The organism is Psychrobacter sp. I-STPA6b, assembly GCF_020662265.1.
In the GTDB taxonomy this organism is placed as follows: domain Bacteria; phylum Pseudomonadota; class Gammaproteobacteria; order Pseudomonadales; family Moraxellaceae; genus Psychrobacter.
On record NZ_VEWM01000063.1, the window covers coordinates 1 to 57671 of the forward strand.

Sequence of the window (57671 nt, forward strand, 5' to 3'; positions counted from 1 at the left end):
TGTACTAGCTCAAACCTAATCTGACAGTACCCCCAAATTGACGGTCAAGATGTCAGGTTATATTTGAGCTAAATTCTTTTGTGCCCAAACGGATTTACCCTCAGTAAGCGTTTGCATAGGTGTTCTACCACAGCACATCTTACCTTGATGAGTTCTTTCATAATTATAATAAACAAGCCAATCATCTAAATCAGCTTGTAGAGACTCTAGATTATCGTAAATCTTCTTTCGAAAAGCAATTTGATAAAACTCTTGTAAGATAGTCTTATGAAACCGCTCACAAATACCATTGGTTTGCGGGGATTTGGCTTTAGTCTTAGTATGATCTATATCATTGATAGCCAAATAAAGCTCATAATCATGTTGTTCTACCTTACCGCAATACTCAGTACCTCTATCTGTTAATATTCTAAGCATCGGTAACTCATGCTCTTGATAAAACGGCAATACCTTATCATTGAGTAAATCAGCAGCTGTAATCGGTGTTTTGGTATTATATAACTTAGCATGTGCTACCTTCGAATAAGTATCTACAAAGGTCTGCATATAAACACGTCCAACGCCTTTTAAATGACCGACATAGAAAGTATCTTGTGAGCCTAGGTAGCCTGGATGTGCTGTTTCAATCTCACCAGATGCTTCATCGTCTAGTTTTTTCTTTTCAAGTGCTGATATTTGCTCATCAGATAAGAGGATGCCTTCGGCTTCTACTTTTGCCTCTAATGCCTTTAAACGTTTATTGAAGTTTTCTAGGTTGTGTCTTAACCATATAGAACGTACACCACTGCCTGAAACAAAAATACCTACTTTTCTAAGTTCATTAGAGGTTCTGTGCTGACCGTGAGCAGGATAGTCTATGGCATGTTGTATGACAGCTTGTTCTGTGGACTCATCAACTCGATTCTTAAGGTTAGGTACTCGCCTTGATTGATTCACTAATGCGCCTATACCGCCGTTGTCTGCCATTTCTTTATAGCGATAAAAGGTGTCTCGAGAGACCCCCATTATTTTACAAGCTTTAGAGACGTTACCTAGCTCTTGAGCTAAGTTTAGTAAGCCTGCTCTGTGTTTGATGATTGGATTACTATTTGTGCTAGAATGGTTCATGTGTGTTATTCCTTATTTGATAAAGTTTAGACATCTTCATCAATTTGGGTAACACACTCTTTTTTAAAGTGTGATTGTCAGATTAGGTTGAGACTAGTACACTATATACCTACCGAGCTACTATCTTTCCTGTCACTCCCAATCCTGAATCACTACCTGAGCGACTACAAGTCACATAATAAAAATGCAACTCATCATCGACCCACTCAATATGATGCTTTTCAAACTCAGAATAACGAATATATTTTAGCCATTTCTGTTGCAAATAATCCGCCATAAACTGCATATTAACTTGTTTAGCAAACTGACAATGCAAAACCAACATACAATCAGGATTATCCAATCGCTCTGCACTCACAAAAAAGCAAATCTTTTCATCACAGACATAAGCATTCACATCGATTGCAAAGCCGAGCAAATTATCACCCTGACTTTGACCATAGATTAAATATTGTGAATAACGCAATTGCCGACAAGTCGTATCAACTTGCCAGCTATTATGATAAGGCTCATTCATTTAATGACCCTTGCTTTATTTTTAAAAAGAATAACTGGCTAACCAATCTTCTCTGCTCCACCCATAAATGGACGTAATACCTCAGGAATGGTAATACTACCATCTTCATTTTGGTGATTTTCCATCACTGCAAGCAAAGTACGACCTACTGCCAAGCCAGAACCATTTAATGTATGTGCCAGCTCCGTCTTTTTGCCCTCTTTTACTCGTGTACCCATACGTCGTGCCTGAAAGTCACCACAGTTTGAACAACTAGAGATTTCACGATACGTATCTTGGCTAGGCAACCATACTTCAATGTCATAGGTCTTTTGCGCACTAAAGCCCATATCACCCGTACATAACTGCACCACACGATATGGTAATTCTAACTGCTGTAAAATGTACTCCGCCTGCCCCGTCATCGCCTCAAGTAGCTCATCAGACTGAGCCGCCGTTGCAATATTAACCATTTCTACTTTTTCAAACTGATGCTGACGAATCAGTCCACGTGTATCACGCCCATGTGAGCCTGCTTCACTACGAAAACAGGGGGTATGTGCAGTAAATTTAAGTGGTAATTCACTGGCTTCCAGACGCTCACCTCGTACCAAATTAGTCATGGGTACTTCAGCAGTTGGAATCAGATAAAAGCCCATCTCATCGTTATTCGTATGATTGGTCAGTTTAAATAAATCTTCTTCAAATTTTGGCAACTGCCCTGTGCCTTGCAGACTGTCAGAGTTGACAATATACGGCACATAAGTTTCGGTATAGCCATATTTTTGCGTATGCGTGTTAAGCATAAACTGGATTAATGCTCGGTGCATCTGTGCCAGTTGTCCTTTTAACACATTAAAACGGCTACCAGTAAGTTTTGCTGCTGCCTCAAAGTCTAATAACCCAAGTTGCTCACCAATATCGGTATGATCTTTGATTGCAAAGTCAAACTTACGTGGCTCACCCCAACGGCGAATCTCAACATTTTCAGACTCATCTGCACCCACTGGCACACCCTCAGCAGGTAGATTAGGAATTTGCAGAGCAGCAGTATTGATACGCTCCTGTAGGCTACGCAAATCCTCTTCCGCTTGCTTAATATCACCACTGATTGCCTGCATCTGCTCTAATAGCTCACTGGCATCTTCACCATTTTTTTTCAGGATACCAACTTGTTTTGCACCAGCATTACGCTTAGCCTGTAGCTCCTCGGTCTTCACCTGTAAGGATTTACGCTCTGATTCCACTTGTTGCCAAAATGAAGTATCTAGCTCATAACCACGAGCGGCTAAGCGTTGTTTTAAGGTTTCTAAATCCTGACGTAATAGTTTTGGGTCAATCATAAATTTGCCTACTATAAATTGCTGATAAATAACTATTAATAATTTAATAATAATAAAAAAGTGGCTGTAATAAAAAATAATGAGCATACTTAGTATGCTCAACTCTTGACTCACTATCATAGCAAGCCACACTGTTTTTGACTACTTTTACTCCTTTTTTACTTGCTATTTTTTGCATTGCTTTGGCTAAGTTTATACTTATAGGTTTCATTTAAAGCACGATTTCGGTAAGATACACGCTAATAAACTTTTCTTATTATTTTTCTTTCATATCATTGATATCTAACACTGAGCATTCTCATGGCATTGTATCCTTACACGCTTCAACCCGTTGCCTTAAACCTAACTGAAACTGAATTTAAACAAGCACAGCTAGAGCTATTTGAGCAAAGCAACTCCTCCTACGGACTTAACACGCTCAAAACCAAAGAATGGATTGTCATTGCTGTTGTGGTCGCTCTTGCCATTGCTGGCTTAGTTTTTGTTTCAGGATACTCAACGATTTTATTTTGGGTTATGTTAGTTTTAGTAGTCTTGTATTTGGTTATCCGTACCATTGGTATGCGCTGGTATGTCAAGCAAGAGTTTGAAAAACAAATGGCAGAGCAACACATGCCTGAAGAAATGAAAAGCCTAAAATTAGGTGTACAACAGCATGGTTTAGTAATATCAATGCCTGCGCCCAATGCTGGTGTACAACCTAAAGCCATGCGTGGTATGCAAATGCGAGCCAGTAGTCAACAACAAGCTGTCATTCCTTGGAGCGCCATTACCAGTTGGGAAGAAACTGATGACTACCTATTTATGCTATTTGAACTAAAAGGTCAAAAAGGCAGTCAAATCATTCCTAAACGCTTACAGACACAAAAATTTCCCTTTGACACAGTACGTAAACACCTAAAAGAAGTTGTTCCTACTCGCGGTCTACAAACGGAAAATATCACCCAGTAACAGCACACAGATAGCGATTAAAAAAATATATAGAATTATTATATATGATTTATTTAACTCAACACTGATTTTTTGTTATTATTACACCGTGATTGAGAGATAGCGATTCATGATAACAATGAGTGAGTGATGGCTTTTAGCAAAGCTATCAAACACAGTGTTGTTGTCAAAATGAGTATCCTAGTTAATATTTAAATAACAGTATTTCCACAATACCACTGCACTATTTAGATATAATCCTAGCGATTCTATGAATCATATCAATACTTTAATCAAATGAATTCACACCACATTTACTATAAGGATAATATTATGAGTACCAATCAAATTGGTCTAGAAACCAAAGACATGAGCAATGTTATTGAGAAACTTAACGACTTACTATCAAGCTACCACATTTTTTATATCAATGTTCGTGGCTACCACTGGAATGTAAAGGGTGAGCATTTCTTCTCACTTCATGTGAAATTTGAAGAGCTATATACTGCCCTACAGTTACAAATTGATGAGATTGCAGAGCGTATCTTAACTTTAGGTGGCACACCACTACACGCTTATAGCGACTTTGCTCAACACTCTAGCATCAAAGAAGACAAAAACGTCTTTGATGGTCGTCAATGTGTTGAAGGTCTAGTAAATGGCTTGCAAGAGCTGATTACTGAACAACGTGCTGTTGCAGAAGCTGCAGAAGCTGTTGAAGACCAAGGCTCTTCTGACCTAGTAACTGAGTATGTGCAAGAGCAAGAAAAACTTATCTGGATGTATAATGCTTTCTTAGGTTAATGAGTGTCCAAATTTAAAGTATAAAAAAATGCCCATCTTAACAGATGGGCATTTTTTGTAGTGAAAATTTAGAATGAGTATTCTTTTACATCATCATTCTTGTACCCATTGGCGGATTTTTTCACGCTCTTCTGGAGAAGCTTGTAGCCATAATTGCATAAACTTATCTAATGTGCTGGTGTTATTCACATTTACATTATTAGCCGATGGATTTGATGTTTCAAGCGCAGCGATGGCTTGCTGATTGGTTGCTTGTGCCTTATTACCACCAAACATACCACCTATTGCACTAGAAATGCCAGATAAGAAACCACCACCTGAGTTATTAATACTTTCTTGTTGAGCAATGATAGTATTACCTTGCTGGATAGCCAATGTTGGATGCTCAGCATATTCCTTTGCTTCTCGATAAGCTTCTGGTTGCCCAGGCATGGTTAAACGGTAGGTTTGATTATCTACCAAATCAGCACTCACACTGATATGCCCTGAACGTAAATAATCATGATTATCTCCAGATAGGTCATAAAGACGATCATATTTTGCAGTAATCACATGCTTACCAGGCTCTAAGGTAAATTCTTTGGTCAGTGGCTGAAACAAACCTTGTTTAACTTCCTGACCATTAAGTGCGGTTACCTTAATATTATCATCAACCAATAAAGTCACTGCTGCTTGTGCTGAAACTGTCGTTATCATCGTAGCGATACCAAGTGAAATAGCGCCGACTAATGTTTGATATTTCATAAATTATCCTAAAATTTATTATATAAAAACGTTTTGTCCCTAAGTGTAATGACAAAGATAACATATCAACAAAACGAGGTTGGGGAAAAATAATAAGCAATAATACTAGGGTCTGTTAAATAAAAAGCTGCTTTTAAAAATCAAAAGTCATATTATCATCATCAAACTGACTCTTCTCACGATAATCTGCCTGTATTTCTTGATGAATATCTGCCAGCTCAGCCGTCAAGGTCTGCTCATCAATCAGACGTATCGCCTCACTAATTACTGCTTTTGATACATGCGCACGATGTAAGTTTGAGAACATGGGCTGAATAAAGTTCAATATATCTATCATGCCACCAATACGATGAGGACCTTCATTGAGCAAATGCTCTGTGATTCGCTGGTCAAACTGCCAACCACGCCGGCGCAAGATAGAATTTAGCATTGCCTGCCGATCTTCTATATGGTGTCCTTCTGGCACACGAAAAGCAGGTGCTTGTATCAACCGAGTTAATAAATCTGGTAACTCAAAAGGTAACTCACTGGCAGGCGTTTGAGCTGCAAAAACCAGCTGACTTTTACCTTCACGGCTACGATTAATCAAATGAAATATTGCTTCTTGCCATGCCCGACTAAAACGTATCGCTTCTAAATCATCAATAGCAATAATCTCAAAGCTCTCTAAGGATGCCAAAACGCTCACGTCCGTCTGAATCAATTCACTTAAAGATAAACAAATTGCTTTTCTATCCATCTCTAGATAAGATTCACAAATTGCTGATAGCAAATGTGATTTACCTGTTGCTGGGCTACCATAAATGTATAACTGTCCAACCAGACCAATATGCAACTGACGTATGGCGTCAATAATCGTCGACCAGCCCGGCCCTGCAAAATCACTTAGACTTGCATCACGTTTTACATCCAGATTCAGACTAAGCTGAGCATCTACCATATTCAAAGTACTCATTGTAATAGGTGAGATTGTGTAACTATATCAATCCATTATCTCATGGCATATTTCCATTAATACCATGATATATCTATATTCATCCAGTAATCGTAAATAACTAACAGGCAACCAAAAATATAACAAACAGCTATTATTCAGGCTTATTTATATCACATTCTTTTACCAAAGACCAAGAGCAAAGCGTAAGTACCTGACCAGCCTCTAATCAAATAGTTTTAGCTGACGCTTTCCCTTATAAAGATCACTCTTCATATATGCTGCATACGCATGCTTAAATAAAACATTTAAGACAGCAGAAACTGGCAAAGCTATCAGCATACCCACAAATCCTAATAAAGCAGCACCTGCTAATACCGAAAAAATAACCCACAATGGAGATAAGCCAATTTTATCGCCCAATAAGAGTGGCTGTAGGATATAACCTTCTATCGCCTGCCCTACCATAAATGCACCAATAATCAATCCAAGATATACCCAATCGGCACCAAACTGGAAAATACCAGCGACAATCGCTGCAATAAAACCAATACCAAAACCCAGATAAGGAACAAAACTGGCAATACCTGCAATCATCCCAATCGTTAAGCCTAAATCCAGTCCAATTAACTCTAACTGCACTGCATAAATAATACCTAACAAAATCATTACCAATAACTGCCCTTTCACAAAAGACATCAATGCTTTATCACAATCTTTGGTAATTTCAAGGATTTTATTAGCATACTGTTTTGGTAAAGACATTTTCCATTGTTGTAAACGCTTATCCCAGTTGAATAAAAAATAAAAGGTCAAGATGGGTAACAACACAATCATACCTGCATTGTTCACCAGTGTTAGACCTGAAGTCAGCACTTTTCTCATTAATGACTGCGCATCTTGTACGTCATAGTTTGTACCAAGATACTGTACCATGGTCTCAGATAACACATGTGATTCTAATAATGGTAGATGCAACCGATTACCACTTTTTCCTTCTACCCATTCTCTAGCAGTATTGTTATACCATGATACTGCGCGTGGTAAATATTCCCATAATGCCTGCAACTGAACCCATACTGTCGGCACTAACCACCATAAGAACACTAAAACACCAATAGTAATTGCCAAATACACCACAATAATTGCTATCCAGCGACGCATATACCGAGATAATCTAGTCACCAGCGGATTTACCAAATATGCCAAAACAAATGCACTAAAAAAAGGAATAATAACTGGTGTTAATAAGTAAAGAATATACAAACTACACACAATCGCTGTTACAATAAAAGCTCGGCGAAAAAATGGATCAATGGAGCGTATGGGCATGCTGACTCTACCAATGGTTACGTGTTAAGATTTTAAGAATGTCACATTACCGTAAAAATGCGTTGGTTTTAGTCATTTTTTGTTACTAATTTTTATATAAAACTTCTATATAATAAGACAGTTCTATAAAAATCTTTGCTATGCCAGTATTTTACCTATCGTATAATGCATACCAGAACTGCCTCATACATATACCATTTAACATTTTTATTGCAGTATTTGCTACTAACACCATGTCATGATAACAAAGCAATCATGACGCTTTTATTTCAAAATCACTAAAAGGTAATCCACTTCTATGACTACCCCCACTTCTCTTAGCTACAAAGATGCTGGTGTCGATATTGATGCTGGTGATGCACTCGTTCAACGTATTAAATCAGTCGCTCGTGCCACATCACGTCCAGAAGTTGTCGGTGGACTGGGTGGTTTTGGTGCATTATGTCGTATTCCCCAAGGTTATCGCTCACCTCTTTTAGTCTCTGGTACAGATGGCGTGGGGACAAAGCTTAAATTGGCATTGGCTTTACAGATGCATGACACCATTGGCATTGATTTGGTGGCTATGTGTGTTAATGACTTATTGGTTTGTGGTGCTGAGCCCTTATTTTTCCTTGACTATTACGCCACAGGAAAGCTTGATGTCGATACAGCAACCGCAGTGGTAACAGGTATTGGTGAAGGTTGCCAACAAGCTGGATGCGCCCTTATTGGTGGTGAAACTGCAGAAATGCCTGGTATGTATCAAGCAGAAGACTATGACCTTGCTGGATTTTGTGTGGGTGTGGTCGAAGAATCCGAAGTGATTACTGGTGAATCTGTTGCTGAAGGTGATGCTCTTATTGCTATTGCTTCTAGTGGCGCACACTCAAATGGTTACTCTTTGATTCGCAAAGTTATTGAAGTTAGTGGCGTAGATATTACTAACACTGATGAGCAACTAGATGGTGTTCCGTTAGCACAAGCATTAATGGCACCTACCAAAATCTATGTCAAAGCCATCCAAGCACTGCAAAAAGCCTTGGGGAATGACAAACTACATGCCATGTCACACATTACTGGGGGTGGACTGACAGAAAACTTGCCACGTGTTTTACCAGAACATCTATCAGCACAAATTGATAGCCAAAGCTGGCAGATGCCTGAGCTATTTAACTGGCTACAGAAAAACGGTAACATCGCCCAAGCTGAGATGTATCGCACCTTTAACTGTGGGGTAGGCTTTGTTGTGATTGTCCCTGCTGACCAAGTGCAGCTTGCGATTGATACACTGACACAAGCTGGGGAAACAGCATGGCAAATTGGTAAAATGGTCAGCCGTACAGCAGATACAGATGCTGTTATCTACCGTTAACTTTAGACCAAACTCTTATGACAATCTCAAGTGAACATAGCATGAGCCAATCTGTAACCACACCTGCTTACTTTGCACAACAAAATAACGCTGCTTCCACATCGCCGTTAAAAGTGGCGGTGCTGGTTTCAGGTAATGGTAGTAACTTGCAAGTATTAATTGATGCAATGCAAGCAAAAAAATTGCCAATTGATATTGTTGGGGTCATTAGTAATAAAGAAGATGCCTATGCCATCACTCGTGCGCAACAAGCTGGCATTGCTACAGCTATTTTTTCACATATTCAATCGGGTGAAAAAGCTGGAAAATGCATGGGTATACGAACCTTCGAGCGTCATGCACTTAAGCAATTACAAACATGGCAACCAGATTTGATTGTATTGGCAGGATTTATGCGAGTATTGGGTGCAGAGTTTATCGCATCTATACCAGCACCGATGATTAACTTGCATCCATCTTTGCTACCAAACTATAAGGGGCTGGATACTCATCAGCGAGTTCTTAATGCAGGTGAGCGCTATCATGGCTGTAGTGTGCATGTAGTCACAGCCGAGCTGGATGCAGGTACTGTATTGACTCAAGCTGTGGTAGAAATTGCGTCTTCTGAAAACAGCAAGTCCCTACAAGCCAAAGTGCAAAAACAAGAACATATCCTACTACCGTGGACAATACAACTGATTGCCAGTGGTATTCTACCCTACTCTATTTTAGTCCCTAGCTCTAGTGAACAGACTAAAGCTGATAGCCATACTAATGCCAATAGTGCTATTTATACACCACCATTGCCACTACAATTTTTTGGCTAAACAAAAAAGGGAGATTGATATATTCAATCTCCCTTTTCAATTTGTCAACTGCATCAACCTGTTTAAAATAGGTTATCTAACTAAATCAAGCATCTGGATGCAAACGTACATTTAGCTCATCAATTGTTTCTACCCAAACAGCATCCATTTTCCACTCTTCTTGTAAAAACATACGCTGTTTTTCATTCCAAAAGTCGGCATCAACTAAGTCTTCATCTTTTTCTAACTGATGTTCAGCAATAAACTTATCAATAGCTTCATCTGAGCTTTCAAGCCCAAGCTGAGCAAACAAATCATTCATACTATATTCTGGTTCACCTAACATATCTCACTCCTTTGGTTGTTGTATGTAATTATCATAAACATATGATTTGACTTCCAAGTATCAGTTTAACTACTTAGCACTGATAATGTTGTTTGTAAATATAGACAATTATGTTACGAGGCGTATCAAAAAAGCCTGTCAAATAACATGACAGGCTCTGTTTAACTTTAACTATCTCATATCATTAAAGCTTAATATCCTTAAAGATATCAAACCTTAATAAATACTCAGCATCAACTAAGGAAGTAGATGGGCAACGGCGTCACGCTCTTCGGTTAGCTCTTGCTCAGTAGCTTGCATTTTCTCTTTTGAGAAATCAGAAGACACATCTAAGCCTTCAACGATTTTCCAATCACCATCTTGGCAAGTGCAAGGGAATGAGTAGATTAGACCTTCTGTGATGCCATACTCGCCATTTGAGTATACACCCATAGAGACCCAATCATTCTCATCGCTACCCAATGCCCAAGTGCGCATATGCGCAATAGCAGCATTAGCAGCCGATGCAGCAGATGATGCACCACGTGCTTCAATAATCGCAGCTCCACGCTTCTGTACACTTGGGATATAGCTGTTTTCATACCAATCACGGTCTACTTGCTCTAGCGCAGGTTTACCATTAACGGTACATTCAGTCAAATCAGGATACTGAGTTGATGAGTGGTTACCCCAGATAATCATTTTTTTCACGTCATTTACTGTGCTGTTAGTTTCTTCAGCAAGCTGTGCCATACCACGGTTGTGGTCAAGACGAGTCATGGCAGTGAAGTTACGTGGATCAAGATCTGGTGCGTTACGCTGTGCAATTAAAGCATTGGTATTAGCAGGGTTACCAACAACCAATACTTTTACATCACGGCTAGCCACATCATTTAATGCTTTACCTTGAGCTGAGAAGATAGCAGCGTTTGCTTCTAGTAAGTCTTTACGCTCCATACCAGGACCACGAGGACGCGCACCAACCAATAATGCATAATCAGCATCTTTAAATGCAACGTTAGCATCATCTGTTTGTACAATACCTGCTAATAATGGGAATGCACAGTCTTCTAGCTCCATTACAACGCCTTTTAGCGCATCAAGAGCAGGTGTGATTTCTAATAATTGTAAAATAACAGGCTGATCCTTGCCTAACATCTCGCCTGATGCAATACGAAAAAGCATGGCATAGCTAATATTACCAGCAGCACCAGTCACGGCAACTCGAACGGGTTGTTTCATAAAAAACTCCTTATGTATTATAGATAGGAAATTATAGCCAATCCAACTAAAGTCAAACACAAGACTAAACCTGCATATTGTACGAATACAACATGCAATCAAGACTTCTATTTATATTATTTTGAACTAACTATAACAAATATATAGAACAAATCAGTCAACTTGAACTTTAGTGACCATTTAGTGTTTAATCATACGCTGAATGCAGTCTGTGTAAACCCTAAATAGACGATATTTTCTAGCCTTATTACACAATGCCTACCATTTAATAACCATTAAATGAGCAAGCAAGGTCATACCTAAGATACAACATTGATAATAGGTAGACCACTTTATACTTTCATTCAGGAAATACATTACTCAAAATACAGTTAAAGTCTGTAATCTGTATCAAGCAGTGGCTTAAACTATTTTAGACTGCTTTATGTTTTTTACAATGAGTCCAGAATAGCACCCACTTAACTCCCTGTCAGTACAGCGATTAAGTGTAACATCGAACGCCCCTTGGTGCTAGCCTTATCCGTTGTTCCCCCAGATTGTCAGCCTATCAGGGCAAGTATCTACCGTATTTGAGCAGTTACCTTGTCCATCTGTATAGCAAATCTGTATTTTAGTCAAAATAGACCGTTGCTGTACTGGCTGACAAATAAAATTGATCTGACCAATTCTTAATCTTGGGTTCAATCGTCTAAACTTTTGTTGCAACATCGCTTTATCAACATAATAGCGGTCACCAGAGGCAATCTCTTCTGGTAATTTTAATTCACTGGTATATCGAGTCACTAAGCGAAAATACTCACTGGCACTTAACGGACTGCAAGCACCATGACGACGCCATGCCTGACGTAAAAAGGTATCATCAGGCATGATACGGCGTACGACCTTTTCTTGAACAGGGGATAAAACAGGTGTGGTACTAGATAGACAGTCATAGCCTAGATCTAGTGATGACACTGTCATGCGGTAGCCTTCTTGACATTGACGCATCTGTGCTCGTGAGGGATACAGCAAACACATCGCAGGTGTCATCTCTAAGGTCAATATTTGTCTACCTGTTTCTGATGCGTGAGCCGAAGAGCTATATATTGAAACATAAAACACCAATATATAGAGCATCAACGCATAAACACCCATAGTCATCCACCAGAACTTCTTGAATATCATATTCATAGCTATTCTATTTTTTCATTATTTAGACTCTGAAGTATTCAAGTTTACTATTCAAGTATATTGAATATACCAGTTAGAAACCAGATGGTATCACACCCATACGCTGTGAAATAGGCATCGCATTTCCAAGCAAACTACTATAAATAGTCGCATTTTCCATAACATGCTTCACATAGTTGCGTGTTTCAGGGTAAGCAATGGTTTCAACATACTGGTCTGCCATCATTTGACCATATGTTGGTTGCCAACGTTTTGCTTTATTAGGTCCAGCATTATAACCTGCAGTTGCTAATACAGGCTGATAATTTAGCTTCGCCAATATATCACTCATATACCATGTACCATAACGGATATTGGTATCACCATGATTCGCTCGACTAGAGCTATACGGCTCTCCCAGATTGCGAGCAATATATCTTGCCGTTGCTGGCATGATCTGCATCAGCCCACTTGCACCCACACCAGAGCGTGCAGAAGTCACAAATCGACTTTCTTGGCGCATGATGCCATATGCCCATGCAGGGTCAATCCCTACTGACTGGCTATAACGTACAACCGAAGATTGATAAGGCATTGGATGTGATAATGCCAAAGACTTTAACCCATCTGTACTTTCTATTGCATAGATAGCTCTATCCAGCCAGCCAATATCATAAGCTTGTTTAGCAGCTGCTGTAATCAACGCATAGTCACGATTATCTCGTGCCTGTTTTACTGCCCAATTCCACTCACGATTAGCATATGTACGACTGGCATCTGCATTATACAACGCAAATGCACGCGCAAAATGAGGGTCTTGATTCACACGCTGACGGTCATAATCAGTCACTGCTGGCATTTGATTGCCACCTGATTGTGACACATGATAGCGTTGTCCGATTTTATCACGAGACAATAGCCCATAATAATCATCAGAACGTGCTAAAGTCTGATAAATCTGTTTTGCGATATTTTTCTGATTGGCATCACCAACTTGCTCGTAGGCTCGTGCAAGCCAATATTGCCATATTGGCTCTCTTTGAGTTGTATTACTCATGCTTGAGATGGCATTGATTAAATCTGCCCATTGACTAAAGCGAATGGCAGCCTGTGCATAGTCCTCTGCTTCTTCAAAGTTAAATGACTGCCCCAAACTTTTACGAAACCACTCGATCGCCTCTTCATTAAAGCCATCATCGGTATTATAGTTCATACGTTTGACACCCAAGATACGATAGGCATATTGTCTGGTATCATCCGAAAGCAAATGCTGACTACGCTGATTATCTTGTCTAATATCATAGTCCACTTGCAAAGCTGCATCGCGATAAGACTTATCTGCCATCCGTCCTATTGCATATAAATATAGATACTGATTCAACTGACTGTATGGCTCTTGCTTAAAGCGATTTAGAAAGTTATTTGGGTTTCTTTGTATCTCACTTAAAGCTGAGTATTCGATTGGTACTCCTAGACGAACAGACAGAGCAATAATATCTCCGGTACTACCTGTACGAAGCATCCGCTTTAAGCGCTCCAAACGATCTTGATTGGTAATAATGGGATTGCTATTAAGCTCAGTTGCCAGTTGATTACACAGCGCTGGTTGCTTCTTAGTCGTTAGCCACACTTTCTCTTTGGCTGTGATTGAGCGTATGCTATCGCCACCTTGATTGTAGCCAAGTGCAAGTGCACACTCTTCACTTTCATCCGCATTAACAACCAAGTTTGCCACTTGACGTACAGAAGCATAATCACCTGCCTTTGCCTTCACTTCTGCAAAATCTGCAGCAAGCTTCTCTGCCATGACACTGCCACCATACTGACGAGCAAAACGAGCCACTGTTGCTGAGTTTTGCATCTCAAGACTATCATTTAGTCTCCAGTATTCAGGATACATGGCAAATAATCCACCACTCATCATTTGCTCATAGTTATATAGTGCCCCTATATCACCCCGATCCGCAGCAGTGGCCGCTTCATTAAAGTAGCTAACGCTCGTATCATTGTAGTTACTTTGATAAGATGACTGAGCGCATGCTACTTGAGCAACGCCTAGCATGCTTAATACTGAAACTACCATCCCATAGCCATACTTTACGGGTAACCTTTGAGTTGAGGCACTATCACCATAAATATTTGTTTTTAAATAATTTTTCATAAATATACTTTAACTAATTAGTAAAAAAATAATAAACTATAGAGTCTTTTCAACCTTCATCTTCAGAACAAGCAAGATAAATTCAGCTTATATCTAGGGTAACAAAAAAAGATGGTTTTTATTCAAGATGGGGATATAAACCAGTTCACTAGTGCTAGAGTAGCTCAATTTATCCAGTTTTTACACAAAGATAAAATACATGATAACCCTTTAAAAATATTGATTTAACAGAATGAATAATGAATATCCAATCAATTTAGTTCGTGATTTATTACATGCTAAATCAGGTTATTCAAGTGCAGTGTTTCTACCTACTTTTCAAAACAGCACACAAGGTTTAAGCAAAATAGCAAGCTCCTGTTGACTCTCCTCTAAGCTTACTTAAAGTCTAGCCCAAACAATAGCTGACTAAAGCAACATTACCTATCTGACTTTTCCATGCTGTACAGAAGTTGTAACTGTACCCATCATCACTTCTCTGTTCACCTATCTGTACCATGACGGGCTTATCTTCACTATGGTATAATAGAAGGTTAAGTAATTTATGACCCAATCTTTATTATGATGGACAACCCTTTATGAGTGTAACTGTATTCAATCCAACAGCTCAGGTAACTGATAATCAGGAAAAGCATACCTATAACTCAGCCCATGGCGCAGATATAGAGACTCATGAGCATCATGGTGTAGATACACCTGTTAAAAAAGTCTTTATTGCCACTCAGGGTTGCCAGATGAATGTCTATGACTCAGAGAAAATGGGCAACGTGCTTGGTGACTCTCATGGTATGCAAGTCACTACGGATATCAATGAAGCAGATGTCCTTATTATGAATACCTGTTCCATCAGGGAAAAAGCTCAAGAAAAAGTGTTTTCTGAGTTAGGTCGTTGGCGTAAGTTAAAAGAAAAGAATCCAAACTTAGTCATTGGTGTTGGTGGCTGTGTTGCCTCTCAAGAAGGCGATAATATTCAGCAACGTGCACCCTATGTTGATATGGTTTTTGGCCCTCAAACATTACACCGTTTACCTGAGCTATATGAAAAGTCTGCCAAACAGCAACATATTGCACCAAAAAATCGTATTGGTACAGTAGATGTTTCTTTTCCTAGTATTGAGAAATTCGACTTTCTGCCTGAGCCTACTGTAGAAGGGTTTCGTGCCTTTGTTTCTATTATGGAAGGCTGTTCAAAATACTGCTCGTTTTGTGTCGTACCCTATACTCGTGGTGAAGAGCTGTCTCGCCCACTTGATGATGTCTTAGCAGAGATTGACAGTCTTGCTGAGCAGGGCGTGCGTGAAGTCACTCTACTAGGACAAAATGTGAATGGCTATCGTGGTGAGAAGGATGACGGTAGTATTTGCCGTTTTTCTGAGTTGTTGCATTATGTCGCACATATTGATGGTATTGAACGTATTCGCTATACCACCAGTCATCCACTTGAGTTCACTGATGACATCATCGATGCTTATGCAAAGCTACCACAACTGGTCTCACATTTGCACCTACCAGTACAAAGTGGCTCAAATAAAGTTTTAGCTGCTATGAAGCGTAATCACACCATTGATGTATATATTAACCAAATCAATAAACTCAAAGCTGTACGCCCAGACATACACCTTTCTAGTGACTTTATCATTGGCTTTCCCGGTGAAACTGAAGAGGACTTCCAAGAAACACTACAACTCGCAAAAGACTTAGATTTTGACCACTCTTATAGCTTTATTTATTCAAAACGTCCTGGTACGCCCGCAGCCGAGCTATATGATGATGTCAGCCTAAATACCAAAAAACAACGCTTAGCCATATTTCAAGAAGTCATCAAACAATCTACCCTCAAAAAGACCCAAGAGATGGTTGGACAAACTGTTCGAGTCTTAGTAGAACAAGTTGCCGACCGTCACCCAGATCATTTATTAGGTACAGCAGACAATACTCGCTCAGTGATGTTTGCTAACCCCAAAGGTGAAGAAGCAACAACATCTGAGCTTATTGGACAATTTGTACAGATAAAAATTACTGAGTTTGTTAGTCCACATATGGTCAAAGGAGAGCTAGTCTCTATACTTGGCTAAATACAAAATACTAAATAAAACAGTAAGTCATTAATAATGCTAACTTTTAAGCTGTATGAAACCATCTCATACAGCTTATTTTTTATTTAAGACTGCATAATACGTCATCAGGCGTCGCATAGTGTGATTTTACCCCTATCTTCTCAAGCAGGCTTTGCATATAATGACATCAACACATACAGATACAATTCAATTTAGCTATCTAAATCAACTAACATGATATATGACATAGGACACGATTATGGACGAAAATAAAGCAAAAGCACTCAAAGCTGCATTAGGTCAAATTGAAAAGCAATTTGGCAAAAATACTATCATGCACTTAGGTGATGATTCTGCCACACTTGATGTAGACGTGGTATCAACTGGCTCACTTGGGTTAGACATCGCTTTAGGTATTGGTGGACTACCCAAAGGGCGTATCATCGAAATCTACGGTCCAGAAAGTTCAGGGAAAACTACCCTAACCTTACAAGCCATCGCTGAATGTCAAAAACAAGGGGGCACTTGTGCATTTATTGATGCAGAGCATGCTCTAGACCCTATCTATGCTCGCAAACTTGGGGTAAATACAGATGATCTTTTGGTCTCTCAGCCAGATAATGGTGAGCAAGCACTAGAGATTACTGACATGCTCGTACGCTCAGGTGCTATTGACATGATTGTCATTGACTCTGTGGCGGCCCTAACTCCAAAAGCAGAAATTGAAGGCGAAATGGGTGACAGTCATATGGGCTTGCAAGCCCGCCTAATGAGCCAAGCTTTGCGTAAAATTACTGGTAATGCCAAACGCTCAAACTGTATGGTTATCTTCATTAACCAGATTCGTATGAAAATTGGGGTAATGTTTGGCTCACCTGAAACCACAACTGGTGGTAATGCCCTAAAATTCTATGCTTCTGTACGTATGGATATCCGTCGTATCGGCTCAGTTAAAGATGGTGATGATATTGTCGGTAACCAGACTCGTGTCAAAGTCATCAAAAACAAAATGGCACCGCCATTCCGCCAAGCTGAGTTCGAAATCACCTATGGTGAAGGTACAAACCATCTGGCAGAAGTGATTGACCTTGGAGTTGATATTGGCATCGTAAAAAAAGCAGGTGCATGGTATAGCTATGGTGATAGCAAAATTGGGCAAGGTAAAGCCAACTCTGTGCAGTACCTAAAAGACAACCCAGCTATTGCTGAAGAAATAGAGGCCCAAGTACGTGCCGAAAAGCTAAGCAGCAATACTGGCGCTGCTTCAAATAACAATGAGTCAGAAGTACAAGATAATACACAAGATCATGATGATCCATCTGCAGAGCTATAAACCCTAACGCTACTATGAATGAAGAATTAAGAGAGACTGCCCTTCACTATAAGCTCTTAATTCTTCATCTGTAGCTCTTTGACTATAACTGGTAAATCACACAAGACACACCATGCAAATCAAAACCTTAGCAGAAATCTTGGCTGAACAAGAGCAAGCTAAAGACCCACATTCTCAAAAAAGCGCTAATACAACGCCATCTAAAAAAAACAAAACCACAAATACAAAACAACATACTGACCAGCCAAAAAAGGCATGGCAACATAACCCAAAATCCACATTAAAAACAAAAGCAAAATCATCAAAAAAAGTAGGCTCTAAATCAAAGCTATCAGCCGTCACAACAAACACGAACCATCAATCCAGCCCAGTCTATCAACCACCTTCAGAGCAGACATTAAAAGAGATTCTCAGCAACCCATCTCACACCTCACACACACAGGAAAGTATAGCTCAAGACACTCAAGAGCCTCATATCACCCAAAAACCAAAAAAAAGTACAGATACCCCTAACATTGATACTTTGCCAGAGGCACTACAAGCATACTTAAAAACCCCTGAGCAACGTCTTGCTGAAAAAGAGAAAATAAAGGCAGAAAGTCGCTTACGTTGGTTAGCCTTTTATTATCTCTCACGACGAGAACACTCAGCGGCAGAGCTAAAACAAAAACTGCTAGACAAAGACCAAGACCCTCAAAAAATTGATGAATTATTACAAGAGTTTGCCGAAAAAGGTTATCAAAGTGATATGCGCACCGCATTGATGCTGATTCGTGAAGGTATTCGTAAGCGCAGAGGACGTACTCGTATCAAACAAGACTTTTATCAACGTCAAGTCGCCATACCTTGCAATATTGATGAGCTGATTGATATGGCAAATGCAGAATCAGACGCATTTTGTGACGTCGTCTCTGAAAATGAACTGGTAGAAGGCGTCGACTGGCTTAAACTAGCTGTTGAGGCACGCGTAAAAAAATATGGCGATGCTATTCCCAGCACAGCAAAAGATAAAGCAAAACAGCTTCGCTTCTTACAGTATCGAGGCTTTCAGACAGACATCTGCTTTGATGCCATCAAATATAACTTATCAACGTTAACAGAAAGATTTTAAAAAGTACAAATGTTTGCTATATTGCAATAAGCAGATATGCTAAATGACTATAGATAATATGGTCTTATCCAAAACTCTAACCCATCACTGACAATAAAACGTCATTACTTAGAGTGATAAACTTAGAGCAATAAACATCAACAATAATCAAATTTGGAGCACCAGTATGCAATCTTCATATCAAAAACAATACCGCTTTTCATTTGCAAAGCTAAGCCACTTATCAAAACTCTCTGTATTGGCTACTTCTATTGCCATGGCATCTATGTTAACAGCCACCTCAGCTCAAGCTGTCACTGGACTTCGTGCTGGTGCTCCTATTACTGGTAACATCACCACAAGTAGTCCTCGTGATGAAAGTGACAACACCCCATATCAGCTATACTTATACCAAGGTGTTCCTGGAGAACGTGTACTATTTGAATTAAAATCAGATGACTTTGACCCATACCTAATTGTTGGTAGCGATGCAAAGAATGACCCGTACTGTGATGACTGTAAAAGTGATGATGACGGTGGTGATGAGCTAAATAGCCGTCTATTCTATGTTATTCCAGAAGGTGGTAATGCCTATATCCGAGCTGGCATGATAGATACAGAATATGGTCGTTATACTTTAGAAGCCAAACGTCTACCACCTGCCAGAACTAGTAGTCCTCAAAACCTAACAACACGCAGCAACCGCACAGCGCAACTACAACAAAATAGCGCTACAGATGATGATGGAAAATATTATCAACTGTATAGAATATCAGGACAGCCTAATGCCTTTGTCAATGTCAAAATGACCTCTGATGATATTGACAGCTATCTAGAACTTGTTGATTCAGATTTAGACAGAATAGATTATGATGATGACTCTTTAGATGACTCAAATGCGCGCCTTAAAGTCCAACTAGATGCCAGAGGACAAGCACTGATTAAAGCAACCTCTTATGACCCATTGGAAACTGGTAGCTACACCATTAGCACGCAACCTCTCAATGCTGTCTTAGTCGTTAATCCAACCAAGACCATTCGTGTTGGCACTGCGACACAAGGTGAACTAAGAACCAATCAGCCATTATATGAAGGTGATTACTACTTTGATGCGTATCGTATCCAAGGTCAACCAGGACAGCGTGTACAAGTAAACTTAGACTCTAATGATTTTGATGCTTATCTACGCTGGGGCTATAATGCCAACGGTAAATTTAACACCTCATTAGAAAATGATGATGTAAATGAAGACTCGGATGATTATGATGCTGAGGATAGCAACTCTCAACTAACAATCACTCTAGACCGTGATGGTAAAGGTGTATTAATGGTCACCACTTATGACCCTGAAGAATCTGGTAAATACCGTCTATCAGTTATTGAGTCAAAGCTTCCTTAAATCATATTTAATATTATTTAATGTTAAACTAAATTGCTTTATATCAAATTGTATAAAGCAATACCAACCAAACAACAGCCATCATAACTGTATATCATTTATGATGGTAAAAAGCCTAATCCATACAAACAATGGATTGGGCTATTTTATTTTTATTTATAAATTAACAACTATAGATTAGACCCTGTGAGCAATTATGAAGCACACCACCAACGATACCACACCATCCATAACCCCCAATCAATTGCCACAACCAACCACAGCAACCATCACCTCAGCACACTACAAACAAAGAGCCGCAGACTTTATTGTCAATGAAATACTCACTATTGACTTTAGTGGTAATGGAGAACACCTCTGGCTTTTCATCGAAAAACAAGGAATGAATACGCTATTTGTTATTAATGCACTAGCCAAATGGGCAAATATACCTAGGCGTGATATTGGTTACTCTGGGCTTAAAGACCGTCATGCCATTACTCGTCAATGGTTTAGCCTCCGCCTGCCCACACAAAACTTGCCCGATACCACCTTCTTTTTAGAAGATACAGAGCAACAAGAATATGCAAAAGTAATCGAAACACACTGGCATCATAAAAAGCTAAATCGAGGCACACATAAAGCCAATGAGTTTATCATCACATTAAGAGATGTAGCAGGTGACATGGATGCCATTGATGCTCAATTACAACAACTTGCAGACATGGGTATTCCCAACTATTTTGGTGAGCAACGCTTTGGACGTGATGGAGATAATATTCAACAAGCCTTAGAATGGCTAGAGAATGGAACGATTCATGGAAGAAAACCTCACCCTAAGAAAAGCCGTGATATGCAATCACTACTTTTATCATCGGCCCGTAGCCTAATTTTTAATGAAATTTTAGCTGCTCGTGTACAAAATAAGACATGGAACACTGGTATGGACGGTGATGTGTTTAATCTTGATGGGACTGGCTCAGTCTTTGCCAGCGAAATGCTAGATGCAACCTTAACACAGCGATTAATAACAGGTGACATTCACCCAACAGGAGTAATGTGGGGAGTAAAAAATGACAAAATACAAGGTAGTGCAAAAGAGCTAGAAATCCAAACTGTCCAAAATAATGAACTGCTATCACGACTGGCAACCGCTATTGAAAAACAAGGTATCAAATCCAGTCGCCGTCCTCTTCGCCTCAGTATTCACAACTTAACATGGCACTGGATAACAGAGCAAACAGAAAATAAACCCAGCCTAAAATTGTACTTTTGTTTACCTACTGGCAGTTATGCCACCAGTGTTCTAAGCGCACTCATACAACCTGAAAAGTTATCATAAAATAAACAAGCAAAACTCTCCAATATGTGCCATATTTTATGGTACATATTGAGTCATTATCACCTACGATGACTCTACCACTTACAACAACCTTGTATAGCATCGTATTTATGTCGCATCATGAGGCACAGTATCATAAAACCCAACTGCCTGTACTTGATTACGCCCTAAAGACTTTGCCTGATATAACGCCTTGTCTGCCTGCCCTACCAAGCGTTTAAGTATATCATCTACGGCACTGGTATTGCTGACTACCTCTGACTCTGATGCTTTCTGAGAGCTCACCATCACTTGACAATGTTGCTGTGCTTTTTGTACATCCTGTATCTGTAGTGTAGAGACCCCAAAGCTGGCAGTCAAAGAAACCGTTGTATCCATATCAACAACTAGAGGCATCTCTGCCAGTGCCTCACATAGCTCATTGGCAATGTCTACTGCCAATGACTGTGGGCAGTTAGGCAATACTAACAAAAACTCCTCGCCACCATATCGCCCAGCAGTACAAGAGCTTGGTAGTCGATTCATTAATAACATAGCAACTCGCTTCAACACCATATCACCAACCAAATGTCCATAATGATCATTAATCAGCTTAAAATGATCCAGATCCATCAAAATAATACTCAAATCCTCATGATTGGATTCATGGCAAATTTGGTGTTGCATACACTCATAAATACTAAATCGATTTTTTAAGTCGGTTAAATCATCATGCTCAGCTTTGTACTGAAAGCTGGCTTTGTTTGCATCGAATACTTCTAATAACTGCCTCATGACATAAATAATCAAAATTGCTTTGGGCAAAGCAAAATAAATATAACAAAGATACCAAAATAATTGTCCACGCTGAGGCATTAACTCAGGCAAACGAGCAACTGACAGCTCAGATGTCCACCATACAATATCCTGAGTGCTTTTCTCTTCATATAATACTGTGAATAAAATCGTACGCTTTAACGATGGCAGTTCAACATGACAATAAGGCAAGCTAATATATGCCATAATCAATACACATTGAATCAAAAATCCCCACCAGACAATACGACGATCTATTAGCATCATTGCCAAAATAGTGCCACCCATCAATGCCACACCAGAGACTAAACTGCCCTGCCCTACCAACTTGATGACAATAGCCATATAAATACAGTAGGTAAAAAACAGAAGAAACTGATACAGATACACTGCCTGAGGGTCTTGCTTAATACTGGCAAATTTTTTGACAAAACCAACAAATATAAAAATAAATAGACTACAGCCTATCCATAAGCTCGGAATCAGACTAACATCCACAAAAGGAATAACGCTTGACTCAAATATCCATATGGCTAATAACCATAGCCAGTGCATGAGAATCTCAATCAGCACCAACATACCAAATAATGCAGCTTTATCAGTTGGTTGCCAATCTAAAAAGATTTGTGACAAATAAGCTCGCACATCACGATACGTATCAATAATCATAGTCATAATAGCTTCATGCTAACAGTCACTTATCTTAGAAAAATTTAAATCTCATAACTAAGATAAATAAGTAAGAAGTGCGAACTTAAATCTTCATAACCCATAATGCTGGCGCTTACCTCAAACATCTTAAAAGATGATTAGTTTTAGCTTACACATTCAGGGTTTTAAAAATAATGAGAAAATACAATAATCTAAGTGTATATCAATAGATTATATGCTTATGCAACATATAAATAATGCAATATATGTGCCAATATTTACTTAATTTACTTATTAAGCATATCTGCTATCACAAGACGTTGTTCTGGCTCAATTTTTGGCACATCACCCAATTTACGCCACGGCATGGTTGCCCCATGAAAGTCACTGCCAATAGAAACCGCTAACCCATGCTCAGCAACACTACGGTCAACCATTCTTCGAGTGCTTATTGGCTCTTGGCTACTGGGCAACTCACAGGCATCACCGCCCAATGTCGCAAAATCAGCAATGAGTTTACGTACTCGTGTCGCTGAGAGTTGATAGCGCGTGGGGTGTGCCAACACAGCTTTACCACCACAACTATGAATCAGCTCAATGGTCTCTGCCATACTTAATGTCTCAATCGCAACATAAGCGGGCTTATTATCTGCCAGATACTTATCAAACGCCTGTTGCATGGTTTTAACAATGCCTCTTTCATACAGTACTTTAGCAATATGCGCTCGTCCAACTGCTTGTGCATTGCCATCAGCTTTTAGCAATACTGCTTGCCAAAGCTCATCGACTGGCACGTCTGTTATCTGTGCTAACTTTTCAACAATGGCATGTCCTCTATTGGCTCGGCTATCTTGAATATTTTGTAAGGTCTGGTTCATCTGCTCAAAATCATCAAAACCCAAACCCAATACATGAATGACTTTATCTTTTGCCTTATTTTTACCATACCCCCCTGTCAGTGTATGCTGACAGCTAATTTCAACACCACTAATCAGTTGAATACCATATTTTTGAGCACTGCTTTGTGCTTGTGCCAACCCTGCTAATGTGTCATGGTCAGTTAGTGCAAAGACACGAATTTGTCTTTCACTAGCCAGCTTTAATAATTCTTCAGGACTATATGTTCCATCAGAACAGGTACTATGGCTATGTAAATCTGTCTGTCTTTGGATTTCTGTTAAGTTTACTGTCATATAAAATCATCGTTTTCAATTGTCTATAAAGAGTGTATTTTTATTTCTAAAATAATGCAAATGAATCGCAGGCTGGCTATTCTGTCATGATATCTTTTTTTTATAGAGTGAGACGTGTAAACTACGCACTACATTTATCTATCTGGTCATTACTTTTATCATGAAAGCCTTATTAGACTTTATTCCACTGATTGCGTTTTTTCTTGCTTCCAAACAATATGGCATTTTGGCAGGTGCGGGCGCTCTACTTATCGCCACGTTGGTGGTTTATGTCTTACATCTCATCAAGCAAAAAGGTAAACTGGACAAACAACAATGGGTCACCTTAATTTTGACCATTTTCTTTTGTGGTCTAACCTTACTATTAAAAGATGATATTTTCTTAAAGTGGAAGTCTACGGTGATTAATGGTGTGTTTGCTGTGGCACTGGTTGGTAGTGTACTGATTAAGCGTCCATTATTACAACTTGCTATGAAGAGTATCTATACCCTTTCTGCTTCTGGCTGGAATAAGCTAACCCTAGTATGGGCAGTCTATTTTGTACTCATGGCATTTTTACAATATTACTTTGCCTTTTATACCTCAGAGCAAACGTGGATTAACTTTAAGACCTATGGTTGGATACCCTTTATGTTGGTATTTATGATTGGGCAGTTTGTCGCATTAAAAAATCATCTCAATCCAGATTTAGTAGAAAAAGGCAAAGAATAACTAGGGTCTGGTAAATTACTATTATGGCTCTCCAAGCTGACAACACCCTAATGTTCAAATATTCAAATTCAATACACCTTAAATAAAAAATAGAAAGGAAAACCATCATGTCACTATTTGTTATCATTGGACATGACGTTGCAGAATCAGCCGAACGCCGTCAGCAAACACGTCCTGCACATATTGCCCGTCTACAAGATTTGCAAGCACAAGGGCGTCTTATCATTGCTGGACCTACTCCCATCACTCATGGACAACCTCAGATGTCAGGAAGTGTTGTAATTGCTGATTTTGATAATCTGGAATCAGCACAAGCATGGGTTAATGATGAGCCTTATTTACAAGCTGGGGTTTATAGTCATGTTGATGTCAAACCATTTATTCAAGCGTTGCCGACGCCTCAAGACAATACGGAATCTTAATCTCTTATGACTGCGTTTACTACCCAACCTCATCTTACCAATCGTGCTTTTTTTCTAGCACAGCTATGCGGTGCTATAACCACTATTATTTTATTGTGTCTAAGTAGCACTGCAATGGCTGAGCCACAGGTGACCGTCAATCCAGTCAACCAGACTGACAATACGACCGTCATCACCCAAAATGTTGACCCACAAGTTGCACCTCGACCAAGCACACCATTTAATAATAACCAAGTTAATAACGCTAATGGTGATAATACCTCCAATAATCCAGCCAATGCTGATGAGCAAACACTTGCCAGCCAGTTACAGCCCAGTGCCAATGACTTATCAGAAGCTAACCAAAAATTACTGAGCCGTAATGCCCAGCTTCAAAGAGATGTCAACGATTTAGAAACGCAAGTTAATGTCTTGGTGAATGAGCGTAGTGGACAACTATTTTTATATGGTGCTATTACTGTTGTTACAGGTCTACTGGTGGGAATATTTATAGGTTGGCTGGTTTTTTCTCGTCGTGAGCGTTGGTAACTGCTAATTATTGATGTATCTATTGCCCTAAACATAAGAGATGCCTTCATTGTGACTACTGCACCTATAACACCCGCACGCCTTGAATGGCGAGAAGATGATATGGGTAATGTTGTACCTGTATCAATCGACTTTGCAGATGTTTATTATTCACTCAGTGATGGGTTAAATGAATCACGCTATGTCTTTGTCCAGCAAAACCACTTGCCCGAACGCTTTTTATCTCATCTAACAGCACCAGCATATTCTAACAACCCCACATTTAGTATTGCTGAGCTTGGCTTTGGTACAGGTCTTAATTTATTAGCAACTTGGCAACTATGGCGACAGCTTAAACAGCAACAACAAACAGATAAACGACCACAACCTAGATTGCACTTTATCAGCTTTGAAAAATATCCTTTAAGCCATGCTGATTTAAAGCGTGCGCTACAATGCTGGCAAGAAAAAGACCCTAGTCTATCCTCTTTAATTGAACAACTGCTGACACTATATCCAACTTTAGTGGCAGGCTGTCATCGTTTACACTTAGAAGATGATGTCACATTGGATTTATGGCTTGGTGATGCCAGTGATAACCTAGCAAAGCTAAACAATGATAATGGCGCTTATATTGATGCGTGGTTTCTGGACGGCTTTGCCCCATCATGTAATGAGTCTTTGTGGGCAGAGCAGATTTTTAGCCAAATACAACGCTTATCAGCTTATTCAACCACAGTAGCAACGTTTAGCTGTGCTGGCGTGGTTAAACGAGGCTTAAAAGATATCGGCTTTAGTATCCAAAAAGTTAAAGGCTTTGGACGTAAGCGTGAGATGCTCACTGCTACCCTAACTAACAACCAACTGAATCACCTAGACAACCACTCTGAGAAAAGTTGTAACTCTGAAAATAACCACAAAAATGGCAATACTACAAATAACCTTGCTAAGCTATTACAAAAAACACAACCTAGGCAACTTCATCATGTCAGTATTATTGGGGCAGGTATTGCAGGGTTGAGCACTGCTTGGGCATTAGCAAATCGGGGTATTAAAGTCACCATACTGGAGCAAAATGCACCCTTATCAGGGGCATCAGGCAATCCACGTGCCTTACTTGCGCCAAAAATGACACCCATTCACCATATTGCAGAACACCTCCACAGTATGGGGTATTTATACAGTCAACGCTATTATCAACAGTTAAACTCCAAAAACCCAGAAAAAACATCTGTCTTTGAAGCCACAGCAACGCTAGACTTGTTACTCAAAGCAAATGTTGATACCCAACAAATCGCTGATTATCCTGATGGTATGGCAACCACACTCAGTGAGGATGACGCAAAAAAATATACAGGTCTGCAACAACAGCCCCTTTTAGATAATCTTTACTTACCACAAGCAGGCTTAGTTAACCCAATGGCACTTGCCAATATTATTTTGGCACATCCACTCATTACTCTAAAACCATATCAAGTACAAGAGATACAACCCTATCAAGAAGGACTCTTGCTTCACTGTATAAACACTAACACTCAATCACAACAAAAAACACAGCAACAAGAATCTAGCCAATCTTCTACTGATGCTGTCATTATCAGTGCAGGAAATCATAGCCACCTATTAGATAAACGTATTTTTAAATGTCGGCTTATTCGTGGACAGTTATCATGGCTCACACCAAGCACAGAACAACTGGCACAACTCCCCAAACTGCCTCTTAAGTATGGCGGATACTGCGCTTTATTCGATGCTCAGCCCATAGATGCCCATAACAATACTGTTATGGTAGGAAAACCGCAATTTCTCTTTGGGGCAAGTTTTGTGCGTAATGACACCAGTATAGATAGCCGAGAAAATGAACAACTCAGCAACCGCCAAAAATTGGTGACAGCCATTCCTGCGCTGGAAAAAGTCATTAGTAATGATAGTCGTGACTGGCAGTCTCGTGTAGGTATTCGCGCCCAAACCCCTGATTACCATCCGATTCTGGGTCAGCTTGATACACAAGGAAAAGTCTGGACACTATGTGGTATGGGCTCAAAAGGTTTTGCTTTCTCTCCACTATGTGCGCAAGCCCTAGCCGACCAAATGACAGGAAGTTTTGCACCCCTAAGTAGAGATATGTTAGCACGTCTATCACCACATAGAGCCAGATTACAGACACCTTTAGCTGAGTAATAAACCTACAGTTTGTAGTTGATAAATTAATGTAGTTGACAAATTTAGACAGACTCTAAATTCAGTTTTTATTTATCTGTCATTTTAGAGCGAATGCTACCAAATAATGAGCCTTCTTCTGATGACTGTTGCTCTACTAAATGTGTTGTATTTGCACCTGTTGTCGAGTCTGGTGCAACTAAGGCTTGGATTTGGGCTGTATCACGAGTATTTTTTTGAATGGTAATCGCAGCAAACAAACTCATAGTAAATGACATTAAGTAAAACCCTTTTTCACTTAAACTCAAACTTTCTGCATTAAACAAACCTATAATAATTAATGCCACCGATAATGCCAAAGCAGCCCAACTAATCCAATAATATAAGTTTGTGGTTGGTATGCCTTCAGATTTATCTCGCAATGTCTTTTGCAAGCTAATAGCAGCATATAAACCCAATGCCAATACTGCCAGATAATAGCCTTTTTCATTCATTTGCATACTGGCTGCATTCCATAAGCCAAATAAATATGCCAAAATTCCAACAAGCATCACTGCCCAAGATGCCCCCACATAAGCGGCTGTTGGCTGATAGGCACTTAGCTGATTTCTATCAATAGGGTTATTCATGGTTATCCTTATTTATCCTAACTCATTATATTTGCGTATCATATATCGTCATATGATTTATAGTCTTAATAGTTAGCAATCAATCATTAGGTAGTTGTGACTGGCTTTACTTTATCTTATCATGGTAATAAGTAAATAGATATTTGATTCATCATCCGCTACTAGGGTCTAAATACTACTCATATAAACATATAAAATACTTACTGTGAGCCATTATGTCGTTTGTTGCTCTACTGATTCTACTCAGCCTTATCTTGGTTGTACCTTTATTTTTTGTACTTAAAGAGCGCAGTATCCATCAACAAAAGGATATGGCTCAACGTCATCGTCAATATTTACAACAACAGGCCCTTGCTCAAGCCAAGCAAAACCAAACTAACACGACTCAACCTAATCATAGTCATACAGATGATACAAAAATAACCACTTCTAACTTACCAGTGATTCAGTTTTCGAAACAGCATCCTTATGTCAAACTATTACATAGCCAGAATGTGCCACAGAGCTTTCGCCTTATCATGGATGAGATTGGAGAGCAGTATGAATCCACACACCATGAGCAACTCACTGAATCACAACTCTTTACACTAAATAAGCTGATTGATATTCGTATTCCTGAGCTTATTAACAACTATCTACAACTTGATAAAAACTATGCTAACTCTGTCATTATCAATAAACAGCTAAACGCTACCAGCTATGATGTGGTGATGACACAGCTACAATCCATTTTGGACTTTAGCAAACGACTCAATATGCAAAGCCAAAGTGGTGTCGTTGATAAACTACTTGCTAGCCAGCTATATTTAGAGCAGATATACCAAGATAGTGGCATGAAAAGTGACTCTCTGTCATTAAAGTAACAATATATTCACGAATTGAGTTTTCTCAAACTGATGGCAATATCTGTTAATCATACCACTCAGTATAAATCATTCCTTTACTTTTGCCCGAATACGATAACGACGCAACTTTGGAGTATGTTGCTTTGATTGTGCTGATTTTGGTTTTAATGAGCCCAGATAAATTGCCAACATGGTCAGTCCTGCACCAATCCATTGCATCATATTAATTGGCTTATGTAGCCACACATAGTCTATTAACAGTGCTGCGACTGGCTCACTAAGTAATAATAACCCAGTAATACTCAATGATAGTTTTGGAATACTATAAGCAATCAGCCCCCATGCTAAACACTGCATAACAGTACCATATATCACAATCCAGCCAACCTCTGCCATAGAATTGGGCAGTATATGCCCTGAGTCAAACCACAACATTGGTATTATCATTGCTAACACGCCCCCAATACTCACGCGTTGCATCAATTGTAAAATAGGGGTTGGCTGTGCCTCATGGGTAAGACGAATAAACAACATCGACAGTGCTAACATCGCACCAGAGCTAATTCCTGTAATAAAACCAATCGCTGCCTGATGGTTATGTGCAAACTCAGGACTGGCAATCATCACCACACCAAACATCGCCAATAACAAACTAAACCACTGTAGAAATGATAATCTCTCATGAAAAAAGACAAAACCAATGGCCGTTAAAAAGAAAATTTGCAAACTATTGAGTAATGTAGAGATACCCGGTCCAACGGCATAAATGCTTTCATGCCATAATGCCAAGTCCAGACCCAACAGTGCCCCTGATAATAGAGCATATCCCCGCGCTTTACGTGACTGTGTTTTACATAATTGCGCTTTACATGATGATGTATTAGATAGCATCTGAGCATCAGTTGGCTTTTTTAGCTGAGCTAAAATGGTAAATACCACACCTGCTACCGCTAAACGCCAAAATGACATGGCATAACCACCGACCTGTACATGTGCTACAATCAAACTGCCCAATCCAAAAATGATACAGCCTACAATCAGCCCAATTGAAGCACGGCGAGTCGTTAATGCCATAAAATATCCCCTAACATAAGCGCTATAAAGTACTATCGCCAACTCAAGATAATACCGTGACAAAGAAAACGAGCGAAGGTGTAACTGTTCTTATAAAAGCAGGTACTGCAAGCAAGTTTGACTTTGTGCCAGTCTTGTATGAAGCCGACTAGAAAACTCCAATCTTATAACACTTCTAAAGAACTTCCTATCCTTAACTATAACTTGTATTAAACCAACTATAACAATTGTCTTTTCGGCTTAATGCTCTGACATTACTCACGCTAATGCTTGAGATTTTCTTTGACAGGTTGCTATATACAATAGCAATTGTTCAAGCTCTTGATTTATGGTTAAATAACCAGCAACTATCACTCTAAAACACAACCTCAACGCGGATATAAATTATGAAATCAACATTGCCAACGGCAGGATATTCTATTTTTCGTATCTGTTCAGTTGCCCTACTGAGCATTTGCACTTTAGCCGCCTGTGAAAAGCAACCAGATAGTGACAGCTCTGAAGATATCAAAATCACCAAAATCACACCACCAGAAAATAGTGAGCAGGACAACTTGTCTACAGAAGCAGAGGTGACCACACCTCAAACCACTGAATCAACAGACTTAACAGAGCCAGAAACTCAAGTCACCGAAGTAGAAGTACTAAGCAATGATGACCTACCTCCCATCTCCCAAGAAGCTGGAGGACAACAAACAGAAATGATAGCAGATGACATTACCAAAGAAGCTCAAATTACTGATGTGGACTATCGCAGTGAGTCTGGTGAAACGCTTAAGGTAACATTCCAAACCTCTGCCATTGATGAGCTACAGGCGAACGTTACCCTACCTTCTGGTAAAAAAATACTACTAACAGCACCGGAAGGACAAGGCAATAACCCTACCTATCGCTCAACAGATGGTAGTATTGAGCTGGTCAGTCATGGTGGCGGTGGCTCAGTTGACTTGGTACAAAATGGCAAGGTTGTCAACTTTAATGCCATTAGTGCCGAAGCAGAAGTTGTGGTACAACAATAGACGACAAGAAACATAGACCAACAAATAATAAGTAGTTTCATAAAAGTTATAAGAAAATAACAAAAAGGGCGAACTGTACCACATTGCATACAGCTCGCCCTCTTGTTAAAAACCTGTACTCATACACACATCATACAATGATATCCCTTTTAGGCTCTGAACTACTTTGCTACATTTATTGGTTGGATGTAGCGCGCTGGCTATCTGCTAACCTACCCACAACCTTCACAGCAATACTCCCACCAGGAATCAGCTCTCCTGCCAAATCTGCACTAATATCTACTAACATCTCCCGAGTTAACAGCTGGTTAATTTTATCTTTGTACCACTCACCGTTTTCAATAACATCTCCTGTTAGTCCATTGACCTCAATCACACCTGTCTTATCAGCCGTTCCCCACACAAACTCAAAAGCAAAAACAGGAACTAAAAATAAATACAACTTTTCAAACACAATGCTATTTTTATGAACATCATGAGCATTCACCGCTTCACTATTTAATACCGCACACGCTTGCTGTATCGCCGCCTGTTGTGGCAGTAATGGCTCAATGACATTATTACCTTCTTCTACCCTACTTATCTCTTCAAATTTATACTTTTCCGCATAACTGGCAAATACTTCTGCTCTGATATCACGTTTTAGACCATCAAGGAGTCGATCATAATATATTTTACGATGACATGACTCCAGCGCAGGAATGTCAATACGCGCTTTCTCTTTATTGCGAGTCACCTCATATGTCTCCCCCTCTATCTGGATAGACTGCACAAAGGGATTATGTACGGGTACCTGATAGGTAATTTGACAATCATAATCTACAGACTTAACCGCCTCAATATGCCAAAATGGCTCAAGACGACGATCAATACGAGACAGCTGAACTGTATCTTCTTTTGGTCTTTTTAATGGGTTAAGCTTTGCCATCATACCAAATGCATTAAGCTTCTTTTTTTCTGCCTGTTCCTGAGCCGCCCTAAATGTATAGACTTCATCAAATAAAAAAATCTTACTTGCCTCATCTTTAATCAAGATTTCTTGTTGTATTGTTGCCATATTCTATATCCTTAAAATTATAAACATTAATGATGCAAAACTAACCACTCAAAGCTAGCCAAGCACAGCTTACTGCCACCACTGCAAATATATAACGTCCTACCCAAATATTAGCTAAAAATGCTTGAAAGCATGGCAATGGCTCACGGCTAAGACATTTTTTATTCTGTTTCGAAAACATCATCGCTACCAAGCCTAACGCAAAAATAGGAATAAGCCCCAATTTAGTAGGCGCAAAGTAGTGCCAAAATACAATCCCCATAATCAACAAAAATAGTGTTTGCAAAATAGCAATAATCAGCACATCAAAGCGTCCAAACAAAATAGCAGTGGATTTCACCCCAATCTGTAAATCCTCAGCCCTATCAGCCATCGCATACTGGGTATCATACGCCACCGTCCAGCACATATAGGCAACAAACAATAGCCAACACCAAATATCAGGCGAGCCTTGAATGGCAACGTATGCCATCGGAATTGCCCAACCAAAGGCTGCTGCCAAAAATACCTGTGGCAGATGAGTAAAACGTTTCATAAAGGGATAAATAAATGCCAATGCCACTGCTATTAATGACCAATAAAAAACCTGCACCGGTAAAAAAAATAGCAAACTGGCACTAATCCACGATAAAATCAAAAATGTCCATACTGCATCTCGCCCACGCAGTCGCCCATCTGCTAAAGGTCGTCCTTTAGTACGATTGACATGACTGTCAACTTTGCGGTCAGCAAAGTCATTAATCGCACAGCCTGCCGCCCGCATGAGTATCGCTCCAGTTGCAAAAATCACAAATACCTTTAAACTGGGCAACCCTGCCATCTGACCAGTAGCTTGTGCCTGTCCCATCGCAGCAAGCATCACTCCCCAAAGTGTTGGCCATAAAAGCAGTTCAATACCCACAGGCTTATCAAAGCGGGTAAGCTGAATAAACGCATAAAGCTTATCTTTTAGGCTGAAGGACGATTGATTGGCTATCATGTTTGCTCACTTATCATTTGCTGCGTTTTGTTCCTCATTGACCTGTTGCCAAAGCTGTGTTGCCTCAATCAAGGATAGCTCGGGAAATTTCTGGCGTAAGGCTTTGATAGCAGATACTTTCTCTTTATCACGTAAGTGCTGTCGTAAATAAGCTAAATACTGCTCACGACTACCCAGCTCCTGCAAACGCTTCTTGAGCTGTGTTACTTGTTGACGATAGGCAATGTTTTTTATAAATAAAACAACCACCATTATCACCACCATAATTAGCCATAAATACACAGCAATAAGGCTTAGATTAATCTTCATCATATCCCCCTAGCAAAATACCCATCAAAGCGTATCACTGCATTTTGCCAGCTTTCATCTGCCATCTGTTCAGCAAAATTTGGGGCATTTACAGGGCGTTTGACCACCACTCGCCCACCCTGTTTTAATACAGATAAAGCGTTATCTAATAACTGCCGTTGTACTTGCAGATTAGGCGGAGCAACCAAACCATGCAATGCCTGCATGTGTTTGCCAACTTTTGCCCCTTTACCCGTTTGGCTATTTTCATAACTGTCATCAGGAAACATTGGGTCAAGATAAACCACATCGACTTTTTGTGTGCTTTTTAATGCTAAATAATCGCTTGCCTCTATACAAACAATATTTAGCCGAGCCATCAGTTTTTGCCAGTTCTTTTCTTTTGCCATTTTCTGCTGTTCAGCCAACAATAATAGCGCCAATACTGGCTGTTGCTCTAGCATGCTGACACTTGCACCACCACTTGCCAATATCAAGCTATCATGTCCAAAGCCTGCGGTAGCATCAATCACCGTAGACTCTGAGGTTAGCTTACTTGCCTGTAATAACAGCTCTGACTTACGTCCTGCACTGACAATACGTCGCTGTAAACTTGCCCAATTTGGTGCGACACTCATACCCTCAATAAGTAGTGACAACTGCCCTTTTTCATCAATAATCAATAATGGCTGTTGATATTGCTCACTAAGTTTTTGGCGGTTTTTTTGGCTCAGTTTTATATTGCTTGGCTGATAATCAAGTTTAATAGGCAAATGATGTGTGGCTATCAAATCAGAAACAACCGCCAGTTGCTCGTTAACCACTGTTGGCAATTTTTCTTGCTCGCCATTGTGTCCACTTGCATAAATTAGTGGATAGCAATTTACTTGTGTATTTATGTTAGGTTGTTTGCTCATCATGCAATACATTACCCTTCAATATCATAGCCAAATACCAATGCTGCTACCAACACCAAAACACCCGTAGCAATACGCAACCATGCAAAAATAGTAAAGTCTCGGCGAGACACCCAATCTACTAGCCAACGAATACACCACAATGCCACCACAAAAGATACCAACGTACCCACACCCAATATCATCCAATCTTGTGAGCTAGTCAGTGCATCTTTGTGCTTGAGCAAGTCAAGCAATCCTGCACCAATTAATACAGGAATCCCTAAAAAGAAGGAAAATTCTGCTGCCGCTTTACGCGATACACCTAGCCACAACGCACCAATAATGGTTGAGCCCGAGCGAGATGTTCCGGGAATTAATGCCAAACACTGAAACAAACCAATCATCAATGCCGTTTTTAGGTTAATGTCTTCTGCCTCTTTTGCAATGATGGCTTTAGGGCGTTTTTCTACATAGAAAATCAATAAACCACCGATAATTAACATCACTGAAACGGTATATGGGTTAAACAAATAGGCTTTGATTTCATCAGCAAAGGTAAAACCCAGTATCATCACTGGAATAGTTGCTACAATCAAACTTAGCCCCAACTGACGAGGATTTGCCAAACCTTCTGCCTTTCCAGTAAGCAAGCCCATAAACGCATGCCAAAGCCTGCCCCAATAGTTATAAATCACCGCCAAAATAGCGCCAAGCTGGATAACGACAATAAACAAATCTGCTTTTTCTTTTGTCCAAAAATCCATGACATCAGCAGATAAAATCAAATATCCTGTGCTAGATATGGGCAGAAACTCAGTAATACCCTCAACAATGCCCATAATAATGGCTTTGATAAATAATAAAATATCCACTGACGTTGACCTCTATAATAATTTTTCATCACTAAAAATAATTAATGTATAGCTTATACCATCACTGCACAAATACAAACTCCTACAGCTAAAATATCATCTAGTAGGTATGAAATAGTAGGTATAAAACAACTTCTTACTTTATCCAGCAATAAAAAAACACCATCTTTAAGATGGTGTTTTTTATTTAGACCAATACAGTAAATTCATTGGTCAATTTTGGCAACGAGCCATTAACGAATAGCAATCTTTAATGAGTATTGCTGAGTTCTGCCATCACGAGCTGACGCACGTGGCTGAGTGATACGAATGGTATAAACACCATTATAAGGCAATACATACGCACCCGTTGCATCTAGCGCTGGAGAGTTTTCACCGATATTCACTGTGTTGCTTAGTCGACGATGACGCAAATATGGAGTAACATTGCCACCTGCTAGGTCTACTTTCAATTTTTGACCTTTTCTAGCACGGAACGTATATTCATTATAGTTATATCCAGTGACAGACCCTGTATAGTTTGCACTAGATGCACCACGCTGGAACTGCACATTGACCGTTTTTGAAGCACTTGATGGTGCATTAGCTAAAACAACAGGACTTGCAACTAAAGTAGCAACTGCAACCAGTACCGAAGCGGACAACTTTTTCATAGAAAGCTCCTAAAATAATACATTGAAAGTTTACTATTTACTTATGGTTGATATTGGCATTTATTTTCCAATATAAGTACAGGTGCTATCATATAATATTTATAATGAGTGTCTTGATATTCATTTGTAGCGTTGTGTTGTTTTTAAATACATTAATTCTTTCTGTTGTTTTAACAGATAATTCAGTTGTTTTTTATGACAAAATGCTAAAAAATCAATAAACTACTATCCCACTTCCTTTTTTATATACCATACATATTTATATGGTATAAAATATACAACTAATGGCTTTTTTAGAATAAAAATATAATGCATCTATATGTAAGTAAATCCTGAGCATATTCTTATTTATCTCTTTATAATATGCCACACTTTAGGTCTATTGACCTTAACTGACTGTTTTATAGGAATCTCTATAGTGACTGCTATCTCGCCACTTTTACGCCATCAAGCCATTCCTGTCTCCGACCCACAAGCAGGTCTACGCCTCACTGAGATTTTCTATTCACTACAAGGCGAAGCGCTTACTTCAGGCTTGCCAACGATTTTTGTTCGTTTAACAGGCTGTCCATTGCGCTGTGTTTATTGTGATACGACTTATTCTTTTTCTGGAGGGAAGCGTCATTCAATTGAAGACATTATGACACAAATTGCCCAGTATCCGTGTATGCGAGTGTGTGTCACTGGTGGCGAACCGCTCGCCCAACCCAATGCGATTGTCTTAATGCAACGCTTATTAGATGCAGGATATGAAATCTCTTTAGAAACAGCAGGTGCTTTATCTGTACAGCGTGTACCAACACCTGTCAGCAAGGTGATGGATATCAAAACCCCTAGCAGTGGTGAGGCAGAAAAAAACTTATGGTCAAACCTAAACTATTTGACCCAACACGACCAGCTAAAGTTGGTTATTATGAATCGAGAAGATTACGAGTGGGCAAAAGCAAAACTATATGAGTATCAACTGCATCAAAAAGTAGCGACAGTATGGTTTTCACCCATGTTTAATATTGACCAAGTCAGTACAGAGACAGGAGATGTGCCTATCTTAGCTCGTCAACTTGCTGAATGGATATTAGAGGATGCGTTGCCTGTACGTTTTCAGTTACAGTTACATAAAATTATTTGGGCAGATGCCAAAGGTAAATAGACAAAAGAAATAGGGTTCATAAAAGGCTAATAAAGGAATAATGCCTCATGATAAAACTGATTTTGCTCGGGTTGGTGGCTGGTGCTTTTTTTAGCTCAACCTTTGTTCTCAATGAACTGATGAGTGTCTCTGGTGGACATTGGTTTTGGTCAGCAAGCCTACGCTATATATTTATGCTGATACTACTGTCTGCCATCATTGCTTCACAACATGGTCTACGACGCATACATGAGTTATGGTCTATATTTTGGCGTTATTGGCAGTTTTGGTGTGTGACAGGGGGTATTGGCTTTGGGCTATTTTATGCAGGGATTTGCTATGCAGCCGACCATGCCAGCGGTTGGGTGGTTGCCTCAACTTTTATGTTTACTGTCGTTGCCAGCCTTTTTGTCCTATATGCATTTGGACAACGTTTTGGGAAAGATATCATCGTCTATGCACTGATGATATTTTGTGGGGTTGTTTGTGCCAATATCAGCGAAGCCTTGCACAGTCAGCCTGATATGAGCCATGCCCTAAATAGCTGGCAAAACTTACAAAATGTGTTGCTATATGGGGCATTGCCAGCATTAGTAGCAGCTTTTAGCTATCCAGTTGGTAACCAGTTAGTCTGGCAAGCATCACATAATGCCAAAGGGCGACATACCCAACAAGAAACCCAACCCACAGCAACATCTCAAACATCCTCTTGGCAACGCCATATCCCAACCATTGATACTGAGCTATTAAATAATGGCGTAAGTAACGCCTTTAATAAAGTCTGGTTAATGACCCTTGGTAGCTTACCATTTTGGCTACTTTTAGCTCTGGTAATACAGCCAGCACTTCCTAGCATGGGGCAGGCATTTAATACTTTTTTAGTGGCATTATGTTCAGGTGTCATTGCGACTAGCTTATTTTTATATGCACGTGGACAGGCAAACAACTCGCAGGAAGTCGCAGGGGTCGATGCCACTCAAGCCAGTGAAGTGATATTTGCACTTATTGGTGGAGTTCTGCTATTAGGCACACCATTACCATCTTTACTGGGGTGGGTGGGTATTGCTCTGATTGTATTGGGACTGGTTTTATTTGCGGTCAAGCAGTCCTGATATCAGAAAAAATTAAAATAACAGCAATAAAAAAGGTGGAAGAGAAACTTATCTCATCCACCTTTTTATTTTAAGACCCTATTTTAAAGCACCTATTTTAAAGCACCTAAAAAACTTTATTTTACAAAACCATTAACCAATTAATGTTCTTGCATCGACATACTCATAACCCAGCGCATCTGCAACGGCTTGATAAGTCACTTTACCATCTAAAGTATTGATACCTTTTAATAATGACTCATCTTCTAGGCAAGCTTGCTTATAGCCTTTATCTGCCAAAGCCAATGCATATCTGAGTGTTGCATTAGACAGTGCCATTGTTGAGGTACGTGGAACAGCACCTGGCATATTAGCCACTGCATAATGAATCACACCATGTTTGCTATAAGTTGGAGCATCATGCGTGGTAATACGGTCAGTGGTCTCAAAACAACCACCTTGGTCAATAGCAATATCAACAACCACACTGCCTTCACTCATGGAAGCAATCATCTCTTCTGTCACTAACTTCGGTGCTGAAGCTCCCGGAATCAATACAGCCCCAATCACCAAATCACTATTTTTGACACAGTTTGCAATATTCAGTGGTGTTGACATCAATGTTTGTACACTATTACCAAATAGCTCAGACAGTTGCTTCAGACGTTTTGGACTTAAATCTAAGATGGTCACATCTGCACCTAGACCAACTGCCATTTTTGCCGCTTCTGTACCAGCGACACCACCACCAACGATGGTTACCTTACCTTTTTGCACACCCGGCACACCACCAAGTAAAATACCTTTACCACCATAAAACTTCTGCAAAAACTGTGCGCCAATCTGAGTACTCATCCGTCCCGCCACTTCACTCATTGGCGTTAATAATGGTAAACCATCAGCCGTTTGTACTGTCTCATAAGCAATACCAGTGACCTTTTTCTCAACCAATGCTTTTGTCAGTCCTTTTTCTGCCGCCAAATGCAAGTAAGTAAACAGTGTCAATCCTTCAGTAAAATAGTCATATTCTTCGGCTAATGGCTCTTTAACCTTAATGACCATATCAACATCCCATGCTTGCTTCGCACTAGATACAATGGTTGCCCCAATGGCTTCATAATCTGCATCGCTAAAGTGTGAGCCTGCACCTGCTTGAGTTTCAACTCTTACTTCATGCCCACGTTGTACCAGCGCCTGTACACCACTCGGTGTTAAACCCACCCTGTTTTCATTATTTTTAACTTCTTTAGGGATACCAATCAGCATTTTTATCTCCGTATAGTCCGTATAGATTGTTTGGTTGTTTATCTTATAACTATTAGTTATTGATAGTTACCAAACGATTGTATCAGTGATGATATTGCTAAGGATAATTGAGTTTTTACAGAAAAATCAGCCATCAATAATAAAAAACCAATCAATAATGAGACTCTTTTTTTCAAGTTTTCCTTTCTGTGTCTATTTGCCTTATAATAGACAACTTTTAATAGATATTTTAATGGGCGATTGTGTCCAAGGTGTGTGTTGTTATACTGACTTAGTGTTATATTAAGGCTTTATGTTATATCGTTAAATGTGACACCATAAATAACAGCATCCTTTTACCTACTCTATCCAACTTGACTGATAAGACAGATACCATGACTGAGCAATCCAACAAAACACCGATGACTGACTATAAAGATACTTTAAATCTGGCTGATACCAGCTTTCCAATGCGTGCCAACCTTGCCAAACGTGAACCAGACTGGCTAAAAGCATGGGAAGAAGATGATGTCTATGGCAAAATTCGTCAAGCACGGGTAGGACGTGAAAAATATATTCTGCATGATGGCCCTCCATATGCAAATGGTCAAATTCACCTTGGTCATGCAGTGAATAAGGTATTAAAAGATATTATTACAAAGTCAAAAACACTGTCTGGCTTTGATGCACCTTATGTTCCCGGTTGGGACTGTCATGGTCTGCCTATTGAGCAAAAAGTAGAAGCCAAAGTTGGCAAAGTTGGACAAAAAGTCTCTGCCACTGAATTTCGTGGTCTGTGCCGTGAATATGCTCAAAGCCAAATTCAGCTACAGATGAAAGACTTTAAACGCTTAGGTGTGTTTGGTGATTGGGACAATCCATATCTCACCATGAACTTTGCACAAGAAGCAAATATTGTTCGTGCCTTGGCAAAAATCTATGCTAATGGGCATGTAACTCGTGGTATGAAGCCTGTTAACTGGTGTCTAGACTGTGGCTCAGCATTGGCAGAAGCAGAAGTTGAGTATGATGACAAAACCTCTGATGCCATTTATGTTGGTTTTGAAGTTGTCGATACTGATAAGCTTCTTGATTCTGTAGATACAGCAACTGATGATAAAACCTTTGCTGTTATTTGGACAACAACACCTTGGACATTACCTGCAAACCAAGCCATCTCTGTACATCCTGAGCATGAATATAGCATTGTTAAAACTGAAAAAGGCAACTTGGTACTTGCCAGTGCCTTAGTAGACTCTGCATTAGAAGCTTTAGGGCTAGAAAACTTAGGGGTTATTAAAACCCTACAAGGTACTGAGCTTGAGTTAATCAAGTCACAACATCCACTGATTGATAGCCGTCAAGTTCCTTTTATTTTAGGTGAGCATGTCACAACTGACAGTGGTACTGGTTTGGTACATACAGCCCCCGCACATGGTGCAGAAGACTATGTGGTCAGTTTGCAATATGACCTTCCAGTGACTAATCCTGTAGCAGGTAACGGTGTCTATCTAGAGACTGCTGAAGTCTTTGTGAATGAACATATTTACAAAGCTCAGCCTCAGATTATCTCTGCCTTAAATGATTCAGGACATTTGTTTAAGCATTATAAAATTGAGCATAGCTACCCACACTGCTGGCGTCATAAAACTCCCATTATCTTCCGTGCAACCCCACAGTGGTTTATCAGCATGGAAGCTCAAGGTTTAAAATCACAAGCACTGCGTGATATTCCAAATGTGACATGGACACCTGCATGGGGGCAAAATCGTATCGAAGCAATGGTTGAGGGGCGTCCTGACTGGTGTATCTCTCGCCAGCGTACTTGGGGTGTGCCAATTCCATTTTTCACGCATAAAGATACTGATGAACTGCATCCACGTACCCTTGAGCTGATGGAAGAAGTGGCATTACTAATTGAGAAAGGCGGTGTAGAAGCATGGTTTGATGCTGACGCTGAGCAACTTATTGGTGATGATGCCAAAGATTATGTCAAAGCATCAGATACACTGGATGTCTGGTTTGACTCAGGGACAACACACTTTGCTGTACTTGAACATACCGATGGCTTACATAACCCTGCCGATATGTATTTAGAAGGCTCAGACCAGCACCGTGGCTGGTTCCAGACATCGTTACTAACATCTGAAGCCATGTATGGTCGTCCACCATTTAAACAAGTATTAACGCATGGCTTTGTGGTTGATGAAAATGGTCGCAAAATGAGTAAGTCATTGGGCAATATCATCACCCCACAAGATGAGATTAATAAAACAGGGGCGGATATGCTTCGCCTGTGGATTGCCTCAAGTGACTACCGCTATGAGATGAGTGCAGGACAAAAGGTATTTAAAGGGGCGACTGATATGTATCGTCGTATCCGTAATACTGTACGTTTCCTATTAGCAAATACAGACGACTTCAATCCAGAAGCTCATAGTGTTGCCATGGATGAATTGGTCAGCCTTGATAAATTTATCATGGCACGAGCCAACACAGTGCAAAAAGCAATCATCACTGCCTATGATGCCATGGACTTCCACCAAGTCACCCAACAAGTCATGAGCTTCTGCTCACAAGACTTGGGTGGATTTTATCTGGACATCATCAAAGACCGTCAATATACAACCATGGCAGATGGTGCGCCTCGTCGCTCAGCACAGACAGCCATGTATCATATTGCTCATGCATTGATTCGCTGGATTGCACCTATTCTTACCTTTACAGCACAGGAAGCATGGGAGGCACTACTAAAAGACAATGCACGTGATGATAAAGCATACATCTTTACACAAGAATGGTATGACTTACCTAACTTCAGCATGGATAAAGTCACTGAGCAAGACTGGTCAACCATCTTGACTGCAAAAGATGCCATTAACAAACATATTGAAAATGCACGTGAAGATAAGCGCATCAATGCTAACCTATCAGCACAAGTGAACATTTATGCTTCTGGTGATGTTTATGACAGCTTAGCCAAGCTCAAAGATGAACTTCGCTTTGTTCTTATCACCAGTGATGCAACATTACATCATTTAGATGACCTAGAGCCTAACAACCCACAAGGTGAAGAAACAGATATTGAAAACCTACGTGTGAGTGTTGATAGCGCTCAAGGTACAAAATGTATCCGTTGCTGGCATGTTCGTAATGATGTTGGTTCAAATGCACAACATCCTGAAATCTGCCAACGCTGTGTAAGCAATGTCACTGGTAACGGTGAGGTAAGGTATTATGCCTAACAATAATACCAGCCCCACCCATAAGGATATATCCAAGCCTCCACATTCAACGGCAGGTAATCATTTAGAAGTACAACATGATACCCAGCCAAAGTATGTTTCTGCTCAGGATATTTCGGCAAATACGGCGCTCATCCGAGCGCCTAAAGCCAATGGCAGTCAAGCACTCATCTGGTATGGCTTATCAGTATTTGTCATTATTCTTGACCAATGGACAAAATGGCTGGCTGAGCATACCCTCAGCTTCCATCAGCCTGTACCTGTCATTGAGCCTGTACTAAGCTGGACACTGGCATATAATTATGGAGCAGCTTTTAGCTGGCTTGCTAACCAAAGTGGTTGGCAAAAGTGGTTTTTTGCAGGCTTGGCACTGGTCATGTCTATATTTTTGATGGTTTATCTGGTACGCGCGCCTCGCACTGCCAAGCTACTTAACCTTGGGCTGGCACTGATCTTAGGTGGAGCTGTAGGTAACTTAATCGACCGAGTACGTCTAGGACATGTGGTTGATTTTATTCATGTTCACTATGCTGATGTATGGCACTACCCCATCTTCAATATTGCTGATATTGCCATCTGTGTTGGTGTATTTTTTGTCATCATTGATATGCTATTTTTGGAAAATAAACGGAGTATATAAATCGCTCAGACATACATGTACCTTACCTTTGCTTAATTTTCACCCGATAATTAACAAAATTAAAAAGAAAATCTAATGAGATTTTTAAAATAAAACATTAGAATGTAGTTAAAGAAGTCATCACTGCAAAAATATATGACACAAAATTTATAGTAAAACATATATTTGTTGTAAAACATAAGTAAAACTATTGGCACAATGACTGCCCTCTATAATAAAGCATCGAGGTAAACCTTGAGTATTGACTATAGCTTCATATTTGACATCATCCTAGGCTTTCATGCACTACTGGTCACTGTTCTGACCCTGCGTATCCTATGGCGGCACAACCTAACACCAGCCGCTCGCTTAGCTTGGTTTATCTTGATATTAGTCATACCTTATCTGGGTGTAGTTATTTACTGGCTATTTGGGGAAGTCAATCTAAGTAAAAACTCTTTTCATGTCCGCCAACAAATCATTGATACACTACAAAAAAGACATCCTGAAGTATTAGGTACACACAGTCATTTTATCGAAGATATCGACCAAAAATATGTCCCAGCTTTTGCCTTTGCCACCTCAGCAGAAGGCTTTAAAACAACAATAGGTAATCATGCAACCTTGATGCCAGATGCTCAAACTGCACGTCAACGCATGATTGAAGATTTTGATGCTGCCACAGATCACATCCACGTTTTATACTATATTTGGCTCAATGACAGTACTGGCACAAACACAGCACATGCCTTAATTCGTGCTGCTAAGCGTGGTGTCACTTGTCGAGCCATGGTTGATGCACTTGGCTCGCGTAAATTTATCAAGTCGTCATTATGGCAGCAAATGCAAGAAGCTGGTGTTCAACTCGAAACAGCCCTACCACTGACGCATATTTTTAAGACTTTATTATTCAGTCGTATTGACCTACGCAATCACCGTAAAATTACAATTATTGATGGAAAAATTACTTACTGTGGTAGCCAAAACTGTGCCGACCCAGAGTTTCGAGTCAAAGCCAAATACGCACCATGGGTTGATATTATGATGCGTTTTGAAGGTCCTGTGGTCGCTCAAAACCAGATGTTATTTGCTAGTGACTGGCTGGTACAGCGCCCTGATACCCCATCTGATGCTTTTGTATATCATACTGAGCCATTAGAACAGGGTTTTCCCGCCCAAGTCTTTGGTGATGGTCCTAGCATTCGTCGGGATGCAACACCTCAGCTTTTCTGCACGCTCATTGCACAAGCGCGTGAACAGCTTACCATATCCACCCCTTACTTTGTTCCAGACTATACCTTGATTAATGCCATATGTGCTGCTGCCTATCGTGGTGTTGATGTGACCATCATATTCCCAAAACGTAATGACTCATTTGTTGTTGCCCTAACCAGTCGCAGCTACTATCGCCAATTACTTGAGGCTGGAGTACATATCTTTGAATATCGTGGCGGGTTACTACATGCCAAAACGCTAACCATTGATAATACTATTACCTTTATTGGCTCAACCAATATGGACCTACGTAGTTTTAATCTAAACTATGAAAATAATATTATCTTGAGTGATAAAGAATCCACACAAGCAGTCATTAAGCGTCAATCTGACTACATCGCTGATTCAGATAAAGTGACATTAGATATGGTGTTACAGTGGGGATTCTTCCGTCAGATTAGCTATAATGTTGTCGCAACCATTGGACCTATTTTATAATTTTTGTTTTAAGATACTTAAACTATTAAGCACTTCAAATCTTAGATTTAAATAAATTATAAAAGTCCTTTAAAGCTGTCCATATCTCCTATCGACAATATATATAACAATATCCCCAAATTAATAATTACTGTCAGGTAATAAACAACTTGAAACTCTGATTTTTGAGATTTATGACGAAGGTATGTTTGCGCTACCATCGCCCCAGCCCAGCCTCCCAATACACTAAGTAGATGTAATGTTGACTCAGGCGTCCACCACTGCCCATTTTGTGCGGCTGACTTATCTTTAGCATACATCAAAAATGTCACCACTCCGATAACCCCATACCAGCCAACAACATACCACGTCAGCTTGCCCAGTACAGCCAATAATAACAACAGCCCATAAAACCCAATGGCAATAAACAGGCGATTTTTCTGTCCTGAGCGAAATTTATCCTGATGACGCTGACGCTTATTTTTTCTGGCAGCCTGTTGCTGCACAAACGCCAGTTCTTGTATCTGCTTCGCTTGCCAACGACCTTGGCTATCTTGTTGTAACTCAAATACCACCTGCTCACCAACTATAGGACGCTGACGAGGCTTGTAGTCACTGATATGAAAAAATATCGACTCATTGGTTTGGCTTTCAATAAAACCAAAACCCTTATCATCATGCCACTTTCTAATTACACCTTGTTGTTTCATTGTCCAACCCTAGCTTCTATCATTTTATGCTAAACTTAGCAGTAGTAATTACCGTCCACAACCACATAAACTGTTAAATATCCTATGAATCAACCACAATTTATTAATCCACATGAAGATACCCGTATCACCCACGGTAGCCAAGTCAAGCTTCACTTCGAAGTATCATTAGAAAACGGCACAGTGATTGACTCCACCTTTAACCGTGATGAGCCAGTCTCACTTACCATAGGCGACGAGAGCCTACTAGAAGGCTTTGAAAAAGTGCTTATCAATCTACGTGCTGGTGATACACGAACTGCCCACTTAGAGCCTGAACAAGCTTTTGGTCAATGGAACCCTGATAACGTACAAAGCTTTAGCACAGCACAATTTGCCACAACAGGTACACCAGAAGTTGGCATGATGATAGAGTTCGAAGATAAAGGCAAAAACACCCTACCCGGAGTCGTCAGTAAAATCACAGAAGACAGTGTAGAGGTTGACTTTAATCACCCCCTAGCTGGACAGTCGGTCTTATTTAAAGTACAAATATTCAAAGTGACACCACCAGGAGTCACAGGTGTGCAGATTATGTCATAGACATTATCCTAGGCTCTGTTGAATATTCATCTTCATAGAAAAAATTGAGATAAATTTAAATCCCTTGCGGATATTAGCCTAATGGGGTAAAAGCTCAACAGACCCTAATTATATAAAGGATAAATAGTTATAAAAATAGACACCAAAAAAGCAACTGTTTCTTATTAGGATAAAAAACAGTTGCCTTTTTTATGAGTTACTTATTACCTTATATCTAGCCATCACATCAATATAAAATGACTATAACATAATAAGAATAAAACTAAGGCTTACGACTATGATTAAAACGCAGCCCAGAAGTCTTAATTCCCCAAATAAGTTCTACAAAAGCACGATTATTGGTCAATGGTTCACCTTCCAAAATTAAGAAATAACCACTTCCATCAATCCATAAAAAGATAAAGCTGGTGCTGGGCAAAAGCAAATCAATCTGCTTAAAGAAGGATACCGCTTCACCACTGACACCCCAACCACGTTGCTGTTGACGGGTCAAAAAGTCCCCAAAGTCCGCGGCAGCAACACTTAATGTGTCTGCTTGCTCTTGTGTATACCCAATGTGTGCCAAACAAAAGCCTTCATTAGATGCGATAGCAGCCTTACGGTGACCAGATAAACTAGCAACCACATAAGGTAAGAACTTATCTAATGGCATACTCGGTGCAGGTAGTGGCGATGCCAATATCTCAAGCCAGCCCTTTTCAGAAAAGTCTTCGAGCCAGTCATCACTGTACTGTGCAACCCAGTCTTCTACTGCCATGGTTGTCGTTTTTGAAAATAACTTTTGCAAAGATTTTTGGGCTTTACTAGGAATGTGTGCGCCAAATGCCTCAAACACACCAGCTGGAGTAAGCATCAAATACTCAGAGGACTTTTCAGAAGAGCTTAGGGTCATTACCATAGTTTTATCATTTATTTATTAATTAATAGAACTTCTTACTACCATAAGTGTAACACGGGATATTTTTATTCAGCGATTGCATATACCAAAGCACGGACTAACTGGCGCATCTGATCTTTTTCACGTGCATCCACTGTCATTACATTTGCAGGAATATCAATAGAAATCAAGTAGTCAGATAAGCGCTGATGTAAATCCCAAGCTACATTTTCTGCATGAGTCACACCAACAACCAATGCACTACCCTGCACCAGAGGAATAAAGCTTTGTAGATAATCCTTTAAATCTTGAACTGGATCATCTGTTGTTGCATTAATCAACAGTATTAATCCTAGCGCATTCTCACTTAATATCTCCCACATGAAATCAAATCTCTTTTGTCCAGGTGTACCATAAAGACGAACCTGCTCACCTGAATCTAACTTCATAATGCCATAGTCCATGGCAACTGTGGTTGTTTTTTTAATTTGTTGTACTTCATCAGAAGCGGCTTCTTCCGTCGATACCACATCTTTATCAGATAACACTCGAATTGCTTCTGTTTTTCCTGCCCCAACAGGACCTGCAATAATAATTTTATAGGTATTATTTGGTATATTATCTAATAACGAAGACATAATTTTATCCTAGAAACCCTTTGTTATTCATTGTTATGTAAAGATGCTTATGATGCCAACCGTCCCCAATCACTACAAGCCTTTTATGACTTGTAGTCACAAAAACTATATAGAAAGCTTTTGTAACAGTCTTCTAAAGAATCCTGTACTGTTAGCTTGACGCACACCACTATTTCTATTCATTTTATCCGCTGATGACAGTGTGGATTTATCTGCATCAGGTGTTGTATTAGCAGGCAATAAAATGGTTTCTTCTGCTACGCCTGATAGCATAGAAAGTAAAATAACACGATTGAGCTGCTGTATTGATAATTCTGGAAAAAGAGACTGTAGCTCTACAATGGTACGTGCTTTTGACAAACAGGCTGATAAAACTGAATACACATAACTAGGAACAAAACGCATCACTGCAAAATTTGGTACAAACTTAACCTTTAAACGCAATGGATGAGGTTGATTCGGCAAATCATAATGTAAGACTTCAGCTGCAATCTGCCATAAGATTGTATTCATTACATATTTTTTATTACCAGCCCGACTCAATTTCTGAGACTTTTCTATATATTGCTCAGTAGATATAGGTAATAGTTGCACACCATTGGTTCCTGCATATTTCTGATTACCAATAATACAAAAGCAATCTGTCACTCGCGTAATATCACTATCCATGATGACACTACGCTCAGCAGGATTTATTAATAACTCATATTTTCCTATTCTCATAATCAATGGATGCGTATATGAGAATAACTCTAAAACACTACGCACAAAAACTGTATCATAGATAGATGAAAAATATTGTTTCAGTACCTTAGTCAATACCTGTACTTTAACACCTGGGTCAACACTATCTTTCACAAAATGACTACTTTGACCATCTACCAGATCAGATGCTTGTGACTGAATAATACTGTTATCTTCTTGTACTTTTGATGACATCGCTGGTACAGTAGATGCCTCTGTACTCTTATCTCCATCTACTTCAGCTAGCTTTTTATCACGTGTCTGTTCACGTGTGGCTGATTGAGATGATACAGGCAAAGATAAAGATTGCTTTTGAGATGTCTTTTCACTCTGAACAACTAACGCACCATCTGTCCTATCTGGTTTAGAAAGTAGTTGGGTCAGCTGTCCAACAACCTCCATCATCTCTGTTTTTGAATATGGTGCACATAAATACAAAAGAACAGATTGAACCACTTTCTCCATCTGACGCCAACTACTCATATCTCTTCGAGAAATCAGCACTGTTGGCTTAGCGTTGATAAAAGCAGCCAATGCTTCTTGATTTTCAGCAGTGTGATAACTCATACCCACACCTTCCAGATCCACCAAAAAAGCATCAGCTTGATTTTGCTGTTGACTACTATTATTGGGTAGTATCAACGTCATTTGCTCAGAAAGCTGCCGTGGAATCACATGGGTATCCAAACTCGCAAAGTTCCGCGAACAAAACATTTTTACTGCTTCTGCATTTTGCTCAGAAAAACCAACTAATAATAATTTCATTATCTACTCACAAGAACTTATTTGTAATCATTATCTACATACATCATGATTATGTATTATAGTTAATAATTTTATATTTTACGTTTATATTGATACAAAATAAACGTAAAAACAGATAATTTGTTTATTAAAAGCGTAACGAGAAGGCAATAAAATATTATCTGATTCTAAAATTATAGAATACTTCTAGAAAAATAGCTAAGTAAACTATAAAAATAAATGCTAAGCACTTTTCGATAGCGACTCTAAATGCTCACGACATTGTCGCCATCGACTATCAAACTTCCAACCGGTCTTACCTAATCTGAACCACACTATCGTAAAAGCAATTAAATCATTACATGCAATACAATGTGCTAAGAAATCAGCCTCTATCTCCTCAATAACATCATAACGCTGCTCTTCTTTACTAGATAACAGCTGTTCCACAATATCATTGGCTACTAGACGAGCATCATCACTACTGGTCAGCAGACTATGTGAGGCAACATTTAGGGAAGGGGAAACCAAAACACTCCAACGCGTCGCTAAAGGAGTTACTTGACTGATATAATCATGTCGCAGTATATACTGCTCAAATGCTTGATAAATACTTGGACGCAGACGACTTTTTGCCTTATCAAGAACACGGTCTCCAATAAAAGGCATCTCATACCAACAGCCATAAAACATATCTGCCAATGCGCCTTGTAATGGCTCGGATACAGCCAAAGAGTGGGCTATATTAATTCGATGATGGTGTGCAGATATATCACTAGGTTGCTGTAATACTCGCCTAGAATAATAGCGAAACTGCTTTTTGATATCTAACGTATTATTGTATAACATAAAAAGACCACTTAATTAATCATTCTAGAATAATCATTATCATTGATTGATACAGAGTGGCAGGCTAAAATTTTTTTTGAATTTTATTTATAGTATATAAACGACCATCTATCTTATAAGTAGACTTAAGATATTTAACTATTCTTATCTTTAAGATATTGCTATAAAAACAATCAAATAACTCATCATCAGTCACATATAAATACTGGCTACACTGAATCAGCTCATTATAACGTTCCAATACCCATTATACTGGTATGGGTATTGGAAATAAATAAAGCTTATCGGAAAAACAGACTGTTAATCTAATAAAGTCTCCATTAAATCAATCATAAACTCAGCAGATTCTTCATCCATCGCTTCAAACCCTTGTTCAAAGCCTAATTCTTCCAACATTGTCTGTGACTCTGCTGAATCTTGTAAGGATAAAATCACACGCTCTAAAGTATCTGCATGCTCAAAGCCATCTTTAACCAATAGCACATGGCTGATATCGGCCAAATCACTCTCGATTAATACCGTCATTTGCGCACGGGTGAGTTTTGAGAGACCTTTAAAAATATCTGCCAAGAAAAAGGCAACATCTGCTTTACCCTGAATCACTTGTCTGGCAGCTGCCTGAAAGGTTTCAGTGATATCAAATGTTAGGTCTGCTTCAGTTAAGTCAACAGCTTCTAACAAACGCAAGCCAATTAATTTAACATCACGATTATCTGCCATCGCTACAGTATTACCAGCTTTTAAATCTTCTAGCTTTTGAATATCGCCATTTGCTGAAGTCGCAATAACCATCTCATCAGATTTACCAACTGGACGAGCAATCGCACGATAACCATGCTCACGAATCAAAGCAGCCGCATCAAATGGATTGGCATAAATAAGATCTATATCTTTTTCCTTAATCATCTCCGCCTGTTCAGCATGAGAAGCTGGTGTTAGCAGATGCACCGCTATGTCTGAATGCTTCTGTAACAATGTATTAAACATATGCCAACCAGCAAAACGCTCTGGAGAAAAGTCTGGAGCAATCAAAAAATTATATGTCATCGTTATGAACCCTCTTGCTGTGTGGATTTCATGTCAGCATATTGAACAACTGCCTCTTGGATTTTAGTACGAGATGGCTTACGACGTACTGAAGTATAGCCAACTGTCTCACCACGACGGACATTTGGTACAGCTGTCGCATATACCCAATAGTGTGTTCCATCTTTGCACAAGTTCTTAACATAACCATGCCATTTTTTGCCGGACTTCAATGTTGCCCACATTTCAGCATACACAGGTGATGGCATATCTGGATGACGCAAAATGTGATGCGGCATACCTATCAGCTCATCTCTTTCATAACCACTGATTTCGACAAAAGCATCATTTGCGTGCGTCAATACACCATTTAGGTCTGTACGTGATACGATGAGCTTGCCATCAGGATAAGGACGCTCCTCTCCTGTATCATATACTATACGAGATGTGCCATCATTATAGTGTAGCTCATATTGTGTTGCAGAATCGCAGGGTTTTTCCATGTCTGGTATCTTTGTACCCAAGGTAACCTCCTAACTTTTATCTACTTAATGAAAATTCTTAATTATAAAATCTATAGACTCATAAAACTAATTTTTATAAGAACAGTATTTTATGATATCTATAATACTATTGCTATGAATTGTTAAAATAATCATTGACTAAAAGAACGCTTGTTATATATTTGTTTCTATCAGTCAAATAAATATATTATAAATATTAAATTAATTTTGATAGTGCTTCAGATGCACGTTTAATATCAAGGAATATTAATCCTAATTTTGCATTTGATTTTGCCATAATCGTTAATACAGCTTCTTCACCAGCAGATGTCATGATGACATAGCCTTTTTCACCTTGTACCATAACACGATCAATACTACCACGTGCCAGCTCACGACCCGCGCGATCCCCTAAAGATAATAGGGCAGCAGACATCGCACCAACTCTGTCTTCATCAATTCCAGAAGGTAATGCTGAAGCAATCATCAAACCATCTTTTGAAATTAATGCTGAAGCTTCGACATCGGCAGATGAGCCATTTAAGTCATCCAAAATTTGTTGAAACATATCTGTACGCATTTATTAAATCTCCATTGATAATATAAATATATAGCCTATATTGGCTTATATACTATTTAATATATAAAAATCAAAACACACTTTAAAATCATTAAATAAAAAATAGTTATATAGTCAAGTTAGTCTTCACTATATATAGACTTTATAAGTGTAAATCACATCATATAACAGTTCTTACATGAAATAAACAAAGAATCACGTGATAAAAACAATCATTTTGGAGATTTTAGAACAGTATATTCCATCAACTGTATTCTACTTAGTGCTACATTGTTGTTTCAAACCTTATATTTATTTATATTTTTCAATATGTTATAAACAAAAACAACAATACTTTTGCACCAATTCTTATCGCCATATCATGAAAGCATCAACCTATGGTGAATAGTTGAATTTTTGTAATATTACTTTGACTAAGTAGTATTAGAGTATATAGCATAGTTAAATAAACAAGCCGTGGAATAAAACGATGAAATACCATAAGTTAGCGCAACTAAACCAAGATGTCTCTAAAATCTGTCTTGGTACGATGACATGGGGACAACAAAATGATGAGGCTCAAGCACATGAGCAAATGGACTTTGCACTGACATCTGGTGTCAATTTTTGGGACACCGCTGAGATGTACCCTTCTCCACCAGATAAAGATAAGCAAGGTACCACTGAGCGCTTTATGGGAACATGGTTTGCTAAGACAGGTCGTCGCCAAGAGGTTGTACTGGCTAGCAAAATTTCACCCATGAGCTTTTTACGTGATGGTCAGACTCGCTTTACTGCTAAGCATATCAGCGAAGCAATTGATGGCAATCTTAAACGTTTACAAACTGATTATATTGATATTTATCAGCTACATTGGCCCGAACGTCAAAGCAATTTTTTTGGCAAGCGGGGCTATACCACACAAATGGCTGAGCAGGATTTAAGTGAGTTAACGCCCTTTTTAGAGACCATTGAGGCACTTAATGATGAGATAAAAAAAGGCAGAATTCGTGCCTATGGGCTATCTAATGATACACCTTGGGGCGTGATGCGCTATCTATGGGAAGCCGATAAACATGGGCTGATTGCGCCCATCACTATCCAAAACCCTTATAATTTATTGAATCGTCTTTATGAGGTTGGGCTGGCAGAAATCTCTCATCGTGAAAATGTTGGACTACTGGCATATTCACCACTTGCATTTGGTGTGCTTTCTGGAAAATATCTTGGCGGTCGCCGACCTGAAGGGGCAAGGCTGAGTCTTTTTGACCGCTATGAGCGCTACACCAATGCTGAGGCAAAATGGGCAACTGAACAATATGCCAGTATTGCTGAGGATGCGGGGCTAGATATGGCACAGATGGCACTGGCTTTTGTCAATCATCAGGCCTTTGTTACTTCTAATATCATAGGTGCCACCACGATTGAACAACTAAAAGATAATATTGATAGCATCAATCTTGAGCTAAGCGAAGAGGTACTAGAGGCCATTGACCGTGTACATCAACAACAACCTAACCCTTCGCCTTAGAGTCTTTTAAATAGGCTGTTTTCAGTCATTTATCTTTATTTAAGATTCTTTCTAAAAAGCCCTTTCTCCAAGCTGAGTCAGGGCTTTTGCAATTATAATCAGTTAATCAATATCGGATTCGCCACAGCTAACATTCAGACTGTGTTAAAATCAACCGCAATATACCAATAATCACTTCTAACCTCTATTTTATATCTTATAAAATCTTGTATATTTTTAGCTTCATCATCTATAGGTAAATCCATGAATACCCCCGCTTCTCAAGACAACTTACAAGACATTGCTTCATCTAGTCCATCTACTCAGCTCAATCAACCTAATCAACAAAGTATGCAACCATCTCAGCAGGTCTTTGATATTGTCGTTACTTGTGCTGATGGTCTAGAAGCACCTCTACAAACTGAGCTAACTACACTTGGAATAACCAGCCATATCAGTAGTACTGGGCGATTGAGCGTTTCGGCTACTCTGGTACAAATTTATCAGATTTGCTTATGGTCACGGGTCGCTTCACGTGTGCTACTACCCATCAAACGTCGTAATATTAATACTGAGTATGACGTTGCTGAGCAGTTATATACTTTAGCAAAAGGCGTCGACTGGACGGCATGGTTTAACTTGGATAATACCTTTGCTATCCGTGTTTCGGTCGATAAGCGGGTTTCTGTGTCACAGCAGTTTGCCATGCTTCGTATCAAAGATGCCATCGCAGATACATTTAATGATAAGTATGATGCCCGCCCCGATGTGGATAGTCGTCAACCAGAGTTTTCAATTTATGCTGCGGTGGGTGATAAACAAGCCGAGCTATATTTAGATTTATCAGGCACCAGTCTACACCGCCGGGGCTATCGGGTAGCGATGACAGACGCTCCACTCAAAGAGAACTTGGCAGCCGCCCTACTCTATAGTGTGGGTTGGCATGAACAAGGACGGTATGATGCCCTCATTGACCCAATGTGTGGCTCAGGTACATTTTTAATCGAAGCATTGTTAATGAGCTGTGATTATGCTGTTGGTCTGGATAAAGCTGAGGGGCAGTTTGGGTTTTATCATTGGCAACATCACAATAGTGAGCTGTGGCAACAGCTCATTACTGAGGCACAGTCACGATTTCATAATGCTTTAGAGCGCTTTGCTGATGATACAAACTTACCAACCATCATTGGCTATGATGCAGACGCTGGTGCTATCAAAGCGACGCATAAAAACTTAATTGCAGCAGGATTACAACCTATTATTTCTCAGGTTATGTTGCAACAACGCCCACTAAACCAGCTAAAATCTGGTTTGCAACAGTGGCAAAGCAAACAAGCGTTAAATACACCACTTATCATCACTAATCCACCTTATGGTGAGCGTCTGGGTGATGAAGATATGATTAAGCCTTTATATCAAGGGTTGGGGCTAATTTTGCAGGATACTTTTGCACAAGCAAAACAAGCACCGACACTCGGGCTACTGGCAGCCCACGTGGAGCAAGCGGATGTTTTACCCATTGCTAAGCCACAGACATTGCGCTGTCATAATGGGGCAATTACTGTCTATTTCCGCTATGGTCGGCTGATTACTGATAGTACGGTCGCACTGATTGATAGCTTTGAGAAAAAAGAAATCAGCGTCGAAGCAGGACAAGATTTTGTCAATCGCCTACAAAAAAATGTTGCCAAGCTTAAAAAGCAAGCAAGTAAACAAAACATCACCAACTTACGTCTATACGATGCAGATTTACCTGATTTTAAAGTTGCTATTGATGTATACGGCGATAATGTCCATGTGCAAGAGTATGCACCACCAAAGTCCATTCCACCTGAAACTGCCAAAAAACGCTTTAACTTAGCCCTGCTTGGTATCCGTGAAGTATTTGGCATCGACCGTGAGCAGGTATTTATCAAAACACGGGCAAGACAGTCTGGAAAAGAGCAATACACCAAACAAGGGGGCGAAAAACAAGGTAAGTTTTATATTGTCAAAGAAGATGATGCCTATTTTTATGTCAACTTCACAGACTATCTGGATACAGGATTATTTATTGACCATCGTAATATGCGCCAGTTGATTAAAGCCGCCAGTGCTGGCAAGTGTGTATTAAACCTGTTTGCCTATACCTGTACTGCCAGTGTTCATGCAGCGCTGGCAGGGGCAAAGTCTGTCACCAGTGTCGATTTGTCACAAAACTATCTTGACTGGGGCAGACGTAATTTTGCTCTTAATGGCTTGGATATCTCTGCCAGTAAATATGAGTTTATCGCTGCGGATACTTTTGAGTGGATTAAAGATAATACAGAGCAGTTCGATACCATTTTTATTGACCCACCAACGTTTTCTAACTCCAAAAAGTTTCAAGGAACATTTGATGTGCAACGTGACCACGCTGCACTGATTAACCGTGCCATGAACCGCTTAGCAACAGGTGGTATCTTATACTTTTCTAATAACTTTACTAAGTTTGAGCTTGATGAGAGTTTGCGCCAACGCTATGATGTCACCGACATCACCCATAAGACCATAGGCTTTGACTTTAATATTAAAAAGCCCATTCATCAAAGTTTTGAGATACGGCATAAATAAGGCAATACTCAAAAGCTACAGCATTACATCATTAAGCCGAATGACTGAGCCATAAAAAACGGCGAACTATGAATAGTTCGCCGTTTTTTCATCATGTTTTATCTGATAAAAGTGCTAATAGAAATGATATGGACACTGTTGCTAATCTATTAGCTATCTAGTGACTGACGCCCTAAATGCAGATATTGCATATGACGCTCGTATTGATTAAGGATATCCACCAATACTTGCTCTTTGGTGTAGCCAACCAAGTCATACTCTTGTGAGCCCTCACTTAAAAAGACTTCAGCACGATAATAATGCTCAGCCTGTTTATTAGACGTATTCAGAGTAAAGTTTGGTCTTTCAGCTTTAACCAAATAAACATCATACACAAAGTCATCTTCACTACCATGACCAACATGCAGACTCAATCCTTCAAGTTTACCATCACTGCCATCATGCACACTTAGTGTTGTACTTAGGCCGCCTGCTTGCAGTTCTGCTTCTACATCTTGCATGGCTGGATGCACAACAGACTGCATAAAGCGCTGTACCTGATTATAGCCTGGGAAGCTCACAATACGCTGCAAACGTGCCTTCCAACCTTTACCGCTATTAAGTACATTAGCAGTATCTACTGTACTGGCTTTGCGCTTATTGCCCTCTTCTTTCA

The 57671-nt window shown here is 39.6% G+C and carries 53 protein-coding genes (1 of these 53 running past the window's edge); 23 read left to right on the top strand and 30 right to left on the bottom strand.

Annotation, left to right across the window (positions count from 1 at the left end; all coding sequences use genetic code 11):
• Positions 1 to 57 precede the first annotated feature (57 nt).
• The 3 genes from FHK88_RS05310 to serS form a co-directional block, all read right to left on the bottom strand.
• Positions 58 to 1107 (bottom strand): IS481 family transposase, encoded by a 1050-nt coding sequence (locus FHK88_RS05310; RefSeq protein ID WP_227429178.1) that lies wholly within the window; start codon positions 1105 to 1107, stop codon positions 58 to 60.
• Between the two features lie 109 nt (positions 1108 to 1216).
• A complete protein-coding gene (locus FHK88_RS05315; RefSeq protein ID WP_227429714.1) occupies positions 1217 to 1624 on the bottom strand; it encodes a hypothetical protein in 408 nt (135 codons plus the stop codon).
• 38 nt (positions 1625 to 1662) lie between these two features.
• Positions 1663 to 2946 (bottom strand): serine--tRNA ligase, encoded by a 1284-nt coding sequence (serS, locus tag FHK88_RS05320; protein ID WP_227429715.1) that lies wholly within the window; start codon positions 2944 to 2946, stop codon positions 1663 to 1665.
• A gap of 300 nt (positions 2947 to 3246) precedes the next feature.
• On the opposite strand from serS, the gene FHK88_RS05325 reads away from it, so the two are divergent.
• Positions 3247 to 3897: a YcxB family protein gene (locus FHK88_RS05325; RefSeq protein WP_227429716.1), complete on the top strand. Its 651-nt coding sequence runs from the start codon at positions 3247 to 3249 to the stop codon at positions 3895 to 3897.
• A 312-nt stretch (positions 3898 to 4209) separates the two neighbouring features.
• Positions 4210 to 4680: a Dps family protein gene (locus FHK88_RS05330; RefSeq protein ID WP_227429717.1), complete on the top strand. Its 471-nt coding sequence runs from the start codon at positions 4210 to 4212 to the stop codon at positions 4678 to 4680.
• Between the two features lie 93 nt (positions 4681 to 4773).
• Here FHK88_RS05330 and FHK88_RS05335 read toward each other — a convergent pair whose 3' ends face one another.
• From FHK88_RS05335 to FHK88_RS05345, 3 genes are all read right to left on the bottom strand, one after another.
• On the bottom strand, positions 4774 to 5424 hold the full coding sequence (locus tag FHK88_RS05335; RefSeq protein WP_227429718.1) for a DUF2057 family protein: 651 nt from the start codon (positions 5422 to 5424) through the stop codon (positions 4774 to 4776).
• Positions 5425 to 5557: 133 nt separating this feature from the next.
• Positions 5558 to 6364 (bottom strand): DnaA ATPase domain-containing protein, encoded by an 807-nt coding sequence (locus FHK88_RS05340; RefSeq protein WP_227430063.1) that lies wholly within the window; start codon positions 6362 to 6364, stop codon positions 5558 to 5560.
• Positions 6365 to 6583: 219 nt separating this feature from the next.
• Positions 6584 to 7690, bottom strand: coding sequence for an AI-2E family transporter (locus FHK88_RS05345; protein ID WP_227429719.1), 1107 nt, complete (start codon positions 7688 to 7690; stop codon positions 6584 to 6586).
• Positions 7691 to 7988: 298 nt separating this feature from the next.
• On the opposite strand from FHK88_RS05345, the gene purM reads away from it, so the two are divergent.
• Positions 7989 to 9044, top strand: coding sequence for a phosphoribosylformylglycinamidine cyclo-ligase (gene purM / locus FHK88_RS05350; RefSeq protein ID WP_227429720.1), 1056 nt, complete (start codon positions 7989 to 7991; stop codon positions 9042 to 9044).
• Positions 9045 to 9085: 41 nt separating this feature from the next.
• Complete coding sequence (gene purN / locus FHK88_RS05355; protein WP_227429721.1) at positions 9086 to 9850, top strand: phosphoribosylglycinamide formyltransferase; 765 nt, start codon at positions 9086 to 9088, stop codon at positions 9848 to 9850.
• Positions 9851 to 9935: 85 nt separating this feature from the next.
• Here purN and FHK88_RS05360 read toward each other — a convergent pair whose 3' ends face one another.
• The 4 genes from FHK88_RS05360 to FHK88_RS05375 form a co-directional block, all read right to left on the bottom strand.
• Positions 9936 to 10175 carry a DUF2789 domain-containing protein gene (locus FHK88_RS05360; protein WP_227429722.1) on the bottom strand — a complete coding sequence of 80 codons (240 nt, stop codon included), beginning with the start codon at positions 10173 to 10175 and terminating at the stop codon, positions 9936 to 9938.
• Positions 10176 to 10412: 237 nt separating this feature from the next.
• Positions 10413 to 11396 carry a malate dehydrogenase gene (locus FHK88_RS05365; RefSeq protein WP_227429723.1) on the bottom strand — a complete coding sequence of 328 codons (984 nt, stop codon included), beginning with the start codon at positions 11394 to 11396 and terminating at the stop codon, positions 10413 to 10415.
• A gap of 516 nt (positions 11397 to 11912) precedes the next feature.
• The gene (locus tag FHK88_RS05370) at positions 11913 to 12566 is read right to left on the bottom strand and encodes a hypothetical protein (RefSeq protein WP_227429724.1); all 654 of its coding nucleotides are present in this window, start codon (positions 12564 to 12566) and stop codon (positions 11913 to 11915) included.
• A 73-nt stretch (positions 12567 to 12639) separates the two neighbouring features.
• A complete protein-coding gene (locus FHK88_RS05375; protein ID WP_413680458.1) occupies positions 12640 to 14628 on the bottom strand; it encodes a transglycosylase SLT domain-containing protein in 1989 nt (662 codons plus the stop codon).
• Positions 14629 to 15284: 656 nt separating this feature from the next.
• On the opposite strand from FHK88_RS05375, the gene miaB reads away from it, so the two are divergent.
• The 5 genes from miaB to truD all read left to right on the top strand — a co-directional run bounded on the left by miaB (position 15285) and on the right by truD (position 21906).
• Positions 15285 to 16781, top strand: a complete 1497-nt coding sequence (gene miaB, locus FHK88_RS05380) for a tRNA (N6-isopentenyl adenosine(37)-C2)-methylthiotransferase MiaB (protein ID WP_227429726.1) — start codon at positions 15285 to 15287, stop codon at positions 16779 to 16781.
• Between the two features lie 241 nt (positions 16782 to 17022).
• Positions 17023 to 18096, top strand: a complete 1074-nt coding sequence (gene recA, locus FHK88_RS05385) for a recombinase RecA (protein WP_227429727.1) — start codon at positions 17023 to 17025, stop codon at positions 18094 to 18096.
• 112 nt (positions 18097 to 18208) lie between these two features.
• Positions 18209 to 19207, top strand: a complete 999-nt coding sequence (locus tag FHK88_RS05390) for a regulatory protein RecX (protein WP_227429728.1) — start codon at positions 18209 to 18211, stop codon at positions 19205 to 19207.
• A 166-nt stretch (positions 19208 to 19373) separates the two neighbouring features.
• Positions 19374 to 20585 (top strand): hypothetical protein, encoded by a 1212-nt coding sequence (locus tag FHK88_RS05395; protein WP_227429729.1) that lies wholly within the window; start codon positions 19374 to 19376, stop codon positions 20583 to 20585.
• 196 nt (positions 20586 to 20781) lie between these two features.
• Entirely contained in the window at positions 20782 to 21906 is a 1125-nt protein-coding gene (gene truD / locus FHK88_RS05400) for a tRNA pseudouridine(13) synthase TruD (protein ID WP_227429730.1), read from the top strand.
• Positions 21907 to 22014: 108 nt separating this feature from the next.
• On the opposite strand, the gene FHK88_RS05405 is transcribed toward truD, so the two are convergent.
• Complete coding sequence (locus FHK88_RS05405; protein WP_227429731.1) at positions 22015 to 23376, bottom strand: GGDEF domain-containing protein; 1362 nt, start codon at positions 23374 to 23376, stop codon at positions 22015 to 22017.
• 263 nt (positions 23377 to 23639) lie between these two features.
• A complete protein-coding gene (locus FHK88_RS05410; protein ID WP_227429732.1) occupies positions 23640 to 24545 on the bottom strand; it encodes a PHP domain-containing protein in 906 nt (301 codons plus the stop codon).
• 160 nt (positions 24546 to 24705) lie between these two features.
• Between FHK88_RS05410 and ispZ the strand changes: the two genes are divergently transcribed.
• The 4 genes from ispZ to mnmC all read left to right on the top strand — a co-directional run bounded on the left by ispZ (position 24706) and on the right by mnmC (position 28367).
• The gene (ispZ, locus tag FHK88_RS05415; protein ID WP_227429733.1) at positions 24706 to 25257 is read left to right on the top strand and encodes a septation protein IspZ; all 552 of its coding nucleotides are present in this window, start codon (positions 24706 to 24708) and stop codon (positions 25255 to 25257) included.
• A 107-nt stretch (positions 25258 to 25364) separates the two neighbouring features.
• Positions 25365 to 25679, top strand: a complete 315-nt coding sequence (locus FHK88_RS05420; RefSeq protein ID WP_227429734.1) for a YciI family protein — start codon at positions 25365 to 25367, stop codon at positions 25677 to 25679.
• Positions 25680 to 25685: 6 nt separating this feature from the next.
• A complete protein-coding gene (locus FHK88_RS05425; RefSeq protein ID WP_227429735.1) occupies positions 25686 to 26207 on the top strand; it encodes a bZIP transcription factor in 522 nt (173 codons plus the stop codon).
• Between the two features lie 51 nt (positions 26208 to 26258).
• Positions 26259 to 28367: an FAD-dependent 5-carboxymethylaminomethyl-2-thiouridine(34) oxidoreductase MnmC gene (gene mnmC, locus FHK88_RS05430; RefSeq protein ID WP_319800153.1), complete on the top strand. Its 2109-nt coding sequence runs from the start codon at positions 26259 to 26261 to the stop codon at positions 28365 to 28367.
• Positions 28368 to 28435: 68 nt separating this feature from the next.
• Here mnmC and yiaA read toward each other — a convergent pair whose 3' ends face one another.
• A complete protein-coding gene (yiaA, locus tag FHK88_RS05435) occupies positions 28436 to 28975 on the bottom strand; it encodes an inner membrane protein YiaA (RefSeq protein WP_227429736.1) in 540 nt (179 codons plus the stop codon).
• 215 nt (positions 28976 to 29190) lie between these two features.
• On the opposite strand from yiaA, the gene FHK88_RS05440 reads away from it, so the two are divergent.
• Positions 29191 to 29838, top strand: coding sequence for a hypothetical protein (locus FHK88_RS05440; RefSeq protein ID WP_227429737.1), 648 nt, complete (start codon positions 29191 to 29193; stop codon positions 29836 to 29838).
• Positions 29839 to 29907: 69 nt separating this feature from the next.
• Here FHK88_RS05440 and FHK88_RS05445 read toward each other — a convergent pair whose 3' ends face one another.
• Positions 29908 to 30894, bottom strand: a complete 987-nt coding sequence (locus FHK88_RS05445) for a DMT family transporter (RefSeq protein ID WP_227429738.1) — start codon at positions 30892 to 30894, stop codon at positions 29908 to 29910.
• Between the two features lie 386 nt (positions 30895 to 31280).
• Here FHK88_RS05445 and FHK88_RS05450 point away from each other — a divergent pair, with 386 nt between their 5' ends.
• Positions 31281 to 31913 (top strand): hypothetical protein, encoded by a 633-nt coding sequence (locus FHK88_RS05450; protein WP_227429739.1) that lies wholly within the window; start codon positions 31281 to 31283, stop codon positions 31911 to 31913.
• Between the two features lie 175 nt (positions 31914 to 32088).
• Here the strand turns inward: FHK88_RS05450 and FHK88_RS05455 are convergent, their stop codons facing one another.
• The 6 genes from FHK88_RS05455 to FHK88_RS05480 form a co-directional block, all read right to left on the bottom strand.
• Positions 32089 to 32970: a hypothetical protein gene (locus FHK88_RS05455; protein WP_227429740.1), complete on the bottom strand. Its 882-nt coding sequence runs from the start codon at positions 32968 to 32970 to the stop codon at positions 32089 to 32091.
• A gap of 40 nt (positions 32971 to 33010) precedes the next feature.
• Positions 33011 to 33949 carry a 4-hydroxybenzoate octaprenyltransferase gene (gene ubiA, locus FHK88_RS05460; protein ID WP_227429741.1) on the bottom strand — a complete coding sequence of 313 codons (939 nt, stop codon included), beginning with the start codon at positions 33947 to 33949 and terminating at the stop codon, positions 33011 to 33013.
• Positions 33950 to 33955: 6 nt separating this feature from the next.
• Complete coding sequence (locus FHK88_RS05465; protein WP_227429742.1) at positions 33956 to 34261, bottom strand: hypothetical protein; 306 nt, start codon at positions 34259 to 34261, stop codon at positions 33956 to 33958.
• The gene (locus FHK88_RS05470; protein WP_319800154.1) at positions 34258 to 35157 is read right to left on the bottom strand and encodes a class I SAM-dependent methyltransferase; all 900 of its coding nucleotides are present in this window, start codon (positions 35155 to 35157) and stop codon (positions 34258 to 34260) included. The genes FHK88_RS05465 and FHK88_RS05470 overlap by 4 nt, the downstream gene beginning before the upstream one ends.
• Before the next feature lie 8 nt (positions 35158 to 35165).
• Positions 35166 to 36008, bottom strand: a complete 843-nt coding sequence (locus FHK88_RS05475; RefSeq protein ID WP_227429743.1) for an undecaprenyl-diphosphate phosphatase — start codon at positions 36006 to 36008, stop codon at positions 35166 to 35168.
• Between the two features lie 233 nt (positions 36009 to 36241).
• A complete protein-coding gene (locus FHK88_RS05480; RefSeq protein ID WP_227429744.1) occupies positions 36242 to 36661 on the bottom strand; it encodes a hypothetical protein in 420 nt (139 codons plus the stop codon).
• A gap of 427 nt (positions 36662 to 37088) precedes the next feature.
• On the opposite strand from FHK88_RS05480, the gene queE reads away from it, so the two are divergent.
• Complete coding sequence (gene queE / locus FHK88_RS05485; protein WP_227430065.1) at positions 37089 to 37811, top strand: 7-carboxy-7-deazaguanine synthase QueE; 723 nt, start codon at positions 37089 to 37091, stop codon at positions 37809 to 37811.
• 47 nt (positions 37812 to 37858) lie between these two features.
• Positions 37859 to 38902 carry a multidrug resistance efflux transporter family protein gene (locus FHK88_RS05490; RefSeq protein ID WP_227429745.1) on the top strand — a complete coding sequence of 348 codons (1044 nt, stop codon included), beginning with the start codon at positions 37859 to 37861 and terminating at the stop codon, positions 38900 to 38902.
• Between the two features lie 132 nt (positions 38903 to 39034).
• On the opposite strand, the gene ald is transcribed toward FHK88_RS05490, so the two are convergent.
• Positions 39035 to 40147 (bottom strand): alanine dehydrogenase, encoded by a 1113-nt coding sequence (gene ald / locus FHK88_RS05495; RefSeq protein ID WP_227429746.1) that lies wholly within the window; start codon positions 40145 to 40147, stop codon positions 39035 to 39037.
• 374 nt (positions 40148 to 40521) lie between these two features.
• On the opposite strand from ald, the gene ileS reads away from it, so the two are divergent.
• The 3 genes from ileS (at position 40522) to cls (ending at position 45703) form a co-directional block, all read left to right on the top strand.
• Complete coding sequence (gene ileS, locus FHK88_RS05500) at positions 40522 to 43371, top strand: isoleucine--tRNA ligase (protein ID WP_227429747.1); 2850 nt, start codon at positions 40522 to 40524, stop codon at positions 43369 to 43371.
• On the top strand, positions 43364 to 44011 hold the full coding sequence (lspA, locus tag FHK88_RS05505) for a signal peptidase II (RefSeq protein ID WP_227429748.1): 648 nt from the start codon (positions 43364 to 43366) through the stop codon (positions 44009 to 44011). Before ileS ends, lspA begins: the two co-directional genes overlap by 8 nt.
• A gap of 234 nt (positions 44012 to 44245) precedes the next feature.
• A complete protein-coding gene (gene cls, locus FHK88_RS05510) occupies positions 44246 to 45703 on the top strand; it encodes a cardiolipin synthase (protein WP_264480619.1) in 1458 nt (485 codons plus the stop codon).
• Between the two features lie 56 nt (positions 45704 to 45759).
• Here the strand turns inward: cls and FHK88_RS05515 are convergent, their stop codons facing one another.
• A complete protein-coding gene (locus FHK88_RS05515; RefSeq protein ID WP_227429749.1) occupies positions 45760 to 46392 on the bottom strand; it encodes a DUF1294 domain-containing protein in 633 nt (210 codons plus the stop codon).
• 84 nt (positions 46393 to 46476) lie between these two features.
• Between FHK88_RS05515 and fkpB the strand changes: the two genes are divergently transcribed.
• Positions 46477 to 46974 carry an FKBP-type peptidyl-prolyl cis-trans isomerase gene (gene fkpB, locus FHK88_RS05520; protein WP_227429750.1) on the top strand — a complete coding sequence of 166 codons (498 nt, stop codon included), beginning with the start codon at positions 46477 to 46479 and terminating at the stop codon, positions 46972 to 46974.
• Between the two features lie 262 nt (positions 46975 to 47236).
• Here the strand turns inward: fkpB and FHK88_RS05525 are convergent, their stop codons facing one another.
• From FHK88_RS05525 to FHK88_RS05555, 7 genes are all read right to left on the bottom strand, one after another.
• Positions 47237 to 47872 carry a hypothetical protein gene (locus FHK88_RS05525; protein ID WP_227429751.1) on the bottom strand — a complete coding sequence of 212 codons (636 nt, stop codon included), beginning with the start codon at positions 47870 to 47872 and terminating at the stop codon, positions 47237 to 47239.
• A gap of 65 nt (positions 47873 to 47937) precedes the next feature.
• Positions 47938 to 48489, bottom strand: a complete 552-nt coding sequence (locus FHK88_RS05530; RefSeq protein WP_227429752.1) for a GTP-binding protein — start codon at positions 48487 to 48489, stop codon at positions 47938 to 47940.
• 105 nt (positions 48490 to 48594) lie between these two features.
• A complete protein-coding gene (locus tag FHK88_RS05535; protein ID WP_227429753.1) occupies positions 48595 to 49998 on the bottom strand; it encodes a hypothetical protein in 1404 nt (467 codons plus the stop codon).
• 222 nt (positions 49999 to 50220) lie between these two features.
• Positions 50221 to 50826, bottom strand: coding sequence for a hypothetical protein (locus FHK88_RS05540; RefSeq protein WP_227429754.1), 606 nt, complete (start codon positions 50824 to 50826; stop codon positions 50221 to 50223).
• A 300-nt stretch (positions 50827 to 51126) separates the two neighbouring features.
• Entirely contained in the window at positions 51127 to 51873 is a 747-nt protein-coding gene (locus FHK88_RS05545; protein ID WP_227429755.1) for a PhnD/SsuA/transferrin family substrate-binding protein, read from the bottom strand.
• Positions 51874 to 51875: 2 nt separating this feature from the next.
• Complete coding sequence (locus FHK88_RS05550; protein ID WP_264480620.1) at positions 51876 to 52376, bottom strand: PAS domain-containing protein; 501 nt, start codon at positions 52374 to 52376, stop codon at positions 51876 to 51878.
• Positions 52377 to 52572: 196 nt separating this feature from the next.
• The gene (locus FHK88_RS05555) at positions 52573 to 52935 is read right to left on the bottom strand and encodes a roadblock/LC7 domain-containing protein (protein ID WP_227429756.1); all 363 of its coding nucleotides are present in this window, start codon (positions 52933 to 52935) and stop codon (positions 52573 to 52575) included.
• 469 nt (positions 52936 to 53404) lie between these two features.
• On the opposite strand from FHK88_RS05555, the gene FHK88_RS05560 reads away from it, so the two are divergent.
• Both FHK88_RS05560 and rlmKL read left to right on the top strand, forming a co-directional pair.
• Complete coding sequence (locus FHK88_RS05560; RefSeq protein ID WP_227429757.1) at positions 53405 to 54445, top strand: NADP(H)-dependent aldo-keto reductase; 1041 nt, start codon at positions 53405 to 53407, stop codon at positions 54443 to 54445.
• A gap of 330 nt (positions 54446 to 54775) precedes the next feature.
• A complete protein-coding gene (gene rlmKL, locus FHK88_RS05565; protein ID WP_227430068.1) occupies positions 54776 to 57016 on the top strand; it encodes a bifunctional 23S rRNA (guanine(2069)-N(7))-methyltransferase RlmK/23S rRNA (guanine(2445)-N(2))-methyltransferase RlmL in 2241 nt (746 codons plus the stop codon).
• A 149-nt stretch (positions 57017 to 57165) separates the two neighbouring features.
• On the opposite strand, the gene betT is transcribed toward rlmKL, so the two are convergent.
• Positions 57166 to 57671 carry the 3' portion of a choline BCCT transporter BetT gene (betT, locus tag FHK88_RS05570; RefSeq protein ID WP_227429758.1) on the bottom strand. 1516 nt of this gene lie beyond the right edge of the window, so the window shows 506 of its 2022 coding nt (coding positions 1517-2022); its start codon lies off the right edge, out of view; it ends in the stop codon at positions 57166 to 57168.

Coding starts and splice junctions, on each gene's coding strand:
- FHK88_RS05310 (WP_227429178.1), bottom strand. CDS start 1,107: ATGAACCATTCTAGCACAAATAGTAATCCAATCATCAAACACAGAGCA.
- FHK88_RS05315 (WP_227429714.1), bottom strand. CDS start 1,624: ATGAATGAGCCTTATCATAATAGCTGGCAAGTTGATACGACTTGTCGG.
- serS (WP_227429715.1), bottom strand. CDS start 2,946: ATGATTGACCCAAAACTATTACGTCAGGATTTAGAAACCTTAAAACAA.
- FHK88_RS05325 (WP_227429716.1), top strand. CDS start 3,247: ATGGCATTGTATCCTTACACGCTTCAACCCGTTGCCTTAAACCTAACT.
- FHK88_RS05330 (WP_227429717.1), top strand. CDS start 4,210: ATGAGTACCAATCAAATTGGTCTAGAAACCAAAGACATGAGCAATGTT.
- FHK88_RS05335 (WP_227429718.1), bottom strand. CDS start 5,424: ATGAAATATCAAACATTAGTCGGCGCTATTTCACTTGGTATCGCTACG.
- FHK88_RS05340 (WP_227430063.1), bottom strand. CDS start 6,364: ATGGTAGATGCTCAGCTTAGTCTGAATCTGGATGTAAAACGTGATGCA.
- FHK88_RS05345 (WP_227429719.1), bottom strand. CDS start 7,690: ATGCCCATACGCTCCATTGATCCATTTTTTCGCCGAGCTTTTATTGTA.
- purM (WP_227429720.1), top strand. CDS start 7,989: ATGACTACCCCCACTTCTCTTAGCTACAAAGATGCTGGTGTCGATATT.
- purN (WP_227429721.1), top strand. CDS start 9,086: ATGAGCCAATCTGTAACCACACCTGCTTACTTTGCACAACAAAATAAC.
- FHK88_RS05360 (WP_227429722.1), bottom strand. CDS start 10,175: ATGTTAGGTGAACCAGAATATAGTATGAATGATTTGTTTGCTCAGCTT.
- FHK88_RS05365 (WP_227429723.1), bottom strand. CDS start 11,396: ATGAAACAACCCGTTCGAGTTGCCGTGACTGGTGCTGCTGGTAATATT.
- FHK88_RS05370 (WP_227429724.1), bottom strand. CDS start 12,566: ATGAATATGATATTCAAGAAGTTCTGGTGGATGACTATGGGTGTTTAT.
- FHK88_RS05375 (WP_413680458.1), bottom strand. CDS start 14,628: ATGGTAGTTTCAGTATTAAGCATGCTAGGCGTTGCTCAAGTAGCATGC.
- miaB (WP_227429726.1), top strand. CDS start 15,285: ATGAGTGTAACTGTATTCAATCCAACAGCTCAGGTAACTGATAATCAG.
- recA (WP_227429727.1), top strand. CDS start 17,023: ATGGACGAAAATAAAGCAAAAGCACTCAAAGCTGCATTAGGTCAAATT.
- FHK88_RS05390 (WP_227429728.1), top strand. CDS start 18,209: ATGCAAATCAAAACCTTAGCAGAAATCTTGGCTGAACAAGAGCAAGCT.
- FHK88_RS05395 (WP_227429729.1), top strand. CDS start 19,374: ATGCAATCTTCATATCAAAAACAATACCGCTTTTCATTTGCAAAGCTA.
- truD (WP_227429730.1), top strand. CDS start 20,782: ATGAAGCACACCACCAACGATACCACACCATCCATAACCCCCAATCAA.
- FHK88_RS05405 (WP_227429731.1), bottom strand. CDS start 23,376: ATGACTATGATTATTGATACGTATCGTGATGTGCGAGCTTATTTGTCA.
- FHK88_RS05410 (WP_227429732.1), bottom strand. CDS start 24,545: ATGACAGTAAACTTAACAGAAATCCAAAGACAGACAGATTTACATAGC.
- ispZ (WP_227429733.1), top strand. CDS start 24,706: ATGAAAGCCTTATTAGACTTTATTCCACTGATTGCGTTTTTTCTTGCT.
- FHK88_RS05420 (WP_227429734.1), top strand. CDS start 25,365: ATGTCACTATTTGTTATCATTGGACATGACGTTGCAGAATCAGCCGAA.
- FHK88_RS05425 (WP_227429735.1), top strand. CDS start 25,686: ATGACTGCGTTTACTACCCAACCTCATCTTACCAATCGTGCTTTTTTT.
- yiaA (WP_227429736.1), bottom strand. CDS start 28,975: ATGAATAACCCTATTGATAGAAATCAGCTAAGTGCCTATCAGCCAACA.
- FHK88_RS05440 (WP_227429737.1), top strand. CDS start 29,191: ATGTCGTTTGTTGCTCTACTGATTCTACTCAGCCTTATCTTGGTTGTA.
- FHK88_RS05445 (WP_227429738.1), bottom strand. CDS start 30,894: ATGGCATTAACGACTCGCCGTGCTTCAATTGGGCTGATTGTAGGCTGT.
- FHK88_RS05450 (WP_227429739.1), top strand. CDS start 31,281: ATGAAATCAACATTGCCAACGGCAGGATATTCTATTTTTCGTATCTGT.
- FHK88_RS05455 (WP_227429740.1), bottom strand. CDS start 32,970: ATGGCAACAATACAACAAGAAATCTTGATTAAAGATGAGGCAAGTAAG.
- ubiA (WP_227429741.1), bottom strand. CDS start 33,949: ATGATAGCCAATCAATCGTCCTTCAGCCTAAAAGATAAGCTTTATGCG.
- FHK88_RS05465 (WP_227429742.1), bottom strand. CDS start 34,261: ATGATGAAGATTAATCTAAGCCTTATTGCTGTGTATTTATGGCTAATT.
- FHK88_RS05470 (WP_319800154.1), bottom strand. CDS start 35,157: ATGATGAGCAAACAACCTAACATAAATACACAAGTAAATTGCTATCCA.
- FHK88_RS05480 (WP_227429744.1), bottom strand. CDS start 36,661: ATGAAAAAGTTGTCCGCTTCGGTACTGGTTGCAGTTGCTACTTTAGTT.
- FHK88_RS05490 (WP_227429745.1), top strand. CDS start 37,859: ATGATAAAACTGATTTTGCTCGGGTTGGTGGCTGGTGCTTTTTTTAGC.
- ald (WP_227429746.1), bottom strand. CDS start 40,147: ATGCTGATTGGTATCCCTAAAGAAGTTAAAAATAATGAAAACAGGGTG.
- ileS (WP_227429747.1), top strand. CDS start 40,522: ATGACTGAGCAATCCAACAAAACACCGATGACTGACTATAAAGATACT.
- lspA (WP_227429748.1), top strand. CDS start 43,364: ATGCCTAACAATAATACCAGCCCCACCCATAAGGATATATCCAAGCCT.
- FHK88_RS05515 (WP_227429749.1), bottom strand. CDS start 46,392: ATGAAACAACAAGGTGTAATTAGAAAGTGGCATGATGATAAGGGTTTT.
- fkpB (WP_227429750.1), top strand. CDS start 46,477: ATGAATCAACCACAATTTATTAATCCACATGAAGATACCCGTATCACC.
- FHK88_RS05525 (WP_227429751.1), bottom strand. CDS start 47,872: ATGGTAATGACCCTAAGCTCTTCTGAAAAGTCCTCTGAGTATTTGATG.
- FHK88_RS05530 (WP_227429752.1), bottom strand. CDS start 48,489: ATGTCTTCGTTATTAGATAATATACCAAATAATACCTATAAAATTATT.
- FHK88_RS05535 (WP_227429753.1), bottom strand. CDS start 49,998: ATGAAATTATTATTAGTTGGTTTTTCTGAGCAAAATGCAGAAGCAGTA.
- FHK88_RS05540 (WP_227429754.1), bottom strand. CDS start 50,826: ATGTTATACAATAATACGTTAGATATCAAAAAGCAGTTTCGCTATTAT.
- FHK88_RS05545 (WP_227429755.1), bottom strand. CDS start 51,873: ATGACATATAATTTTTTGATTGCTCCAGACTTTTCTCCAGAGCGTTTT.
- FHK88_RS05555 (WP_227429756.1), bottom strand. CDS start 52,935: ATGCGTACAGATATGTTTCAACAAATTTTGGATGACTTAAATGGCTCA.
- FHK88_RS05560 (WP_227429757.1), top strand. CDS start 53,405: ATGAAATACCATAAGTTAGCGCAACTAAACCAAGATGTCTCTAAAATC.
- rlmKL (WP_227430068.1), top strand. CDS start 54,776: ATGCAACCATCTCAGCAGGTCTTTGATATTGTCGTTACTTGTGCTGAT.